Annotated in this window: 32 protein-coding genes and 1 pseudogene; 20 read left to right on the forward strand and 13 right to left on the reverse strand. The window is 60.4% G+C overall.

Translation table 11 applies throughout. The features are described from left to right. Nucleotides 1-76: 76 nt before the first annotated feature. Together AC07XF_RS24230 and AC07XF_RS24235 are read right to left on the reverse strand one after the other, a co-directional pair. Nucleotides 77-1,597 (reverse strand): sensor histidine kinase, encoded by a 1,521-nt coding sequence (locus tag AC07XF_RS24230; RefSeq protein ID WP_495028491.1) that lies wholly within the window; start codon nt 1,595-1,597, stop codon nt 77-79. Further along, a complete protein-coding gene (locus AC07XF_RS24235) occupies nt 1,594-2,313 on the reverse strand; it encodes a response regulator transcription factor (RefSeq protein ID WP_085714630.1) in 720 nt (239 codons plus the stop codon). Before AC07XF_RS24235 ends, AC07XF_RS24230 begins: the two co-directional genes overlap by 4 nt. A gap of 300 nt (nt 2,314-2,613) precedes the next feature. On the opposite strand from AC07XF_RS24235, the gene msrB reads away from it, so the two are divergent. The 3 genes and pseudogenes from msrB (at nt 2,614) to msrA (ending at nt 5,687) form a co-directional block, all read left to right on the forward strand. Continuing rightward, complete coding sequence (msrB, locus tag AC07XF_RS24240; protein ID WP_495028492.1) at nt 2,614-3,132, forward strand: peptide-methionine (R)-S-oxide reductase MsrB; 519 nt, start codon at nt 2,614-2,616, stop codon at nt 3,130-3,132. A 33-nt stretch (nt 3,133-3,165) separates the two neighbouring features. Beyond that, a pseudogene (locus AC07XF_RS24245) lies at nt 3,166-4,948 on the forward strand (cytochrome c biogenesis protein DipZ). Nucleotides 4,949-4,979: 31 nt separating this feature from the next. Further along, the gene (gene msrA, locus AC07XF_RS24250) at nt 4,980-5,687 is read left to right on the forward strand and encodes a peptide-methionine (S)-S-oxide reductase MsrA (RefSeq protein ID WP_495028493.1); all 708 of its coding nucleotides are present in this window, start codon (nt 4,980-4,982) and stop codon (nt 5,685-5,687) included. A gap of 34 nt (nt 5,688-5,721) precedes the next feature. On the opposite strand, the gene AC07XF_RS24255 is transcribed toward msrA, so the two are convergent. Beyond that, a complete protein-coding gene (locus AC07XF_RS24255) occupies nt 5,722-6,627 on the reverse strand; it encodes a LysR family transcriptional regulator (protein WP_495028494.1) in 906 nt (301 codons plus the stop codon). Between the two features lie 102 nt (nt 6,628-6,729). On the opposite strand from AC07XF_RS24255, the gene AC07XF_RS24260 reads away from it, so the two are divergent. Next, nucleotides 6,730-7,920, forward strand: a complete 1,191-nt coding sequence (locus AC07XF_RS24260; RefSeq protein ID WP_495028495.1) for an aspartate aminotransferase family protein — start codon at nt 6,730-6,732, stop codon at nt 7,918-7,920. Between the two features lie 223 nt (nt 7,921-8,143). Here the strand turns inward: AC07XF_RS24260 and AC07XF_RS24265 are convergent, their stop codons facing one another. Continuing rightward, nucleotides 8,144-8,638 carry a P-loop NTPase family protein gene (locus AC07XF_RS24265; RefSeq protein ID WP_495028496.1) on the reverse strand — a complete coding sequence of 165 codons (495 nt, stop codon included), beginning with the start codon at nt 8,636-8,638 and terminating at the stop codon, nt 8,144-8,146. Nucleotides 8,639-8,890: 252 nt separating this feature from the next. Then, complete coding sequence (locus AC07XF_RS24270) at nt 8,891-9,868, reverse strand: CgnE/CgnB domain-containing protein (RefSeq protein WP_495028497.1); 978 nt, start codon at nt 9,866-9,868, stop codon at nt 8,891-8,893. A gap of 417 nt (nt 9,869-10,285) precedes the next feature. On the opposite strand from AC07XF_RS24270, the gene srmL reads away from it, so the two are divergent. After that, nucleotides 10,286-11,434 carry a PheS-related mystery ligase SrmL gene (srmL, locus tag AC07XF_RS24275; protein WP_495028498.1) on the forward strand — a complete coding sequence of 383 codons (1,149 nt, stop codon included), beginning with the start codon at nt 10,286-10,288 and terminating at the stop codon, nt 11,432-11,434. 179 nt (nt 11,435-11,613) lie between these two features. On the opposite strand, the gene AC07XF_RS24280 is transcribed toward srmL, so the two are convergent. Beyond that, nucleotides 11,614-13,536: an alkaline phosphatase D family protein gene (locus AC07XF_RS24280; RefSeq protein WP_495028499.1), complete on the reverse strand. Its 1,923-nt coding sequence runs from the start codon at nt 13,534-13,536 to the stop codon at nt 11,614-11,616. A 281-nt stretch (nt 13,537-13,817) separates the two neighbouring features. On the opposite strand from AC07XF_RS24280, the gene AC07XF_RS24285 reads away from it, so the two are divergent. The 7 genes from AC07XF_RS24285 (at nt 13,818) to AC07XF_RS24315 (ending at nt 20,224) form a co-directional block, all read left to right on the forward strand. Beyond that, nucleotides 13,818-14,798 carry a quinone oxidoreductase family protein gene (locus AC07XF_RS24285; protein WP_495028500.1) on the forward strand — a complete coding sequence of 327 codons (981 nt, stop codon included), beginning with the start codon at nt 13,818-13,820 and terminating at the stop codon, nt 14,796-14,798. Nucleotides 14,799-14,811: 13 nt separating this feature from the next. Beyond that, nucleotides 14,812-15,660 carry a TauD/TfdA dioxygenase family protein gene (locus AC07XF_RS24290; RefSeq protein WP_495028501.1) on the forward strand — a complete coding sequence of 283 codons (849 nt, stop codon included), beginning with the start codon at nt 14,812-14,814 and terminating at the stop codon, nt 15,658-15,660. Nucleotides 15,661-15,760: 100 nt separating this feature from the next. Then, nucleotides 15,761-16,813 (forward strand): beta-keto acid cleavage family enzyme, encoded by a 1,053-nt coding sequence (locus AC07XF_RS24295; protein WP_495028502.1) that lies wholly within the window; start codon nt 15,761-15,763, stop codon nt 16,811-16,813. 90 nt (nt 16,814-16,903) lie between these two features. Continuing rightward, complete coding sequence (locus AC07XF_RS24300) at nt 16,904-18,235, forward strand: MFS transporter (protein ID WP_495028503.1); 1,332 nt, start codon at nt 16,904-16,906, stop codon at nt 18,233-18,235. After that, nucleotides 18,232-18,894 carry a DsbA family protein gene (locus AC07XF_RS24305; protein ID WP_495028504.1) on the forward strand — a complete coding sequence of 221 codons (663 nt, stop codon included), beginning with the start codon at nt 18,232-18,234 and terminating at the stop codon, nt 18,892-18,894. Before AC07XF_RS24300 ends, AC07XF_RS24305 begins: the two co-directional genes overlap by 4 nt. Beyond that, nucleotides 18,891-19,217 carry a Rieske (2Fe-2S) protein gene (locus AC07XF_RS24310; RefSeq protein WP_085714643.1) on the forward strand — a complete coding sequence of 109 codons (327 nt, stop codon included), beginning with the start codon at nt 18,891-18,893 and terminating at the stop codon, nt 19,215-19,217. Before AC07XF_RS24305 ends, AC07XF_RS24310 begins: the two co-directional genes overlap by 4 nt. Next, nucleotides 19,214-20,224, forward strand: coding sequence for a YeiH family protein (locus AC07XF_RS24315; RefSeq protein ID WP_007982570.1), 1,011 nt, complete (start codon nt 19,214-19,216; stop codon nt 20,222-20,224). Before AC07XF_RS24310 ends, AC07XF_RS24315 begins: the two co-directional genes overlap by 4 nt. A 316-nt stretch (nt 20,225-20,540) precedes the next feature. On the opposite strand, the gene AC07XF_RS24320 is transcribed toward AC07XF_RS24315, so the two are convergent. From AC07XF_RS24320 to AC07XF_RS24330, 3 genes are all read right to left on the reverse strand, one after another. After that, nucleotides 20,541-21,197 carry a DUF2931 family protein gene (locus tag AC07XF_RS24320; protein ID WP_495028505.1) on the reverse strand — a complete coding sequence of 219 codons (657 nt, stop codon included), beginning with the start codon at nt 21,195-21,197 and terminating at the stop codon, nt 20,541-20,543. After that, nucleotides 21,194-22,807 carry a phospholipase effector Tle1 domain-containing protein gene (locus AC07XF_RS24325; protein WP_495028506.1) on the reverse strand — a complete coding sequence of 538 codons (1,614 nt, stop codon included), beginning with the start codon at nt 22,805-22,807 and terminating at the stop codon, nt 21,194-21,196. The genes AC07XF_RS24320 and AC07XF_RS24325 overlap by 4 nt, the downstream gene beginning before the upstream one ends. A 264-nt stretch (nt 22,808-23,071) precedes the next feature. Then, nucleotides 23,072-24,109, reverse strand: a complete 1,038-nt coding sequence (locus tag AC07XF_RS24330) for an AraC family transcriptional regulator (protein WP_495028507.1) — start codon at nt 24,107-24,109, stop codon at nt 23,072-23,074. Between the two features lie 355 nt (nt 24,110-24,464). Here AC07XF_RS24330 and AC07XF_RS24335 point away from each other — a divergent pair, with 355 nt between their 5' ends. From AC07XF_RS24335 to AC07XF_RS24370, 8 genes are all read left to right on the forward strand, one after another. Next, on the forward strand, nt 24,465-25,031 hold the full coding sequence (locus AC07XF_RS24335; RefSeq protein WP_495028508.1) for an RBBP9/YdeN family alpha/beta hydrolase: 567 nt from the start codon (nt 24,465-24,467) through the stop codon (nt 25,029-25,031). A gap of 124 nt (nt 25,032-25,155) precedes the next feature. Beyond that, a complete protein-coding gene (locus AC07XF_RS24340) occupies nt 25,156-27,159 on the forward strand; it encodes a DUF1302 domain-containing protein (RefSeq protein WP_495028509.1) in 2,004 nt (667 codons plus the stop codon). A gap of 41 nt (nt 27,160-27,200) precedes the next feature. Further along, complete coding sequence (locus AC07XF_RS24345) at nt 27,201-28,559, forward strand: DUF1329 domain-containing protein (RefSeq protein ID WP_495028510.1); 1,359 nt, start codon at nt 27,201-27,203, stop codon at nt 28,557-28,559. Nucleotides 28,560-28,758: 199 nt separating this feature from the next. Next, nucleotides 28,759-29,847 carry a WD40/YVTN/BNR-like repeat-containing protein gene (locus AC07XF_RS24350; RefSeq protein ID WP_495028511.1) on the forward strand — a complete coding sequence of 363 codons (1,089 nt, stop codon included), beginning with the start codon at nt 28,759-28,761 and terminating at the stop codon, nt 29,845-29,847. Nucleotides 29,848-29,863: 16 nt separating this feature from the next. Next, entirely contained in the window at nt 29,864-32,401 is a 2,538-nt protein-coding gene (locus AC07XF_RS24355; RefSeq protein ID WP_495028512.1) for an efflux RND transporter permease subunit, read from the forward strand. Nucleotides 32,402-32,407: 6 nt separating this feature from the next. Beyond that, a complete protein-coding gene (locus AC07XF_RS24360) occupies nt 32,408-34,186 on the forward strand; it encodes an acyl-CoA dehydrogenase C-terminal domain-containing protein (protein ID WP_495028513.1) in 1,779 nt (592 codons plus the stop codon). Between the two features lie 24 nt (nt 34,187-34,210). Beyond that, nucleotides 34,211-35,854: a fatty acid--CoA ligase gene (locus AC07XF_RS24365; protein ID WP_495028514.1), complete on the forward strand. Its 1,644-nt coding sequence runs from the start codon at nt 34,211-34,213 to the stop codon at nt 35,852-35,854. A 285-nt stretch (nt 35,855-36,139) separates the two neighbouring features. After that, nucleotides 36,140-36,484, forward strand: coding sequence for a potassium channel family protein (locus AC07XF_RS24370; protein ID WP_495028515.1), 345 nt, complete (start codon nt 36,140-36,142; stop codon nt 36,482-36,484). A gap of 140 nt (nt 36,485-36,624) precedes the next feature. On the opposite strand, the gene AC07XF_RS24375 is transcribed toward AC07XF_RS24370, so the two are convergent. The 4 genes from AC07XF_RS24375 to AC07XF_RS24390 are packed head-to-tail and all read right to left on the reverse strand — an operon-like array spanning nt 36,625 to nt 41,742. Beyond that, nucleotides 36,625-36,846, reverse strand: coding sequence for a formate dehydrogenase subunit delta (locus AC07XF_RS24375; protein ID WP_007993881.1), 222 nt, complete (start codon nt 36,844-36,846; stop codon nt 36,625-36,627). Next, nucleotides 36,843-39,716 carry a formate dehydrogenase subunit alpha gene (fdhF, locus tag AC07XF_RS24380; RefSeq protein WP_495028516.1) on the reverse strand — a complete coding sequence of 958 codons (2,874 nt, stop codon included), beginning with the start codon at nt 39,714-39,716 and terminating at the stop codon, nt 36,843-36,845. Before fdhF ends, AC07XF_RS24375 begins: the two co-directional genes overlap by 4 nt. Next, entirely contained in the window at nt 39,713-41,269 is a 1,557-nt protein-coding gene (locus tag AC07XF_RS24385) for a formate dehydrogenase beta subunit (protein ID WP_495028517.1), read from the reverse strand. Before AC07XF_RS24385 ends, fdhF begins: the two co-directional genes overlap by 4 nt. Beyond that, nucleotides 41,266-41,742 carry a formate dehydrogenase subunit gamma gene (locus AC07XF_RS24390; RefSeq protein ID WP_495028518.1) on the reverse strand — a complete coding sequence of 159 codons (477 nt, stop codon included), beginning with the start codon at nt 41,740-41,742 and terminating at the stop codon, nt 41,266-41,268. Before AC07XF_RS24390 ends, AC07XF_RS24385 begins: the two co-directional genes overlap by 4 nt. Nucleotides 41,743-42,548: the final 806 nt, after the last annotated feature.

Below are 42,548 nucleotides of genomic sequence, written 5' to 3' on the forward strand. Positions count from 1 at the left end.
GGCAAGCCCGCTCCCACAGGGGAATGCATTCCAAATGTGGGAGCGGGCTTGCTCGCGAAGCAGGCACCGCGGTCTGTCACGCTTGTCGCGGGGTATTCAGGTTCATCGAGCGCACCGCCAACGCCGATGCTGTCTCCTCATCGATCGGCAACGAAAAACGAAAGGTCGCGCCACGTCCGGGCACATCGATCAACTGAATTTCGCGCCCATGCAATTGCAGGATGCGATGCACGATCCGCAGCCCCAGCCCGCCATCGCGCCGTGCGCCGCCGATATTGAACGGGCGCAGAAACAAACCTTCGCGCAGTTCCGGGGCAATGCCGGGGCCGGTATCACTGACCGTGACTTCGATGTATGACCCTTGCGGGCGCAGGCCCAGTTCGACCTCGCCACCCGGCGGGGTATGGCGCAGGGCATTGTCGAACAGGTTTGTCAGCACCCGCTCGATCAACCCGAGATCCGCACAGGCCGCCGAGGCGTTCGGCGCGAACGTGGCCTTCAGTTCGACTTGGCGCGCTTCGGCGGTGAGTTCGAATTTCTGGAAGATGTCCTGGGCCAGGTCGGTCAGGGAAAAGCGTTCCAGCACCGGTTGCACGAAGCCGTGCTCCAGCCGCACCAGTTCCAGCAGCGACTGCGCCAGACCGCCCACCTTGCGGCTCTGGTCCAGCGCGATGCCGAGGTAGCGACGACGGTCGGCAGGGGACAGTGTGGCGTCCTTGAGCGACAGGGTTTCCAGATAACCGTGCAACGAGGCCAGTGGCGTGCGCAAGTCGTGGGAGATGTTCGCCACCAGTTCGCGACGCTCCTGATCCTGGCGGGTCAACGAACGCCATTGTTCGCCCAGGCGTGCCTGCATCTGCCGGAACGCCGCATCGAGCACGGCGATTTCATCGTGGCTGGCGGCTTTTTCCACTGCGACGGGCAGGGCTGGCATGACTGGAACGCCATCGATGTCGAACTGGCTGACGGTTTCGGTCAAGCGGCGCAACGGCCGGGTGATCAGGGCAAACGCGGTGAGACCAGCGATCAGGCACAACAGGGCTACCAGCCCGATGGACAGCAGCGCGGTATTGAGCGCCGCGCTGGTCGCGCCGCGTTCGGCCAGGCGGTCGTGGTCCTCACCGAGCAACACCACGTAGAGGTAACCGGCCGGTTTGCCATCAACCTTCAACGGTGCAGCGCTGAACACCTTGCGGGCATCGACGCTGCGCGGGTCGTCGCCGAGAATCGGCAGGGCATCGCCCCGCAGCAGGCGCTGGATCGGCACCAGGTCGACCCGTTCGCGACGGATCCGGCCTTCGGGCGCGGCGCTGCCGACAATCTTGCCTGCGGAATCGAGCAGGTACACCTCGACACTGGGGTTGACCTGCATCAGTTTGCTGAACAGATCGCGCACGGCATCGGGCATCAGGCCCTGGGTGTCCATCAGCACTGTGTCACGGGCGATGTGCTGCGCCAGGTCACGGGACAACCCTTGCACCACTTCCTGCTCATGCATCTGGTTGGAGCGCACCTGCAACCACGCCGACGTGCCGCAGCACACCAGCAGCAGCACGGCGAACACCAGGGACAGGCGTTGCGTCAAGGTCAGCCTCATGGCTGCGGCTCCTCACCGGTGGCGAATTTGTAGCCGCGGCCCCACACCGTGAGGATGCGCACCGGTTGCGCCGGGTCGGCCTCGATCTTGGCGCGCAGGCGGTTGATGTGGGTGTTGACCGTGTGCTCGTAGCCTTCGTGGCTGTAGCCCCACACGGCGTTGAGCAGGTCCATGCGCGAAAACACCTTGCCGGGCTGGCGGGCGAAGAAATACAGCAAATCGAACTCCCGGGGCGTGAGATCGAGGCGACGCCCGTCGAGGGACACTTCGCGGGTAATCGGGTCGATGGCCAGGCCGTCGGTGAGCAGGCTGCCGGCGTCCATCTTCAGGTTGCGCGCCATGGCATCGACCCGGCGCAGCAGCGCTTTGACCCGGGCCACCAGTTCGAGCATGGAAAAGGGTTTGGCCAGATAGTCGTCTGCACCCAGTTCGAGGCCGAGAATCCGGTGCACTTCACTGGAGCGCGCGCTGGTGATGATGATCGGCGTGTAGCGCGCCATGGCCCGGGCGCGGCGGCAGATTTCCAGGCCGTCGACACCGGGCAGCATCAGGTCGAGGATCAGCGCATCCCAGTTGCCTTGCTGCAGCAGGCGCATGCCTTCATCGCCATCGGCGCTGTGCACCACCTCGAACTGCTCGTCGCGCAGATGCAGGCAGATAAGGTCGGCGATGTGCAGGTCGTCCTCGACCACGAGGACTCGTTTGGTCTGTTCCATCCAAGTCAATCCTTCGGTGCAATGGGCGCATGCCATTCGGCTTATGTTCAAAAAAACTGTGGGAGCGGGCTTGCTCGCGAAAGCGTCAGGTCAGCCAATATCACCATTGACTGACACTCCGCCTTCGCGAGCAAGCCCGCTCCCACAGGAATAGCAGTGTTCAAGGTTGGCGTTATGCATTGTGCGGGTTTTTCAGCGCCCGAGTTATCACGAATTGTTTAACTTCCCGTGAGGATTTGGCGATCACCCAAAGCCTAGGCTGTGTTCCATGAAACACCCCTGGATTTTTTGGAGACGAGCATGTTTTCACGACGGCAATTTCTTCTAGCGAGTGGCGGGCTGGGGGTGGCAGCCCTGGCAATCGGCCTGTTGCCAAAGTTTTCCACAGGCACTGCATTGATCAGCGAGGCCAGCGCAGCGGAGGTATTCGAAGTGACCCACAGCGACAGCGAATGGCACAGGATCCTGAGCGACGAGCAATACGACATCCTTCGCGAAGAGGGCACCGAACGGGCCTACAGCAGCCCGCTGAACAACGAGCACCGTGACGGCACATTCGCCTGTGCTGGTTGCGATCTGCCACTGTTTTCTTCGGCAACCAAGTTCGACAGCCGCACCGGCTGGCCGAGTTTCTGGGCGCCGCTGGACAAGGCCGTGGCGACCCGTCAGGACCGTGCATTCGGCATGGTGCGTGAAGAGGTTCACTGCCGGCGCTGTGGCGGGCATCTGGGTCATGTCTTCGACGACGGCCCGAAACCCACGGGGCTGCGCTACTGCATGAACGGCCTGGCGATGAAATTCGTGCCGAAGACGGTGTGATTCCTTTCCACTCACTTTTTGCAGGTAATCGCCATGTGGCTTCTGGTCCTCGCTTATCTCGGTGGTGTGCTGACGATTGTCAGCCCGTGCATTCTGCCGGTGTTGCCGTTTGTCTTCGCGCGCACCGGGCAACCGTTCGTCAAAAGCGGATTGCCGCTGCTGGCAGGAATGGCACTGACCTTCGCGCTGGTTGCCACGCTGGCGGCGGTGGGCGGTGGGCGGTGGCTGGGTGGTGCAGCTCAATCAGTACGGGCGCTGGCTGGCACTGGTGTTTGTGGCGCTGTTCGGTCTGACGCTGTTACTACCACAACTGGCCGAGCGCCTGACCCGACCTCTAGTGGCGGCGGGTAGTCGTTTGTCCGAGGCAGCGGGCGCCGATTCGCGGCCGCGTCCTGGCGCTTCGTTTCTGATCGGCGTTGCCACGGGACTCTTGTGGGCGCCCTGTGCCGGGCCGATCCTGGGCTTGCTGTTGACCGGTGCGGCGCTGCAAGGCGCAAGCATCCAGACCACGTTGCTGCTGTTGGCCTATGCGGCCGGGGCGGCTACCTCCCTTGCGCTGGCATTGCTGTTGGGTGGCAAGGTTTTCACGGCGATGAAGCGCTCGATTGGCGCCGGCGAATGGGTTCGTCGCGGCCTGGGCGGCGCAATGCTGGCCGGTGTAGTGGCGATTGCCCTGGGGTTGGATACGGGGGTTCTGGCCCGGTTTTCCACGGCTTCTACCGGTGGAATCGAGCAAGCGTTGGTGGAGAAACTGTCCGGCAAATTGCCGCGTAACAGCGGGGCGATGATCGCGCAGAACGCGGCCTCCGAGGGCGCAGTGCAAGTGGCTGACAAAACCCCTGGCACCTTGCCGGTCGAAGGCAACCTGCCGCCTCTGGATGGCGCCGTGCAATGGCTCAACTCGCCACCCCTCGATGCCCAGGCGTTGAAAGGAAAGGTCGTGCTGGTGGATTTCTGGACGTACTCCTGCATCAACTGCCTGCGTTCGTTGCCCTATGTCAAAGCCTGGGCCGAGAAGTATCGCGATCAGGGGTTGGTGGTGATCGGCGTGCATGCGCCCGAGTTTGCCTTCGAGCGCGACGTCAACAACGTCACCAAAGCCATGAAAGACCTGGGCATCAATTACCCGGTGGCCATCGACAACGAGTTCAAGATCTGGCGCGCCTTCAACAACGAGTACTGGCCGGCACATTACTTTGCCGATGCCCAGGGACGCATTCGTTATCACCACTTCGGCGAAGGCGAGTACGCCGAATCGGAGCGAGTCATCCAGCAATTGCTGCGTGAGGCCGGCGCCGCAAAAGTTGCGGACGGGCTGATCGATGCCAAGGCCGATGGCGTGCAAATGGCCCCGGACAACAACGTCGTGCAGTCGCCGGAAACTTATGTCGGCTACCAGCGCGCGGAGCATTTCGTGCCGGAAACCGCGTTGGTGCCGGACAAGGTCGCGGCCTACAACCCGCCGGCGCAACTGGCCCTCAACGACTGGAGCCTGGGCGGGCAGTGGCATGTCGGCCCGGAGCGGGCCACCGCCAGCGCACCGGCCAGCCGCATCGTCTATCGCTTCCACGCCCGTGATTTGCATTTGGTGCTCGGCCCTGGCGCCGATGGCAAGCCGGTGCGCTTCAAGGTGCTGATCGACGGCCAGGCTCCCGGCGATGCCCATGGCATGGACGTGGCCCCCGATGGCAGCGGCACCGTAACCGAGCAGCGCTTGTACCAACTGGTGCGGCAGAACGACGGTGTGAGCGACCGGACCTTCAGCATCGAGTTTCTTGATCCGGGTGCGTCGGCTTACGCCTTCACTTTCGGCTGATAACCTTTCAACGCTTCAGGAGTTCGCCCCCATGAAAACCCTCTTTACCTGGCGCCGTACCCTGCTGGGGCTGGCGGCTGCCGGCATCATCAGCCAATGCTCGGCCTTCTCGTTCGGTGGTGCCGAAGAGGCGGTGATCATTCCACCGCCGGCCCTCGACGAAACCACCCAGGCCAGCAGCGAAACCGCGGTGTTCGCCGGTGGTTGCTTCTGGGGCGTTCAAGGTGTGTTCCAGCATGTCAAAGGCGTGAAGAATGCAGTCTCCGGCTACGCGGGCGGGGCAGCCAATACCGCGCATTACGAGCGCGTCAGCGACGGCAATACCGGCCATGCGGAATCGGTCGAAGTCACCTTCGACCCCGCTCAGGTCAGTTATGGCACCTTGCTGCAAATCTACTTTTCGGTGGCGCACAACCCGACCGAACTCAACCGTCAGGGGCCGGACAGCGGCACCCAGTATCGCTCGGCGATCTTCACCAAAAGCACTGAGCAGCAGCGGGTTGCGCAGGCTTACATCGCCCAGCTCGACGCCGCGCATTCGTTCGATAAACCGATCGTGACCCGGCTTGAAACCTTCAACGGTTTCTATCCGGCGGAAGAGGAACATCAGGATTTCCTGACCGAACATCCGAACTATCCGTACATCGTGATCAATGACTTGCCGAAGGTGGCGCAGCTCAAGCAGTTGTACCCGAATCGTTATCAGGAGCAGCCGGTGCTGGTGAAGGCGGGGATGTAAATGGCGATCAGCGACTGCATGCCTGTTCGGCCGACTAGTGCTTGCCCCACATCTGTACGGCAAATTCGACGAAACGCCGCAGTTTCGGCAAACGGTGGCGATCCTGGGCATAGACCAGGTGCATCGGCCGGCTGGGCGGGCAGTAATCGGGCATCAAGGCCAACAGCTTTCCGTCCTTGAGGTCCTGCTCGACCAGGGCGTCGGGCATCATCACGATGCCCATGCCGGTTCGCGCCGCTTGATGCAAACCGGCCGAACTGTTGATCAGCATCGGCCCGCTGACCCCCACGCTGACTTCGCCCTCGGGACCGGCCAAGCGCCATTCCTTTTGCACCGATTGCCAGTCATCCCCGGCCGGATAGGCAAAGGACAGGCAGTCATGGTGTCGCAGGTCTTCAGGCGTTTGCGGTGTGCCGCGACGGGCCAGATAGTCCGGTGACGCGCACATGGTCAGGGTGTAGTCGATCAGCGGGCGGGCGATCAGGTTGGAGGGCTCCAGCGCGCCGAGGCGAAACGCCACATCCAGACCGTTTTCCAGCAGATCCGGGCGCCGGTTGGTCAGTACCACGTCGAGTTTCACCCGCGGGTTTTGCCGGCTGAACTCACTCAGTGCCGGTGCCAGGCGTTCGGTACCGAAGGTCAAGGGTGCGGTGATGCGCAGGTTGCCGCTCGGTTCGTCGAGCGCCTGTTCGGCCAGTCGCTCGGAATCGGCCACCAGCCCCAGCACTTCCAGGCAACGCTGGTAATACGCGACGCCGAACTCGGTCAGCCGCTGGCGCCGCGTCGTGCGGTTGAGCAGACGCACACCCAGCCGTTGCTCCAGGGCCTTGAGGTGGTTGCCGACCATGGTCGTGGACATTTCACACTGCAAAGCGGCGGCGGTCATGCTGCCGGCCTCCACCACTTTCACGTAAACGGTCATTGCCTGGAACAAATCCATTATCAAGCTCGACTTTAAAATGATTGAAGATTTTCAGCGTTTATCCAGCTCAGGTTGCTAACCATACTGCAAAAACACCGACCCTTGCTGGAGCTTGATGTCATGACCGCCGCCTGCCTGATGAGCACTTACCAACCCTTGGCCCTGAGTTTCAACAAAGGCCTGGGCACTCGCCTGTGGGATCAGGCCGGTCGCGAATACCTGGATGCGGTCGCTGGTGTGGCGGTGACCAACGTCGGCCACTCCCACCCGAAAATCGTTGCCGCCATTACTGAGCAGGCCGGGTTGCTGCTGCACACGTCGAATCTCTACAGCATCGACTGGCAGCAACGGCTGGCGCAGAAACTGACTCACCTGGCGGGTATGGATCGGGCGTTTTTCAACAACTCAGGGGCCGAAGCCAACGAAACCGCACTGAAAATCGCCCGGCTGCATGGCTGGCACAAAGGCATCGAGCAGCCGCTGGTGGTGGTCATGGAGAACGCGTTCCATGGCCGCACCCTCGGCACGTTGTCGGCCAGCGATGGCCCGGCGGTGCGCCTGGGGTTCAACAAGCTGCCGGGGGATTTCGTCAAAGTGCCGTTCGGCGACCTCGACGCACTGGACAAGGTGCAACAAGCCCATGGCTCGCGGATCGTGGCGGTGCTGATGGAGCCGATCCAGGGCGAAAGCGGCGTGCAACTGGCGCCACCGGGCTATCTCAAGGCCGTGCGCGAACTGTGTAACCGGCGCTCATGGCTGATGATGCTCGACGAAATCCAGACCGGTATCGGCCGCACCGGCCGATGGTTTGCGTTCCAGCACGAAGGCATCGTCCCGGACGTCATGACCCTGGCCAAAGGCCTGGGCAACGGCGTGCCCATCGGCGCTTGCCTGGCCCGTGGCAAGGCGGCCGAACTGTTCACGCCGGGCAGCCACGGCAGCACCTTCGGCGGTAATCCGTTGGCCTGCCGGGTCGGTTGCACCGTGCTGGATATCGTTGAAGAACAAGGGCTGCTGGAAAACGCCCGGCTTCAGGGGGAGCGCCTGCTCGGAAGATTGCGCACAGAGTTGGCGGGCAACCCGAACGTAATGGCGATCCGTGGTCAGGGGCTGATGATCGGCATCGAACTCAAACAACCGATCCGCGACCTGAGCCTGATCGCCGCCCGGGATCACGGTTTGCTGATCAACGTCACGCGGGGGAAAACCATTCGCCTGCTGCCGCCGCTGACGATTGATGAGCGGGAGGTTGAGATGATAGTCGAAGGGGTGAGTCTGGCGATTTCGCAAGTTCTCGATCGACCGGAGTAATCGTTCAGCGTTGGCTTTGGACCGTAGTAGGTAAGCAGTTTCATCAGACACGTCGAGGCCAACCGGCGTGTTCTTTTTTATTCTGCAACGACTCAGAAAGCATCGGATAAATCGCATTGTCTTCTCCGCATTTGGATAGGTGTTCAGTATCCGTCGGCGTTTCAAAAGACGTTTCCGCAAGTGGTGTAGTCCAGATCCGATTTGAAAGGATCAGACACTGTGGTTAACCGGTACTTTGCATTGCACTGAAAAAATCCGTGATTTCAGTTCGATCCATCAACTGAATCTTTGAACCGGTAAACCCTTCGAACAGGTGCCGATGGGCCGCAAAACCACTGGGGTCATCACGCTTTCGATAGCTTTCGGCCCAGTCCAGCAATGCGATCAATCGTTCATCATCATTGGCTTCCCGATGGCGTATGTTGGCGATGCAATCATCGTCATCAACACACAGCCAGATCAGTGCCGTAGCCCGGTGGAGGATTTCACTGACGATCCAGCCGTAACCCCCTTCGATCACCCAGCGCTCCTCATCGGCCGCGATCCGCGCCATTCCCAGCGCTTCATTTCGGGGGCGAGCGATGCTGTTTTCGTCGGACAACCAGTGAATCTGGTCGAGATCGGTCCAGGGCAGTTGCAAGCGTTCGGCCAGCCGCTGCGCCAGCCAGCTCTTGCCGGAGCCGGAGTTGCCGATGATCAGGGTTCGGGTGAGGTCCATGAGCGACTCCGATCAATTGTGGGAGCGAGCAAGCTCGCGAAAGCGGTGCTTCGGTGAGCATTGATGTTGGATGTGCAGGTCTTATCGCGGGCAAGCCTATAGGTACACCAGAATCCGCCGGCCTGTGCGCCTTGAGGTCCATCGGTAACTTGCCGTGCGTCACTGCTCATCATTTCTGTAAGCCCGTTTATAGTGTCAGTTTTTAGACATTGCTGTGATGTGGGAGGTTGTAGTGAGGGCGATTAGGTTGGCTCAGTTGTGAGTTGGGCTTACGTTCACTGCTGGGCTCAGGAAGTCTATGTGATAGCCAGAGGAACCGTCCCCAATTGCTATATGAACTCCATTAATCCCTTCATTTAATTGAGAGTTGATTTTGTAGTCAATGCTATTTGCGATTGTGTCGTTTACTCCAATAGCAAATTCGGTCAGCTTAAGGCCTCTCGGCCCTGCTGCAAGATCCAATAATTTTATGTGTTCATTGCCATTTATTTTTAGTGAGGTGATTGTATTGTCTTCAATGGCTAATAGTGCACCTTCTTCAGATATGCGATCGCTCAACCATTTTAAAGAGATTTTTAAGCCTTCTGGTAGTGTTGGGTTGGGTCGTCTAAGAACTGTAAGTATTCCGGATATTTTTAAAGTTCCACGAAATGAAAATGGGCATGGTTCTTGTGGGTTCATGTGAGCATAATGAACTTCAAAAAACTCCGCTACGGACTGAATGAAGTTGTTTTCTATGTCCTCTGTAATTAAAGCGTAAGGTTGGGCGTGAGGGGCTGTCGTTATTTGCGCGTCAGCATCATTTCCGCTCAAAAAAAATGAATTGTGTGAGTTTAGCATGTTCAGTATGCGTCTTTGTGTACTTAATGCTTGTTCAAAGTCGCTTATTAGTAATAGGTTTAAGCTATACAGTGCTGCTTCTAAAGTAGGTTCGAATACTTGTGTTGCACAAAAGATGCTTTTTTTGTGTTTGGTGTTTTTTGCAATATCAAATGTCTTTTTCGCTGCGTCATTAGTGAATGAAAAAATGATGCTACTTTTTGGGAGTCTGTCGATGTCAGAGATGTTGATGGTCTTGAATCCTAGTTTCGAGCACTCTTGGAGAAATTCTTCAGAGTCTGCAATTATAGAAGGCTCTTCTTGACAAAAAAGTGTTGATATTATTGTTTTGGATAACATTGGTGCCTCCTTGATTTTTCGATGGGCGGCAAGGGTGATCTTGACGCCCATTTTTACCATTTACTCTTCAGTATGAGCCCAAGCTAACGGCGCCCAGCCAAAGTTTTCCGGGCCGGAAGTTATGCGAGTAAGCTTTTCTTTAATGACGCTTTTCTTTTTCATTTGATCATCCTTTTTCATTTTGTTGGTTTTGTGCACCCTGGTGGTTTTGAGGGGGCGAAATAATTAATACAGATTTTTTTGATGTGTTAAATAGATGATTTGAGGTTTTTTAGAATTAATGATGCTCGTTAGTTGTCCTGTAAGATACTCTTGGTTATTTGTGTAAGTAGTGTCTGTAGTCCTCTTCCGAAAAAATAGTATTTCGCCGAATTTGGTTGTGATGGACGATCTGAAATCGTTAAGTTGGTCTATGAGGCTTCTTTTTAAGAGGAACTCTACATTCAACCGTTAATAGGGGGCTGTTTAGTGCAGGAATCAAAGAAATATCTGACGGATACGTCCGTACACCAAGCCTTGCTACTGGCTGATCTAACAGATCCCGCCGCACCCGATCACGCCATTCGATTATTACTGAAGGAGGTTCTTCAGGGATTAGCGGATAAAGGCTGGCCACAAGCGCAAGTGCAGACGGGCCCGAGAATTGTCTCTGCTGAAGAGAACTACGGATTGCTTGGTTATGACCCATCTGAGATTACGCTTGGTAGTGCACACACTCGATGGGTTGACGAGTGGTCTCTGTTACGGACGCAAACCACTAGCCAAATTCCATCTGCGCTTCAGCGAGCGGCCCAGCTACGACAACCGGGGCAGTCAATATTATTGGCTGCACCTGGCATCACTTTTCGTCGCGACAGCCGGGATCGTTGGCATTGTGCGGAACCGCATCAGATGGATATCTGGGTGCTCGGCGATCCTGATTTGTCGACGCATGAGCATTTGCTTTGCCTGGTCGGCGATATCCTCGAATCTGCCGTGCCTGATATGCCTTGGATCTACAGTGATAGTCCGCATCACTACACTGAGGGCGGGATCGAAGTAAATCTGTTGAATGACGGCGTCCCGGTAGAGGTTCTGGAGTGCGGTCGAATTGCCAAATCTTTGTTGGAGCGACTGAAGATCGATCCTTTGCGCCATGGAGGACTGGCGCTGGGAATGGGGTTGGATCGCTTGACAATGCTGCGAAAAGGCATCCCCGATATTCGTTTGCTGCGTGATCAGAACGAACGAGTACAGGCACAGATGCATGATCTGAATCCGTGGAGTGCCGTCTCTCGGTTGCCTTCGATTACTCGTGATATTTCGTTAGCGGTAACGCCGGGGCTAAGCGAGGAAGTGTTGACTGAAAGGATGTTGCAGGCAGCTGGTGATTGTTCAGATTGGATTGAGGAAATGCAAATCAAAGGGCGCTGGGAGTTCACAGAACTGCCTTCGCAGGCCATCGAACGCCTCGGATTGCTGCCGGGGCAGGAGAATGTGCTACTACGGGTTGTACTGCGTGATTGTTCGCGATCAATCACCACAGCTGAAGCGAATGCCTTGTATTCGAAAATTCAGGTGGCACTCCATGAAGGTGCGCCGGGGGCGGGTTACAGGATGGATTTCCCCAATATTTAACTGGCCTCTTCGCGAGCAGGCCCACAGTATCTGGAAATAGCACAAGAAGTGCGTACGCCAGAAATCCAGTGTGTTCGAGCCTGCTCGCGAAGGCGGTATGACAGTCACAATTGTAGAGACTGACAGACAGCATTCGCGAGCAGGCTCGCACACAGTTTTTTGGTGGTGTTTTCTCTATCTCAATCATCGCCTTCCGGCGCCACCATCCGAGTCTTCGGCGAGCCATTGGAGTTGTGTTGAAAAATGTCCTGCGGCTGACCTTTTTCATTAAAGAACACCTGCCCGATTCCCGCCGAGTTCCATAGCCGCTCACCGGCTTCGGCGTGTTCCGGGACATGCGGCACGATGCGCATGCGTCGACGTTTGGTCAGCCAGTTCAGCGGCGAGCGTGGCGAGTACAGCCAGCGGTTGAGGCGGTCGAACCATTCGAGCAGGGTGGCCGGGAATTCATTCTTGATGCCGCTGCTGGTGATCTGCCAGATGCGCGGCCCGGCCTTGCGGTGGCGGATCAGCACTTCGTAGACGAAGGAATAGTGCACATCGCCTGACAGCACCACGTAGTTACCCGGCGTGCGCGAGTGCCGGAAAATGTTCAGGATCACCTGTGCCGCGCCGCGATGGGCCATCCAGTTTTCCGCGTCCACCAGCAGTGGATAACCGCACCAGCTGAATACCCGCTGCACGGTTTCAATCAGTTTGACGCCGAAGATCGGCGCCGGTGAAACGATGATCGCGCTCGGGTGGTCCAGCAGTTCCTGTTGCAGTTCGCTGAGGGCTTCCCAGTCGAGCAAACCGGAAGGTTGCTTGAGGTTCATCTCGCTGCGCCAGCGCCGGGTGCGGGTGTCGATCACCACGATGGCCGGTGTGGTCGGCAGCACGTAATGCCAGTGCTGAAACTTCAGCAGCTCATCGATCAACTCATCCTGAACAGCGCCGTCGAGATAGCGGTCGTGGGCGCTGGTGCTCAATGCACCGGCCTTTTCCAGCAGGGCACCGAACGCCTCCGGATGATTGCCCCAGCCCTGGCACAACATGTACGCCAGCAGCGCGTTGCCGATGATGCGCCGGGAGAATGGATGGCCGTAGGCCGTTTCCTCCCACTGCGCGGAAAGGTTCCAGTCATCGGTGATGTCGTGATCGTCGAAAATCATCAATGTCGGTAGATGCGCCATTGCTCGCGCGACGTTGCCAAGGCCGGACTTGAAGGCATCGATACGTGTCTGCTCAAGGGCGTAGCGTTCAAGTCTTTGCGGCGTCAGCGTCGGTACTTGAGGCGCGATCAGGGTCCAGGACGTTGGCGACCAGACCAGCAAATACATGGCCATGACTTCGGCGAAGGTCACCAGGTGATTGTCGGCACTGCTGCTGGTGAAAATCGGTTTACGCGCGCCACCGAAAAAACGCTCGCGCAGGGTTTCATTGCTTTGCAGCGCCGGCAGCAGATCCGCACGGTGGTAGTAGCTGGCCGGATGCTCGTAGAGCCTGGCGCTGTCGCTGACCACGGCACCGTCGAGGTGCTCCCCGAACAGGCCCAGGCGCTCGATCAAGGCGTGGATCGCCCGCAACATCGGCCCCGCGACGTCGTCGGTGTAGACCTGATCGCCGGTCATCATCAGCAGCGCCGGGCGGTCCTTGGCGGCATGTTTTTGCGCCAGCAACCGATCGACGCAAAGCAAGCCGTCAGCTGCCGGGTGATGAGGTTTGCGGCAAGAGCCGTGCAGCAATTGATCGACCTGCGCGCGCAGGACGAAGTTCGGGCAACGGGCATCGCCGTACAGCAGGTGTGGCGCCCAGTCGGCAATGCCTTTTTCTGCGCCATCGATCAGCAGGTCATATTCGATCGACTCATCCCGGGGCAGGGCGCAGTCCAGTTGCACATCGATCAAGTGCACAAAGGCATGAGCCCCCACCGCAATCACCGTGCATTGCCCGGCATCGAGACGGATATCGCCGACGACCTGCAAGCGCAAGGTCAGCGCCAGCGCCCGGGAACCCACCAGCCACAGCGCCAGCCGCGTGGGCTCGAGGCGCCGCAACAGCGGGCCAGCCAGGACCGGCGGCAGGGCTTGGCGATCGTCGGGCAGAGGCAGCGTTTCGGACATCCGGATTCAAGACTCTTGGGGATCGAGGCGGGCGATGATAGCGCAGGTGGCGAAGGGACAGGCTAGAGTGAGTTTGCCGCGCCATGTGTCGGCGTTTCGAGTGAAAGGCCGAAAACCCCAAGGCCGGATTCAGCAACCCGCAAACACCGGTCGCCCCCGCCTGTCACCAAATGAAAAGCCATTGTCGTCTGATGAGAAGCGTCTCAACAGGCCGCGTCCTACAGTCCAATCAGCGCAATTCGATGCAACACGCCCATATTGCAGATTGGAGAATAAGAAAAATGGCCAAAGCCGTACGCTTTTATGAAACCGGTGGTCCCGAAGTTCTACGTTACGAGGACGTCGAAGTCGGCGAACCCGGTCCAGGCCAGGTTCGTCTCCGTCATGTGGCGGTTGGACTGAACTATGCCGACACCTATTTCCGTAACGGTACCTATCCGATTCCCCTGCCCAACGGCATGGGCGTCGAGGCCTCTGGCGTAGTCCAGGCCGTTGGTGAAGGGGTCACCAACGTCGAGGTCGGTGATCGCGTCACCTACACCGGTTTTCTCAACACCCTCGGCGCCTACAGCACCGAACGCCTGATCCCGGCCGCACCGCTGATCAAACTGCCGGAAACCATCAGCTTCGAGACGGCCGCCGCCATGACCATGCGCGGTTTGACGTCTTCGTACCTAATGCGCCGCATCTACGACTTCAAGGCTGGCGACAGCATCCTGCTGCATGCCGCTGCCGGTGGTGTCGGCCTGATTGTTTCGCAGTGGGCCAAGTTGTTGGGCCTGAACGTGATCGGCACGGTTTCGACCGAGCAAAAAGCGGAAATCGCCCGGGCTCACGGTTGCGACCATACGATCAATTACAGCCATGAAGACGTTGCTGCGCGGGTTCGCGAACTGACCGACGGTGTCGGCGTCAACGTGGTGTTCGACAGCGTTGGCAAGAACACCTTCATGGGGTCGCTGGACTCGTTGAAACCCCGTGGCCTGATGGTCTGCGTGGGTACCGCGTCCGGGCCGATCCCGGCGTTCGACCCGGTGATGCTGGCGATGAAAGGTTCGCTGTTCCTGACCCGTCCGGCCTTGGCCAACTACATCAGCGACCCGGCGGAAAAAGCCGCCCTGGCCGGCGAGTTGTTCGACCACGTCGGCAGCGGCCGGATCAAGATCGAGATCAACCAGCACTACGCCTTGCAGGATGCGGTGCAGGCCCATCGCGACCTTGAATCACGCAAGACCACGGGCTCGTCGATTTTCGTTATTTAAGGAGCGGCCAGCCATGAAAGTCGAACAATTGACCTGCAACATCGGCGCCGAACTGATCGGCGTCAATCTTGCCGACGCGGTGCATGACGACGGTCTGTTTGCCGAGATTCGTGCCCAGTTGCTCAAGCATCGGGTGGTGTTCCTGCGCGATCAGGACATCACCCGCGCCGAGCACGTGGCCTTCGCCCGGCGCTTCGGCGAGCTGGAAGATCATCCGGTGGCCGGCAGTGATCCGGATCATCCCGGGCTGGTGCGGATCTACAAGAATCCCGACCAGCCGATGGACCGCTATGAAAACGCCTGGCACACCGATGCCACCTGGCGCGAGGCGCCGCCAATGGGCTGCGTATTGCGCTGCGTCGAATGCCCGCCGGTCGGCGGCGACACCATGTGGGCCAACATGGTCGAGGCTTACGCGAATTTGCCGGAGGACGTGAAAGCGAAAATCGCCGACCTGCGCGCCCGCCACAGCATCGAAGCGAGCTTCGGCGCCGCCATGCCGATCGAAAAGCGTCTGGCGCTGAAGGCGATGTACCCGGATGCCGAACATCCGGTGGTGCGCACCCACCCGGAAACCGGCGAGAAGGTGCTGTTCGTCAATGCCTTCACCACCCATTTCAGCAACTACCACACCCCTGAACGGGTGCGCTTCGGCCAGGACGCCAACCCCGGCGCCAGCGAGTTGCTGCGCTACCTGATCAGCCAGGCATACATCCCCGAGTATCAGGTGCGCTGGCGCTGGAAGCCCAACAGCATCGCCATCTGGGACAACCGCAGTACCCAGCACTATGCCGTCATGGATTACCCGCCGTGCCATCGCAAGATGGAACGCGCCGGGATCATCGGCGACAAGACGTTCTGATCGAACGCCATCTGCATCCGCTCTCGTAAACACGTCTGCCCGGCACGACCCCGGGTGGACGGAACAATCATAAGAACTGGCATAAGAACTGGAGTAGACCATGCAATTCTTCGACGATTCGCTGCACCCGGAAAACATGGAAAAGGTAGTCATCACCGTGGCCCCGTACGGCCCGGAGTGGATGCCGGAAGACTTCCCGGAAGACATCCCGCTGACCATGGACGAGCAAGTCCAGAAAGCGGTCGATTGCTATGAGGCTGGCGCCACGGTTCTGCACTTGCACGTGCGTGAACTGGACGGCAAGGGCTCCAAGCGCCTGTCGAAGTTCAACGAGCTGATTGCCGGTGTGCGTGAAGCCGTGCCGGACATGATCATCCAGGTTGGGGGCTCTATTTCCTTCGCTCCGGAAAGCGATGGTGAAGCGGCCAAGTGGCTGTCCGACGATACCCGCCACATGCTGGCCGAGCTGACGCCGAAGCCGGATCAGGTCACCGTGGCAATCAACACCACCCAGATGAACATCATGGAGCTGTTGTATCCGGAATACCTGGAAGGCACTTCCCTGGCCAATCCGCTGACCCAGGCCGCCTACAGCGAAATGACCGTACCGGCCGGCCCGGCTTGGGTTGCCGAGCACCTCAAACGCCTGATGGAAAATGGCATTCAGCCGCACTTCCAGTTGACCGGCATGCACGCCATGGAAACCCTCGAGCGCCTGGTGCGCAGGGGTATCTACAAGGGCCCGCTGAACCTGACCTGGATCGGCATCGGCGGCGGCTTCGACGGCCCGAACCCGTTCAACTTCTTCAACTTCATCCACCGCGCGCCGGACGGTTGCACCCTGACCTCCGAATCGCTGCTCAAGAACGTCATGCCGTTCAACACCATGGCGATGGCCATGGGCATGCACCCGCGCGTGGGCAATGAAGACACTATCATTGATCACAAGGGCGATCGTTTCGGCTCGGTGGCACAGATTCAGCAAACCGTGCGCATCGCCCACGAACTGGGCCGCGAAATCGCCACCGGCAAAGAAGCCCGCGAGATCTACCGCATCGGCGTGCAGTACGAAACCATCGAAGAAACGCTGTTGGCCAACGGCATGGCCCCCAACCGCAAGGCTGGTCAAAAAGGCGTGCCGCAACGCGGCTGACCGACGGGCGAGCAAGCGGCCGTGACCGCTCGCTCGCCTTACTGCAACACGCTTGATAACAACAATAAATAAAAGCTTTGAGGAGGCTGCATGGCCTTTCACCCAATCGCCGCGGACGATGACGACGCAGGTTGCGTCGGCGTTGCGCGCCAATATGCCTGGATCGTCTTTGCACTGACGTTCGGCCTGTTGATTTCCGATTACATGTCGCGTCAGGTACTGAACGCGGTGTTCCCCCTGCTCAAGACTGAGTGGGCGTTGAGTGACGGACAGCTGGGTCTGCTCAGCGGCATCGTTGCCCTGATGGTCGGCCTGCTGACGTTTCCCCTGTCGTTGATGGCCGACCGCTTTGGCCGGGTCAAGAGCCTGGCGCTGATGGCGTTCCTGTGGAGCGTGGCGACCTTGGGTTGCGCGTTGGCGCAGGACTACCAGCAGATGTTCATCGCGCGGTTCATGGTCGGTGTCGGCGAAGCCGCCTACGGCAGCGTGGGCATCGCAGTGGTGATCTCAGTGTTCCCCAAACACATGCGCGCCACCCTGGCCAGTGCATTCATGGCCGGCGGGATGTTCGGTTCGGTGTTGGGCATGGCCCTGGGCGGCGCCATCGCTGCCAAGCTGGGCTGGCGCTGGTCGTTCGCAGGCATGTCGTTGTTTGGCCTGTTTCTGGCGGTGCTTTATCCGCTCATCGTCAAGGAAGCGCGCATTGCGCCACAGCGTGCCGCGCAGATTGCGAACAAAACGGCTGCTGCGGTCAAGCGTCCGCTGCGCACGCTGTGGTCCAGCCGTTCGGTGGTGTCGACTTATATCGCCAGCGGCTTGCAGTTGTTCGTCGGCGGCACGGTGATGGTGTGGATTCCCAGCTACCTCAATCGCTACTACGACATGCCCACCGACAAGGCCGGTGGCATGGCGGCGATCATCGTGTTGTGCAGCGGTGCGGGCATGATCCTGTGCGGCATGCTCAGCGATCGCCTGTGTCGCAACTCGCCGGAGCGCAAGGTCAGCCTGGCTATCGGCTTCTGCCTGGGCAGTTGCCTGCTGTTGTCGGCGGCGTTTGCCTTGCAGGCAGGGCCATTGCAACTGCTGCTTATCTGCCTGGGCATGCTGATCGCCACCGGTACCACGGGGCCTGCCGGCGCGATGGTTGCCAACCTGACCCATTACTCGGTGCACGGTACGGCGTTCGCCACGCTGACCTTGGCCAACAACATGCTGGGGCTGGCACCGGGACCGTTCATCACCGGCCGGGTGTCCGACCTCATCGGTCTGCATGCCGCGTTTCAACTGGTGCCACTGGTCAGCCTCGCGGCGGCTGCGGTGTTCTTTTATGCCAAGTGTCATTACCACAAAGATATTGCCCGGCTTCAGGGTCAGAGCGTGCCTGACCCTGTCGGTGAAGCGGGTTTAGAGGTGAAGTTGTGAGTCGTCGTTTACGTATTGATGTGTTTTTCGATTTTATCTGCCCTTGGTGCCTGATCGGCAAACGCCAACTGGAGCATGCGCAGGTACAGTTTCGCAGTCGCCACCCGGATGTGCAGATCACCACGGTGTGGCATGGCGTGCAGTTGTTGCCTCAGTTGCCGGTACAGGGTGAACCCTTCGCCGAGTTCTATCGCAAACGCCTGGGTAATGCGGACGCCATGACCATGCGCCAGGCACAGGTACAGCAGGCTGCCGGGGCGGTTGGACTGGCCATCGACCTCAGCCGCATCGAGACGATGCCCAACACCGCAGACGCTCATCGCTTGTTCGAGCGTGTCAGCGAAATGGGCAATGCCAGTCAGCGTGAAATGTTGCTCGAACGACTGTTCGCCGCTTATTTCCACAGACGCGAAAACCTCGGTTGCCGCGAGACTTTGCTGGCCATTGCCCGCTCCTGTGGCGTCGATGCGAACGGAGTGCTCGATTGCCTGAAGGGCGACGCCACGCCATTTGAAGGATCCCCCGGCGCAACCAGTGGCGTGCCGAGCTTTCAGTTCGACCGCCGCATGACGGTGATTGGTGCGCAACCTGCTCAGGCACTGCTCGGGGCGATGAATGAAGCCCTTAAGGAAAGTGATCGCGAGCGGCAGCCAGCATGACCCGGCGCATTCCCGTGCCTGCCGGCAAACACCCGCAGGCCGGTGGCCGGGCGCTGTTCGAATTCGAAGACAAAAGCCTGGCGTTGTTCAACGTCGACGGGCAGCTGTTTGCCATCGATGACAGCTGCCCGCATCAGGGCGCCTCGCTGTGTGGCGGGCGCCTTGAGGGGCGGGTGATTCAATGCTGCGCCCATGGCCTGCGCTTCGATTTGCGCAGCGGCTACATGCTCAATTCCACCCAGGTCAAAGTCACCAACTACCCGGTCGAGATCATCGACGACCAGGCGTTTATCGTCATCGCTTCCGAGGAGTCCGCGCCATGAGCGTCATTGCTCTCACCCGTATCCACAGTCGCACGCGCGAACTGGCTCCGGGTTTCATCGTCAGTCTGATCGTGGCCGCCGCCGCGTCGTTCTTGTCCGAGCACTACGGTGCGCCGGTCATGCTGTTCGCCTTGCTGTTGGGCATGGCCTTGAACTTCCTGGCCGATGACGGCCCGTGCAAGGCCGGTATCGAGTTCACCGCCCGCACGGTGTTGCGCATCGGCGTGGCGCTGCTGGGCATGCGCATCACCCTGGAACAAATGGCCGCGCTGGGCTGGAAGCCGATAGCGCTGGTGGTGATTCTGGTGGTGGTGACCATCAGTGTTTCGGTGGTCGCGGCCAAGGCTCTGGGCTTCCAGCGTCTGTTCGGCATGCTTACCGGCGGTGCGACGGCGATCTGCGGAGCCTCGGCGGCATTGGCGCTGGCAGCGGCATTGCCGAACCATCCGCAGAAAGAACGCGCGACCTTGTTCACTGTGATTGGTGTTTCGGCACTGTCCACGATGGCGATGATCGTCTACCCGATGATCGCCAACTGGCTGCAGCTGTCGCCGCAGGTGGCGGGCGTGTTCCTCGGCGCCACGATCCACGACGTGGCCCAGGTGGTCGGCGCCGGCTACAGCATGTCGACCGAGACGGGCGACACGGCCACGGTGGTCAAGCTGATGCGCGTTGCCATGCTGCTGCCGGTGATCGTCACCGCCGCAATGATCACCCGCATGCAGGGTGCCGACCCGACGGGCAAACGCCCACCATTGTTGCCGTGGTTCGCCGTCGGTTTTCTGATTCTGGCCTGCATCAACAGCACCGGATGGGTGGCGCCTGCCGTGCAAGGATCGGTCAACGAACTGTCGCGCTGGTGCCTGGTGATCTCCATCAGCGCCTTGGGCATGAAGACCCGGCTCAGGGAGCTGGCAGCAGTCGGGATCAAGCCGATTCTGCTGATGGTGGGGGAGACGGTGTTCCTGGTCGTGCTGGTGTTGTTGTTGCTGCACTGGGGCCTCTAGGCCCTGTCAAGAAAGACTGTTTGCGAAGCCTCTTTTGTAGCAGCTGGCGAAGCCTGCGTTCGAGGGCGAAGTCCTCGCAAATCCGGTATACGCGGGTTGATTGACACACCGCGTTGCATGGTTTTACGACTGCTTCGCAGCCGAACGCAGCCGAACGCAGCCTCGCAGGCTCGGCAGCTGCTACAGAGTGCCGAACTGCGTCTACTCCTGGCGCAGTGCGGCGCCCGGCCGGTGTCACAAACACCGGTCTTTCGCGGCGACTGTACCAGCAGTCGCCGTTTTTTATTGGGTTGATTCGGGGGTAGAAAGTCCCTTATTACCAGCTGCCATAGGGAATGCCGAAGCGTTCGATGTAGCGTTGGGAGGAGTCTTTGATCTTCCACGCGTACCGGCCCTCGTTTTTTCCAAGATACGGACCCAGTGGCTCGATATCGACTTGCCCGCGGTCGACTTTGTGGGCGTGGAAACAATCGTCGCGCGTCCACACCTGGATTATTCCTCCAGGTGCCAACCCCAAGTTGAGTGATGCTGCGGGGTTGGCGGAATATTCTGGTGTTTTATGACAACGTCGCGCGGTCGAGTTGCGCATGATGTCGCGGGTCGACTCGGAGATATCGATCCAGCCGGCGTAGGTCTTGCGTTCGACAATCGATTGCCAGCGTACAAAGAGGCGTTTTGGCAGATCGGCGCCCAACACCGGCATGCCCTCACCACCAGTGCCCACCCAACCCCGAGCATTTTCGGTGCCATTTTCGAGATCGCTGCTGCCCGCAGAACCCGCAGCGACATCGTGAATGATTCGCCCCTTTATGTCCTCGACAGCTGAGGTTTCGACCCAAACCGACATGTGAGCAGGCTCGGTAAAGCCGATGTACCACCATCGTGTTTTGAAGTCATTTTTGGCCGACAGCGGATCGACGGCTTGGCAGGCGCTAATCAAGAGCATTGCCAGTAACGCAAACAGGACTTTCATGGTGACAGCCTCCATTCTGGTGCATGGGGGTGGTGCACCCGTACGGCATCCGCCGTGGGGACATGGGCATAGGCCAGCTCGAATCGGGTAGTACGAGGTCCGGAGAGAAAGGTCGGGTTCCAGTGCGCCGACTGGTGGATGTAACGGAGCTTCAGCAGTTGCTCTTCGGCGGCGGTCAGGTGGTAGTCGCCTGCGACGAATCGGGCACAAAGACTTTGCAGGTTATCGGGCACCTGGGTGTCGGGTTCGTTTGGGTAAGGCAAAAACTCACAACCGTGTTTTTTGGCCGCCTCACACATCACCCGCAAATACACCCGCGACAACCCGGCACTGACCTTGCGCCGTAGCTGCAAGCCGACAAACACCCGCTTCTGTTTCGGCGCTGCCTGCTCTCTGGGGGCAGGCAGTAGCTTGACGGGATCTGGAGTCACCAGTTCCAGCATTTCCAGTGGCCAACCCTTGGCGTGCCATTTTTCCCGTTCCTGCTCGGCCTCGCGGTAGATCGAGGTGGTTTTGACCTCGGTGAATTCGCCCACGTCCAGGGCTTGCAGGGGACTGAGTAGCACGCACTCTTCGACGTCGTCGCGGTAGCCCCCGCCGATGTCCGAGTGAGCCCCTGGCAGGCTGATTTCCGGATGGTCCGGGCCGACGCGATTGAGGGCGAAGTTGGCGCGGTGTTCGTCCCGGGCCACCAGTTGCAGAACGTTGGGGAAGAAACGCGGCGCCAAATGCAACTTGACCCCGGGAGCTGCAGGGCTGCGCACATACCCCAGGTTACTCAGGCCACCCACGGAAGCGACGGTGTCGAACAGACCGATGAACCCGGTCTTGACCCCTTCACCGAACACCTTGCTGAAGCCGCGGGCGAACAGGCGGTCCGGCAGGTACAACGTATCTTCGAGCGGGCTGTTGATGCCGGTCATGCACAAGTAGGCGAAGTGGCGGGCGGCGGCTGCCCCACGGCTGAAGCCGAAAACGTCGAAGATCAGGGACTGGATCTGTATGTCCGGAAAGTCATCGTGAAAGCTGCGTAGCTGACGCTTGATCAGACTGAACGCGAGGTACACTCGGGCCTCGATACCGGTCTCACCACGACCAAACGCGGCGCCCAGCAGACTGTCTGGTTCGCCTGCGGTCGTGCCAATCCCTTCGACGTAGACTTTATCGAACGCCCGTTTTTGCTGGATGACTTTCCCCGTGTCAGTTGTTTTCGAGTACAACTCATGCAACCGCTTAACATTCGTCACTTCCCCCCCATAACTGCTCTCAGGGTCCCGCATATACGGCTTGCAACTGCCATCCAGATCGTCCTCCGACACCGGATGATGAGCTCCGCATTTGCGCCCCATCTCGACATTGAACGGGTTGTTGCCGGTGCCGTCGAAAAACACGCCGATGCGCAGGGTGACCTTTACGCGCGCCGCTTCTTCCCGGGCCTTTTTTTCTTCCCACGCCTGGTTGGCCTGCTCTTCGCGCGCCCGTTGTCGGGCCAGCATTTCGGCGTATTTGCGTTGCTCCTCTGCCGCATCCCAGTGCTTGGGCTGTCGGGCGCGTGCCTTGGCCTGGTCGCGGCAGACGGCGCAGTGGTACCCCTCAAGATCTTGTTCCATGAGTGCATTCCTTTCAGCGAAATGCCCCTCCCTGGGCGCCAAATCAGGTGATCGATTTTTAGGGGTAAGCGTGCGTGTCGAGGACGGGAGGACGCTGCCAGTTGCAGCCTATTTGCTTGTGGGATCGGTCTGGGAAGATTGAGGTCTGGGGCTGTCAGAAAAGCCTTCAAGCAACGAGAGCGGGGCGATGGGGCGTGTAGAGCACGGCCCCGTGGTGACCTGGACTGCCTGCGTAGTTACCCTTTAATCCAGGGTTCGAGGCGTTCAGGATTCTTTGGCGTCAGAGTGGGGTTTTGCTCCACCTTGTTTCTGCGTGCTGCGCCATGAAGCCGGTGGCATGCCGAACTGGTTGATGAACCAGCGGGTAAACGAACTGGCCATCGAGTAGCCGAGCATGTCGGCAATGCGGCTGAGCGAGTAGTTCGGGTTGTCCAGATAACGCAGCACCAGGTCGCGGCGCACGTCGTTGATCACGTCGTTGAAGGCGCAGCCATCGTCCTTGAGGCGGCGTTGCAGGGTGCGCACGTTCATGCCCTGGCTCTGGGCGACCTGTTCGATGGTGGCGCGCCCCATGGGCAACAGCAGGTAGATGGCTTTGCGCACCTCGAACAGCATCGAGTTCCCTTCGTGGCTCTGCAGCGAGTCGAGGTAGCTCTGGGCGTAGCGGGCCATGGCCGGGTCGGCGTTGGGGTTGGTCATGTCGAGGCTTACGTCCGGGCAGACGATGCCGTTGAATTCGCTGCCGAACTCCAGGTTGCAGCCGAACAGCCGGCGATGCAGGTGCAGGTTGTCCGGTGGCTGGTGCATGAAGTTGACGCTGTAGGGGTGCCAGTGTGAGCCGAGCAGGGCCGAGCACAGCCGGAACATCACACCGATAGCCAGCTCGGTGGCCTGGCGACTGGGCATTGGCGTTTCGGTGACCACCTCTTCGCGAATGATCACCATCTTGCCGGCCTCTTCAATGAAGATGGCCAGCGAATCATTCATCAGGTGCCGGTAATCCACCACGACCTGCAAGGCATCGCGCAGGGTGCGCTGGTGGCTGAGCAGCAGGCTGACCACGCCGAAGTCCGAGAGCTGGCGCGACTCGGCCATGCTCAGGCCGAAGGTCTGGCAACCGCTGGCGGCGGCGGAGTCTTCCAGCAACCGTACGGCGGCATCGATGTGGATGCGGTGTTCAGGGGCTTGCAGTTGGGCCCTGCTCAGGCCGACAGCGGCCAGCACGTCGCGCGGGTTAAAACCCAGGTACTGGGTGACCTCCAGGTAGTTGGTCAAGACGGCGGCGCGAACAAGCTTGGGCATGCGAGGTTCTTCCCTGGGCCGATGGCGGTTGGCGTGAGCGTGGCGACTATATCCAGCGTATCAACAGTTGAACAGTTGTCATGTCGTTGATGATTTCCCTGCGCTCAGGTCAACAATCCTCTGCGCTGCGCACAGACATCAGCGCTCATCCGTTGATTACAGTGACCCTGCGCCAACCTGCGGGGTTTTACGACCAGCGGTCGCAGTGTCCTGCTGTCCGACAATTTGTCATCAAAAGAAAAGTGCCTGACGTCCAATGTAAAGCGCTTCGGGTGGGCGCTCTTTAATGTCGACACTACAAAAAGCCCCTGGCGCAAACAGCCAGTCGAGTTATCGAGAAAGCAAAGGTGTTGACGTGGACAAATTGCAAACTGCCGCCACCGTTCTGATCGTCCCGGGTCTGCGCGAGCACGTGGCTGAACATTGGCAAACGTTGCTGCAAGCCAGGCTGAGCAAAGTGCGCAGCGTCCCGCCACTGGAAACCGACAAACTCGACTGCATGGCCCGTGTCCGGGCAATCCAGCACGAACTCGAGCAAATTGACGGGCCAGTGATTCTGGTGGCCCACAGTGCCGGCGTGCTGATGGTCGCGCATTGGGCGGCGCATTACAGTCGTCCGATCAAGGGCGCTTTGCTGGCCGCGCCACCGGACCTCGATGCGGTCTGGCCGTCCAACTATCCTTCTTCTGAAACCCTGCGTAGCCAGGGCTGGAATCCTCTGCCACAAGGCCCGCTGCCGTTCCGCAGCATCGTGGCCGGCAGCACCAACGATCACCTTGCCAGTCTTCCTGCGGTCACCCGCATGGCAGAAGGCTGGGGCGCCGAATTGCTCAATCTGGGCGATGTCGGCCACCTCAATCCGGCCGCAGGATTTGGCCACTGGCAGCAAGCCGAAGCACTCATCCTGGAGCTGGACCGCTAGTACAAGGAGCTGGACTGGCAGTACGCCAACCGGCATTTGCCCTCATTCCTTAAACGCAAACCCATCTATGTTTGCGTGAGGGCGGCTGCGCTTAAAACAAATACAAAAAGGCGGAGACAACGCAATGCACAACAATAAGAGTCACGGCTTCACCGCAGCACGCTACACCTTGTTGGCCTCGGCCATTCTGGCCGTCATCGCGCCGGCGGCCCATGGGGTCGAGCTCGATTTGGGCAACCCGGACTGGACCGCGCGCCTGGATAACACCGTCAAGTACAACTACGGCGTGCGCACCGAAAGCGCCGACAAACGCATGTTGGGAACGCCGAATAACAACGACGGCGACTACAACTTCCGCAAGGCCGGCACCAACATCACCAACCGTATCGACCTGTTGACCGAAATGGATGTGGTCTACAAGAATTCCATGGGCTTTCGCGTCAGCGCCGCCAGCTGGTACGACAAGGCCTATGACAACACCGGTTCCAACTCCAACCCATTCGTCAACGGCAATGGATCGACGTCGGGCCTGATCGCCAACGACCCGCGCCTGGCTGCGGTCACCAATGACAACGTCGGCAATGGCAGCCCGCACCTGAGCAACTATGCCCAGCGCTACTACAGCGGTCCTTCGGGCGAAATCCTCGATGCCTTCGTGTTCTACAGCACCGAAGTGGGCGAGGAGTCGATGTTCAGCGCCAAGGCCGGTCAGCACAACGTGTTCTGGGGCGAGACCATTCTCAACCCGGTGCACTCGGTCAGCTACGGCCAGTCCGGCCTCGACCTGGCCAAGCTTGCCGCGTCGCCGGGCACCGAAGCCAAGGAACTGTTCGTCCCGCGCAATCAACTGTCGATGACGTTCACTGTCAATCCGGAATTGACCCTGGGTGCCCAGTACTTCCTCGATTGGGACGCCGCGCGTCTGCCCGAAGCCGGTACTTACTACGGTGGTTCGGATCTGATCGGCTATGGTGCGCAGTCGTTCCTGCTCGGCAACACCAACGCCAAGGTGCCTGGCAGCCCGCTGGGTTGTGGCCTGGCGCCGTGCAACGCGTTGACCAACGTGCGTCGCGGCCATGACCTGACACCGGGCAGCAGCGGCGACTGGGGCGTCATGGCCAAGTGGTCGCCGGCCTGGCTGGATGGCACTCTCGGCGTCTACTACCGCGAGACTTCGGAAATCCTGCCGCAAGCCTGGCTGGATGCCAGGGGCATTACCTCGGCCAACCCCAACGGCACCCGGCCGGCAGGGCAAGTGCCTGCGGTGGTCAACACCCTCAATTCGCTGGACACCGCCACCTATCAACTGGCGTATGCCGACAACATCAAGATCTTTGGCCTGAGCCTGTCCAAGGACGTGGGCGGGGTCAGCGTCGGCTCGGACCTGAACATCCGTCACAACATGCCGCTGGCCAGTATTCCGGCGATTGTCAGTACCCGCAGCCCGCTGGGCCTGGGTCAAGGTCTGGGTCTGCTGCCTGCACGTACGGACGCCACCGGTGTGGTCTACGACACCCCGAGCCGCGGCGACAGCATGAGCGCCACCGGTGACACCTTGCACTGGACGCTCAACGGTCTGATGACCCTGCCGAAAACGCCAGTGTTCGATCAGGCAACAGTGCTTGCCGAGCTGTACTACAGCAACCTGCTCAAGCTCGATAGCAAGAACGAAGCGCTCTACAAGGGCAAGGACAGCTATCGCGGCATCGACGCACCGACCCGGGACAACTGGGGCATCGCGGTCAACTTCACACCGACCTGGTACCAGGTGTTCCCCGGTGTCGACCTCAACGCGCCGATGGCGGTCAACGTGGGTCTCGCCGGTGTGTCGCCGGTCTCCGGTGGCGGTGCCAAGGACACCGGCAACTATGCCGTTGGCGTCGGTGCCGTTGTGTACAACAAATACTTTGTCGACCTGAAGTACGTGGACTCCTTCGGCAAAACCGAAAAATGCAATGTCAGCGGTGTGAGCACCGGCCCGAACGGCGGTGACGGCTCCACTCCGAACGCCTTCAGCGGCAACGAAAACTACGCCTGTTTCGCCGGTGGCTATTCGTCCTTCTCCGGAGGTGGTGCCACGACTGAGGACCGTGGCGCCGTGTACCTGACGATGAAAACAACCTTTTGATTCACCACTGATTTGCTCAATGCAAGCAGGAGAATAACAAGATGAAATTTGTACAAACCGTGTTGGCCGCTTCGCTGGCCATGGTCCTTGCCGCCCAGGCACAGGCCGCTGTTTCAACCCAGGAAGCTGCCAAACTGGGCACCAGCCTGACCATGGTGGGCGCTGAAAAAGCCGGGAACGCTGATGGTTCCATCCCTGCCTACAACGGTGGCCTGACCACCGCGCCGGCCAGCTTCAAAGCCGGCGACAGCATGCGTCCGGATCCGTTTGCCAGCGAAAAACCGCTGTTGGTGATCGACGGCAAGAATGTCGATCAATACAAGGGCCTGCTCACGGCAACCACGGCAGAACTGGCCAAGCGATTCCCGACTTTCCATGTCGACGTGTTCCCGACGCACCGCACAGTTTCGCTGCCCCAGGCCATTCTGGATAACGGCGTGAAGAACGCCAGCGGCGCCAAGTCCCTCGAAGGTGGCCTGGCCATCGACAACGTGCTGCCGGGCATTCCGTTCCCGATTCCACAATCGGGCAACGAAGCGATGTGGAACTTCCTGCTGCGCTACCAAGGCGTCAGCATCAGCTCCAAGTACGACTCCTGGAACGTCGACTCAGCCGGCGTGGCGAGCCTGGCGACCACCGGGCAAGCGAACATCTCCTACCCGATCTATGAAAATCTCTCGCAGCCGATCAGCAGCGCCGACGTGTACTACCAGATGAAGCTGGCGTACACCGGCCCTGCGCGCCGGGCCGGTGAGGCGATCATGCTCAAGGACGCCGCCAACCCGTTGCAGCAGCCGCGTCGTGCCTGGCAGTACTTGCCGGGGCAGCGACGGGTCAAGCTGGCGCCGAGCCTGGCGTACGACACGCCTAACCCGGGGACCGCCGGCGCGGGCACCTACGATGACGTGTTCGTGTTCAACGGTGCGCTGGATCGCTACGACTGGAAGCTGGTGGGCAAGCAGGAAATGATCGTGCCCTACAACACCTACAAGCTGACCTACGTCCAGGATCCGAAGTCGCTGACCACCGCCAACCACCTGGCACCAGACTTCGTGCGCTGGGAAAAACACCGCGTCTGGGTCGTCGAAGGCAACCTCAAGGCCGGTGCGCGTCACATCTACGCCAAGCGTCGCTTCTACCTCGACGAAGACAGCTGGACCGCTCTGGCCTCGGATCAATATGACGCCCGTGGTCAGCTCTATCGCGGCTCCTTCGCCTTCCTGAGCCAGAGCTATGACAAGCAGGTGCCGGACTCCACGCCGTTCATGATCTACGACCTGGTCGGTGGTTCCTACAACATCAACGGCGTAGTCGGCCCTTACGGCGGCATCAAGTACATCGACCCGCTCTCCAAGGCGCAGTGGTCGTCGGAATCCCTGGCAGGCGCCGGTATTCGCTAAGCCAACCGCAAGCAAACGCTCGCACGATCCACTGTAGGAGCGAGCTTGCTCGCGATGGACCAGAGGGCGACGCGGGCATCCAGACAGCACGCGTAATCGTTCACGTCCATCGCGAGCAAGCACGCTCCTACAGCGGCATGACCTGCACGTCAGGCACACGCAAGTGTGCCTCGACGCGGTTTTCCGAAGAGGACGCGGTATGTGTTCGTATAAAAACTGTTTGCAGCTGGCGTTGGGCGTCGTGCTCGGCCTGTTGCAAGGCGTCACCCACGCGGCCGATTACGTCGATGTGCTGGACCTGCCCGCCAGGGTCAGTGCCTTGGCCATCAACAGCCCGTTGTCCGGCATGACCCGCGCCGGTGGGCGTGTGATTACCGTCGGCCAGCGTGGCCATATTCTGTTTTCCGATGATTCGGGAAACCACTGGCAACAGGCCGTCGTACCGGCCAGTGCCGACCTCACTGCGGTGAATTTTCCGACCACCACCCAAGGCTGGGCGGTGGGTAATGACGGCGTGGTGCTGCACAGCAGCGACGCCGGCGCGACCTGGCAAAAGCAACTCGACGGTCGTCAGATCGGCGCTTTGCTGGTCAAGCATTACACGGCGCTGGCCAGCGCCGAACCGGGCAATGAGCAATGGCCCCAGTTGGCTATGGAAGGCCAACGACTAGCCGATCAAGGCGCGGACAAACCGCTGCTAGACGTCTGGTTCGCCAACGACAAAGTCGGCTATGTAGTCGGCGTGTTCAACCTGATCCTGCGCACCGACGACGGCGGCCAGACCTGGACGCCGTTCCAGGATCGCACCGACAACCCGCAGAGCTTGCACCTCAACGCAATTGCCTCCACCGGTGACAGTTTGTATATCGCCGGCGAGCAGGGTCTGTTGCTCAAATGGGATGACAATGCCCAGCGCTTCGCCGCCGTGTCGACGCCGTATCAGGGCAGCTTCTTCGGCGTGCTCGGCAAGCCCGGCGAAGTGCTGGTCTACGGACTGCGCGGCAACGTGCTGCGCAGCACCGACGGCGGCCAGAGCTGGACCGCACTGGACACCGGCCTGCACGTCAGCATCACCGCAGGCCTGATCGATTCCCGTGGCAACTACCGCTTGTTCACCCAGGGCGGGCAGATGCTGGTCAGCCAAGGGACGGGCGTGCAGTTGCATCTGGTGCAGCAACCGGCACCGACACCGGTCGCCGGCGCCACCCAGTCCGCCGACGGCGCGCTGGTGCTGGCGGGCAGCCGTGGTGCCCGGACGCTGTCCACCGACCCAGCCCTCGAACCCTAAGAGCGAGAACCCAGACATGGGCAATATCAAACAAGACGCCATGCCGGTGATCCGCGATGTGCGTGATTTCGACCAGCGCTCCGGCAACCTCCTCGAACGGCTGGTGTTCAACTTCCGCCCGATGTTCATGCTGTTGATGGCGCTGGCCACCGTGGTGTTGGGCTACATGGCGGCGACGCGTCTGGAGCTGCGCCCCAGCTTCGAAAAAATGATTCCGCAGAGCCAGCCGTACATCCAGAACTTCCTGGAAAATCGCCAGTCGCTGCGCGGGTTGGGCAACTCGGTGCGGGTGGTGGTAGAGAACACCCAAGGCGATATTTTCGATCCCGAATACCTCGACGTACTCAAGCAGGTCAACGACCAATTATTCCTCACCGAAGGCGTCGACCGCGCCTGGATGAAGTCCCTGTGGAGCCCGGCGGTGCGCTGGACCGAAGTCACCGAGGACGGTTTCCAGGGTGGCCCGGTGATGCCCGACACCTATTCAGGGCAGCCTGAACAGATCGAACAACTGCGCCAGAACATTTCCCGCGCCGGCATTGTCGGCAGCCTGGTGGCCAGCGACTTCAAGTCGACCATGCTGATCGTGCCGCTGCTGGACAAAGCCGCCGCCGGTGGTCAGCGCATCAACTACCACGCGTTCTCGCAGATGCTCGAAGAGCAGTTGCGCGACAAAATCGAATACGCTGGCGACAGCGCTGCGCGTAAATCCGGGGTAGAAGGCTCCGGCCATTACAAGGTGCGGGTGATCGGCTTCGCCAAACTCATGGGCGACCTGATCGACGGCTTGATTCAGGTGATGATGTTCTTCGGTCTGGCCGTCGTCACTTCGCTGGCCATCATCTACGCCTACACCCGTTGCGTGCGCAGCACCCTGCTGGTGGTCGGCTGCTCGCTGATCGCGGTGGTCTGGCAACTGGGCATCGTCGCCTGGCTCGGTTACGCCATCGATCCGTATTCGGTGTTGGTGCCGTTTTTGATCTTCGCCATCGGCGTGTCCCACGCCGCGCAGAAGATGAACGGCATCATGCAGGACATCGCCCGTGGCACCCACAAACTGATCGCCGCGCGCTACACCTTCCGCCGTCTGTTCATTGCTGGCGTCACCGCACTGCTGGCCGATGCCGTGGGTTTTGCCGTGTTGATGCTGATCGACATTCCGGTGATCCAGGACCTGGCGATCACCGCCAGTATCGGTGTCGCGGTGCTGATCTTCACCTCGCTGTTGCTGATGCCGGTGGCGCTGTCCTATATCGGTGTTGGCGCCAAGGCCGCCGAGCGCGCGCTGAAAATCGACACCCGTGCCGAAAAGCATAAAGGCTTCGGCCGGTTGTGGGACGCGCTCGATCGCTTCACCACCGCCAAGTGGGCCACGGGCGCCGTGCTGGTCGCGGTGTTGATGGGCATTGGCGGTTACATGGTCAGCCTCAACCTGAAGATCGGCGATCTGGAAAGCGGCGCGCCAGAGTTGCGCGCCGACTCGCGCTACAACCGCGACAACGCCTACATCACCCAGCATTACGCGCTGTCCAGCGACCTGTTCGCGGTGATGATCAAGACCGCGCCGGAAGGTTGCCTGAACTACAAGACTCTGGTGCTCGCCGACCGCCTGGCCTGGGAGCTGCAACAGTATCCGGGCGTGCAGGCCACGGCTTCGCTGGTCAACGCGGTACGGCAGATCACCGCCGGCACCTATGAGGGCAACCCCAAGCTCAACAGCATCCAGCGCAACCAGGACGTGCTCAACTACGCCGCGCAGCAAGCCTCGGTCAACTCGCCGGAGCTGTTCAACACCGAATGCTCGCTGATGCCAGTGATTACCTTCCTCAAGGATCACAAGGCCGAAACCCTGGACGCCGTGGTGGCGATTGCCGACAGGTTCTCCAAGGAAAACAGTACCGCCAGGGAAAACAGCAGCGACGATCGCCAGTTCCTGCTCGCCGCTGGCAGCGCCGGTATCGAGGCGGCGACCAACATCGTGGTGCGCGAAGCCAATCACACCATGCTGCTGTATGTGTACGCGGCGGTGACGCTGTTCTGCCTGATCACCTTCCGCAGCTGGCGAGCCACGCTGGTGGCGCTGTTACCGCTGGTGCTGACCTCGATCCTCTGCGAAGCCTTGATGGTGGCCATGGGCATCGGCGTGAAAGTCGCGACCCTGCCGGTGATCGCCCTCGGCGTCGGCATCGGCGTCGACTACGCCCTGTACCTGCTCAGCGTGCAACTGCACTTCCAGCGTCAGGGCTTGCCGCTGTCCCAGGCCTACCGCAACGCCGTGTCGTTTACCGGCCGGGTGGTCGGGCTGGTGGGCATCACCCTCGCAGCCGGCGTGGTGTGCTGGGTCTGGTCGCCGATCAAGTTCCAGGCCGACATGGGCATCCTGCTGACCTTCATGTTCCTGTGGAACATGCTCGGCGCACTGATCCTGATTCCGGCCCTGTCGTACTTCCTGCTGCGCGAACGGGCACCTGAGCCCGATTCTGTTGCGGCAGCCGAAAACACTGAATCCACTGAACGTCCCGGCATACCGCATGCCCTGACCACTTCCGAGTAAGCCAAGATGTCTGATTACAAAGCTCCCCTGCGCGACATGCGCTTCGTACTCAACGAGGTTTTCCAGGTGTCCCGCCTATGGGCCAAATTGCCTGGCCTGGCCGAAGTGATCGATGAAGAAACCGCCGCCGCCATTCTCGAAGAGGCCGGCAAGATCAGCGGCGAAGTGATCGCGCCATTGAATCGCGCCAGCGACGAACAGGGCTGCACCTGGAGCAATGGCTCGGTCACCGCGCCGGACGGTTTTGCCGAGGCGTATCAAGCCTTCGCCGAGGGTGGCTGGGTCGGTGTCGGCGGTGATCCGCAATACGGTGGCATGGGCATGCCCAAGGCGATTTCGGCGCAGGTCGAAGAGATGGTCAACTCGGCCAGCCTGTCGTTCGGCCTGTACCCGATGCTGACCGCCGGCGCGTGTCTGTCGATCAAGGCTCACGCCAGCGAAGAACTCAAGCAACGCTATCTGCCCAACATGTACGCCGGCACCTGGACCGGTTCGATGTGCCTGACCGAAGCCCACTCCGGCACCGACCTGGGCCTGATTCGCACCCGTGCCGAGCCCCAGGCCGACGGTAGCTACAAGGTCAGCGGCAGCAAGATCTTCATCACCGGCGGCGACCACGACCTGACCGAGAACATCATCCATCTGGTGCTGGCGCGACTGCCGGATGCACCGGCGGGGCCCAAAGGCATCTCGCTGTTTCTGGTGCCCAAGGTGCTGGTCAATGGCGACGGTTCGCTGGGTGAAAACAACGCACTGTCCTGCGGCTCCATCGAACACAAGATGGGCATCAAGGCCTCCGCCACGTGCGTGATGAACTTCGATGGCGCCACCGGCTGGATCGTCGACGCACCGAACAAAGGCCTGGCGGCCATGTTCACCATGATGAACTACGAGCGTCTGGGCGTGGGCATCCAGGGTCTGGCACAGGGCGAACGCTCGTACCAGAACGCCGTCGCATACGCCCGTGACCGTCTGCAAAGCCGCGCACCGACCGGCGCGCAGAACAAGGACAAAGCCGCCGACCCGATCATCGTGCACCCGGACGTGCGCCGCATGCTGTTGACCATGAAAGCCTTGAACGAAGGCGGCCGTGCGTTCTCCAGCTACGTGGCCCTGCAACTGGACATCGCCAAGTACAGCGAAGACGCCACAACCCGCACCCGGGCCCAGGAATTGGTATCGCTGCTGACCCCGGTGGCCAAGGCGTTTCTCACCGACATGGGCCTGGAAACCACTATCCACGGCCAGCAGGTCTTCGGCGGCCACGGCTACATTCGCGAATGGGGTCAGGAGCAACTGGTGCGCGATGTGCGCATCACCCAGATCTACGAAGGCACCAACGGCATCCAGTCCCTGGACCTGGCCGGGCGCAAGATCGTCGGCAGCGGCGGGGCGCTTTACCGTTTGTTCGCTTCGGAAATCCGCAACTTCACCGCCAATGCCTGCGCTGACCTCGGCGAGTTCACCAAACCGCTGAACGCCGCCGTGGACACCCTCGACGAGTTGACCGTGTGGTTGCTGGATCGGGCCCAGAGCAACCCGAATGAAATCGGCGCGGCCTCGGTCGAGTACTTGCACGTGTTTGGCTACACCGCGTACGCCTACATGTGGGCGCGCATGGCCAAGGCCGTCATGAGCGGGGATGCCGAGGATGACTTCTACACCAGCAAACTGGCGACCGCGCGTTTCTACTTTGCCCGGTTGCTGCCGCGCATCCACTCGTTGAGCGCATCGGCCAAGGCCGGCAGCGACTGCCTCTATGAGTTGCAAGCCGATCAGTTCTGATCAAAAGGACAAGGAACCTTAATCATGATGGCGACAAAAATAATCCCGCCCGCCGACGGCGCTTATGCCTATCCCTTGCTGATCAAGCAATTGCTGCTGTCCGGCGTGCGCTACGAGCCGGGCCGGGAAATCGTCTACGCCGACAAACTGCGCTACAGCTACCAGACGCTGAACCAGCGCATCCGCCGACTGGCCAATGCGCTGACGGCGGCGGGGGTCAAGGCCGGTGACACGGTGGCGCTGCTTGACTGGGACAGCCACCGCTACCTGGAATGCTTCTTCGCCGTGCCGATGATCGGCGCGGTGCTGCACACGGTGAACATTCGCCTGTCCCCGGAGCAGGTGCTCTACACCATGAACCACGCCGAGGATGACTTGGTGCTGGTGCATGACGATTTCCTGCCCCTGGTCGAGCAGATCCACGGACGGTTGGAAACCGTAAAAGGCTACCTGCAGCTCACCGATGACGAGGCGACAACGACGTCGCTGCCGGTGCTCGGTGAGTACGAGCACCTGCTGTCCCTGGCCCCGGACCAATACGACTTCCCCGATTTCGACGAGAATTCGGTAGCGACGCTGTTCTACACCACTGGCACCACCGGCGACCCGAAAGGTGTGTACTTCACCCACCGGCAATTGGTCCTGCACACCCTCAACGCCGTCGGCACCCTGGGCGTCTATCAAGGCCAGCCGCTGCTGCGCTCCGACGATGTGTACATGCCAATCACGCCGATGTTCCACGTACATGCGTGGGGCGTGCCGTATGTCGCGACCCTGATGGGCATCAAGCAGGTGTATCCGGGCCGCTACGAACCCAACAGTCTGGTCAAGTTGTACCGCGAAGAGAAGGTGACGTTCTCCCACTGCGTGCCGACCATTCTGCAGATGATCCTCAACTGTGCGGAAGGCAAGGCAACCCGTTTCGATGGCTGGAAAATGCTCCTCGGCGGCAGTGCGCTGACCCTCGGCATCGCCAGCGAAGCCAGCGCCAAGGGCATGGTGGTACACGCCGGCTACGGCATGTCGGAAACCTGCCCGTTGCTGTGCCTGACGTACCTGCGCGACGAGGATCTTCAGCTATCCGCCGAAGCCCAACTGCCGATCCGTATCAAGACCGGCACCCCGGTGCCGATGGTCGACCTGAAAATCATCGACGCTGACGGCAATGACGTGGCCCATGACGGCGAGTCCCTTGGCGAGATCGTGGTGCGCGCGCCCTGGCTGACCCAGGGTTATCTCAAAGCCCCGGACAAAGGCGCGGAGTTGTGGCTCAACGGCTGGCTGCACACCGGCGACATGGCCTCGATCGACCCACTGGGCGGCGTGGAAATCAAGGACCGCATCAAGGACGTGATCAAGACCGGCGGCGAGTGGATCAGCTCACTGGAGCTGGAAAGCCTGATCAGCGAACACCCGGCCGTCATGTCCGTCGCCGTCGTGGGCATTGTCGACGAACAATGGGGTGAACGCCCTATGGCGATGGTCGTCAGCGAGCCGGGCCAATACCTGGATCGCAAGATTCTGGAGACGCACCTGCAAGGCTTTGTCGACGGTGGTCGCATCAATAAATGGGCGATCCCCAAGCAGTTCAAATTCGTCGCCGAAATCCCCAAGACCAGCGTCGGCAAGATCAACAAGAAGCTGATTCGCGAAAGCGAAACGAACTGAGGGATAAACCTGGCACTGTTGTTGTAGGAGCGAGCTTGCTCGCGATGGTCGTTAACGATAACGCGTGTTTCCTGGTTAAACGCAGCGCGCTCTAGTCCATCGCGAGCAAGCTCGCTCCTACAGGAATCCAACAGCGGGCGGTTTCTGGATAGTTTGCGGGGCGTCATCTTTGTCATAGTCCTTGCCAGAGATAACACCCCGCTGGTCGCAGTTTTCAGCGCTTGTGCCAAGCTGAACGGGGTGTTGAACCGCCGTGCATCAGTCAAACCCCAGGAAGCCCACGACATGAACCTCACCCGTGCATCAAGCGTCCGTCACGAGTTCTACAAGGCCGTCTGGTTCTACTTCAAAGTGGTGTGGCCGATCTTCTCGATATTGCTGCTAGTGATCATTGCGTTCGGCCTCATCATCGCCTACCTGGAAGGGTGGAACCCGTATGACGGCGTCTACTTCGCCTTCGTGACCGGCCTGACTATCGGCTACGGAGAACTGGTGCCCAAACTGGGCGTGTCACGAGTGCTGGCGATCTTGCTGGGTTTCAATGGGGTGCTGATGACGGCGACGTTTGCGGCGGTCAGTGTCCGGGCGATTGAAGTGACTGTGACGGCGGCAGCGAAGGGCAAGGAGTAGGGGCAACCAACCAACACTCACTCTCCTGTGGGAGCGGGCTTGCTCGCGAAGGGGCCAGTACATTCAACATCAATGTCGCCTGGACTGACGCCTTCGCGAGCAAGCCCGCTCCCACAGTTATTCATCCGGGATCCTTCAGACTAAGCCTCCCAACCCGCCCCACTGACCGCCGCCTGCGCCAGCGGGTGCAAATCCGCCCCCTGATGCTCCGTCTGCCAGGCCAGCAACTCCTTGCGCATGCCGGGCGTCCAGTACATCTGCAGATGATTGCGCACGCCGAGCACGGCCAGTTGCTGGTCCGGTTCGCTGGTGAAGTACTGGGCGATCTGGTTGGCCATCTTGATCAGGTTTTCAGTACTCATCGGCGTACCTCCGCTTTCGCCTGACGGCGTTCATTCAACAGACGGTGCTGTTCGTCACTGAATTCCTGATAGCGTTTTTGCCACTCGGAAGGGTGATAGACGCGGCTGACTTCCACGGCGGTGACCTTGTACTCCGGACAGTTGGTGGCCCAGTCGGAGTTGTCGGTGGTGATGACGTTGGCCCCCGATTCCGGGAAGTGGAAAGTGGTATACACCACGCCCGGGGCGACCCGTTCGGTGACCCGCGCACGCAGTACGGTCTGGCCGGCGCGGCTGCCGATGCCGACCCAGTCACCTTCGTTGATTCCGCGGCTTTCGGCGTCGGTCGGATGGATTTCCAGGCGATCTTCGTCGTGCCAGGCAACGTTGTCGGTACGCCGGGTCTGGGCGCCGACGTTGTACTGGCTGAGGATGCGCCCGGTGGTCAGCAGCAGCGGGTAGCGACTGTTGACCTTTTCTTCAGTGGGCACGTAGCCAGTGAGCATGAAACGCCCCTTGCCGCGCACGAACTCTTCGATGTGCATGGTCGGCGTGCCGTCCGGTGCCGCCGCGTTGCACGGCCATTGCAGGCTGCCGTGGCGGTCCAGTTCGGTGTAGCTGACATTGGTGAAGGTTGGCGTCAGGCTGGCGATTTCATCCATGATTTCTGACGGGTGCCGGTAGTTCATCGGGTAACCCAAGGCGTTGGCCAGGGCCACGGTGCCTTCCCAGTCGGCCTTGCCGCCCAGCGGCTCCATGACCTTGCGCACCCGGGAAATGCGCCGCTCGGCATTGGTGAAGGTGCCGTCTTTTTCCAGAAACGAGCTGCCCGGCAGGAATACGTGGGCGAACTTGGCGGTTTCGTTGAGGAAAATGTCCTGCACCACCACGCACTCCATGGCCGACAGGGCCGCGGTGACGTGCTGGGTATTCGGATCGCTCTGGGCGATGTCTTCGCCCTGGCAATAAAGGCCCTTGAAACTGCCGCCCAGAGCGGCCTCGAACATGTTGGGAATGCGCAAGCCCGGGTCGGGTTGCAGGGTGACGTTCCAGGCCTGTTCAAACTGCGCCCGCACCACCTCGTTGGAGATGTGCCGATAGCCGGGCAGCTCATGAGGGAAGGAGCCCATGTCGCAGGAGCCCTGAACGTTGTTCTGCCCACGCAACGGATTCACGCCCACGCCTTCGCGGCCGATGTTACCCGTGGCCATGGCCAGGTTGGCGATGCCCATGACCGCGGTGCTGCCCTGGCTGTGCTCGGTGACGCCCAGGCCGTAGTAGATCGCCGCGTTGCCGCCGGTGGCATACAGGCGGGCGGCGGCACGGATGTCGGCAGCGGCGACACCGCAGATGGCGCCAAGGACTTCCGGCGAGTTTTCTGCGCGGCTGACGAACTCGCTCCAGCGGGCGAAATCGCTGCCCTCGCAGCGGGCGTCGATAAAGGCCTGGTTGAGCAAGCCTTCGGTGACGATAACGTGGGCCAATGCGTTGAGCATGGCGACGTTGGTGCCCGGACGCAGAGCCAGGTGCAATTCGGCACGGGCATGCACCGTGTCCACCAGATCAATGCGGCGTGGATCGATGACGATCAGCCGCGCGCCTTCACGCAGGCGGCGTTTGAGCTGGGAGGCGAACACCGGGTGGGCGTCGCTGGGGTTGGCGCCCATTACCAGGATCACGTCGGCCTGCATCACCGAGTCGAAACTCTGGGTGCCGGCGGACTCGCCAAGGGTTTGTTTCAGGCCGTAGCCGGTCGGCGAGTGGCAGACCCGCGCACAGGTGTCGACGTTGTTGTTGCCGAACGCGGCGCGCACCAGTTTTTGCACCAGGTAGGTTTCTTCGTTGGTGCAGCGGCTGGAGGTGATGCCACCAATGGAGTCGCGGCCGTATGTTTGCTGCAACCGGCGGAATTCGCTGGCGGCGTAGGTCACCGCTTCATCCCAGCTGACTTCTTGCCACGGGTCGTTGATGTGTTTGCGGATCATCGGTTTGGTGATGCGATCCGGGTGAGTGGCGTAGCCCCAGGCAAAGCGCCCCTTGACGCAGGAGTGGCCGTGGTTGGCCTGGCCGTTCTTGTCCGGAACCATGCGCACCAGCTGGTCGCCTTTCATCTCGGCGCGGAACGAGCAGCCCACACCGCAATAGGCACAGGTGGTGATTACACTGCGTTCGGGCTGACCCAGTTCGACCACGCTTTTTTCCATCAGCGTCGCGGTGGGGCAGGCCTGCACACAGGCGCCGCAGGACACGCATTCGGAGTCGAGGAAATTCTCGCCACCGGCGGCCGCGACCCGGGATTCAAACCCGCGTCCGGTAATGGTCAGGGCAAAGGTGCCCTGGGTTTCTTCGCAGGCGCGCACGCAGCGGTTGCAGACGATGCACTTGCTCGGGTCGTAGTCGAAGTAGGGGTTGGAAGTGTCCTTAACGTCGGCCAGATGGTTGTCGCCTTCATAGCCGTAGCGAACTTCCCGCAGGCCGACTTGGCCGGCGACGGTTTGCAGCTCGCAGTTGCCGTTGGCCGAGCAGGTCAGACAGTCCAGCGGGTGATCGGAGATGTACAGCTCCATGACATTGCGCCGCAGCGTCGCGAGCTTCGGCGTCTGGGTGTGCACGCTCATGCCTTCGCTGACCGGCGTGGTGCAGGACGCCGGATAACCGCGCATGCCGTCGATCTCCACCAGGCACATGCGGCAGGAGCCGAAGGCTTCCAGGCTGTCGGTGGCACAGAGTTTGGGAATGGTTGTGCCCAGCAGCGCGGCGGCGCGCATCACCGACGTCCCTTCGGGCACGCTGATGCTGCGGCCGTCGATGTTCAGGGTGACTTGCACCTGGCTGTCGCGGGCCGGCGTTCCAAGGTCGATATCGGTGTTCGGGTCGAAGAGAGTGATCATTGCTCGGCCTCCGAGGCTTGCAGACCGAAGTCGGCGGGGAAGTGCTTGAGGGCGCTGGCGACCGGAAAGGAAACCATGCCGCCCAACGCACACAGCGAACCGTATTGCAGGGTGTCGCACAGGTCCTTGAGGATGATCACCTGCTCATCGCGACCGCTCTGGTCAGGCGCCGCCAGCAGGCGGTCGATTACCTCCACGCCTCGGGTCGAGCCGATGCGGCACGGGGTGCATTTGCCGCAGGATTCCTCGGCGCAGAACTGCATCGCGAAGCGCGCCATGTGGGCCATGTCCAGGCTGTCGTCCGCCACCACCACACCACCGTGACCGAGCATCGCGCCGATGGCGGCGAAGGCTTCGTAATCCAGCGGCGTGTCGAATTGCGCCGGTGGCACCCAGGCGCCGAGCGGGCCGCCGACCTGCGCCGCCTTCAGCGGTCGGCCACTGGCGGTACCACCGCCGTAGTCTTCCACCAGTTCCCGCAGGGTCAGGCCAAAGGCCCGTTCTACCAGGCCACCGTGACGAATATTGCCCGCCAATTGGAAGGGCATCGTGCCCAAGGAACGGCCCATGCCGTAATCGCGATAGAACTGCGCGCCCTTGGCCAGAATCAGCGGCACCGAGGCCAGGGTCAAAACGTTGTGCACCAGCGTCGGCTGGCCGAACAGGCCTTTCAGGGCGGGAATCGGCGGCTTGGCGCGAACGATCCCGCGCTTGCCTTCGAGCGAGTCCAGCAGCGCGGTTTCTTCACCGCAGATGTAAGCGCCGGCACCGACGCGCACTTCCATATCGAAGGCCTGACCGCTGCCGCCGACATTGGCGCCGAGGTAACCGGCGGTCCGGGCAATGTTCAGCGCTGCGCGCAGTGTGGCCACGGCATCCGGATATTCCGAGCGCACATAGATGTAGCCGTAGGTGGCGCCGACGCAGAGGCCGGCGATGGCCATGCCTTCGATCAGCAGGAAAGGATCGCCTTCCATCAGCATGCGGTCGGCAAAGGTGCCGGAGTCGCCTTCGTCGGCATTGCACACAATGTACTTCTGCGCCGCTTCAGTCGCGCGCACCGTGCGCCATTTGATCCCGGCCGGGAACGCCGCGCCGCCACGCCCACGCAGGCCCGAATCGAACACCTCAGTCGCGGTCTGTTCGCCACCGATGGTGACGGCTCTTTTTAAACCCTCGAAACCGCCGTGGGTTCGATAATCGTCCAGCGACAACGGCCGGGTAATACCGGCGCGGGCGAACAGCAGGCGTTGTTGAGACTTGAGATAAGGCAATTCTTCCACCGGGCCCAAGGCCAGTGGATGGGCGGACGGCTCGCCTTGCAGCGCATCGAGCACTGATGGCACATCGGCAGCGGTCAGCGGGCCGAAGCCGATCCTGCCTTGCGGGGTGTCCATTTCCAGCAGCGGTTCCAGCCAGTACAGGCCACGCGAACTGGTGCGTTGCAGATCCAGCGGCAAATTGTGTTCTTGGGCTTTCGCGGCAAGGGCGACCGCCACTTCATCGGCACCCACGGCACGGGCGACAGAATCACTAGGCAAATAGAGGCTCATACGTCCTCCCGGCAAGCATCGAGCAAGGCATCCAGACGCTCGGCACTGAGCCGCGCATGCACCTGACCATCCAGCTCCAGAGCGGGCGAACACGCACAAGCGCCGAGGCAATACACCGGGCGCAGACTGATATTGCCGTCGGCGCTGCTGCCGTGATCGTCCAGTTGCAGACGTTCGCGCAACTGTGCAGCAAGCTGCTCGGCACCGCGACTCTTGCACGACTCGGCCCGGCACAGACGCAGGATATGCCGGGCCGGCGGCGCGGTACGGAAGTCATGGTAAAAACTGATCACCCCGCGAATCTCCGCCTGACTCTGATTGAGGGCGTGGGCTATCTCGGGAATGGCGGCATCGGGGATATAACCGATGCCCTCCTGAATTTCATGAAGGATCGGCAACAGTGCACCCGGGGAGCCCTTGTGGCGCTCCAGCAGGCTGTTGACCATAGGCAGGTGCAACATCTCATCAGGCATACAGCATTCCTCACGGTCACGGACAAACCAGGTGGTTGTCGGTCGTCCGAAAGTGTCGGCTGCGGCACTCACACCACGTCACGGTATCGTGGCAATTTCAGGCCGTTGGCCAGGGCACCCTGAGCGGGCATCTTGTAGTGCCCGGCGCGGTCTTTGCCGCACCTCTTAAAGGGCATAAAAGGCAGCTTGCCACGCGGCCTTTAATTCATCCGCACCAAAGCGACGTGCTTGGTTCTGTCTACGACCTTCTATTGAGTCTAGAAGAGTGCGACATGAGGTGCCGTGGCTGAGTGGAGGTTTCCGGATTTATGCACAGCGGATTGCCGTTGGAGAGGTTGACGGTCAAGTCCACCGGAAGGACTTGGAGGCCGGAGATTTCAAAACCGATTCCCGAGCATTTACTTTGAACCGAGCAATAAAAAGCCCCGAAACCCTTGGGGCTAATCCCAAATGCCAGTCAACACGCACAACCCCTATGGGCGCGAGCCTGGGTTCTCTGCTGCCCTGATGTTTCGTACAGACCTTGGAAGCTTTCATAGTGGCAACCTGGCCTCCTTGGAAAGGAAAAAGAATTTCTGGGTGGGGGTTGACCGCGTATTTTAATGCTGTATTATTCGCCTCCCGCTAACGAGCAGTTTGAAGCTGCTTTCGGTGTAAGTAGTTGATTTTGTTAAAAAATTAATTGTTTATAAGCGTGCAATTTTAGGATGTGTGCTGTAAGGTGTGCATCTCGGTTGAGACGAAAAGCTCTTAACCAACCGCTCTTTAACAACTGAATCAAGCAATTCGTGTGGGTGCTTGTGGCG

The organism is Pseudomonas sp. GW821-FHT01C01 (assembly GCF_059422645.1).

Bases quoted from the DNA above. Each gene is read 5' to 3' on its own strand.
- AC07XF_RS24230 (WP_495028491.1), bottom strand. From the start codon at position 1,597: ATGAGGCTGACCTTGACGCAACGCCTGTCCCTGGTGTTCGCCGTGCTG.
- AC07XF_RS24235 (WP_085714630.1), bottom strand. From the start codon at position 2,313: ATGGAACAGACCAAACGAGTCCTCGTGGTCGAGGACGACCTGCACATC.
- msrB (WP_495028492.1), top strand. From the start codon at position 2,614: ATGTTTTCACGACGGCAATTTCTTCTAGCGAGTGGCGGGCTGGGGGTG.
- msrA (WP_495028493.1), top strand. From the start codon at position 4,980: ATGAAAACCCTCTTTACCTGGCGCCGTACCCTGCTGGGGCTGGCGGCT.
- AC07XF_RS24255 (WP_495028494.1), bottom strand. From the start codon at position 6,627: ATGGATTTGTTCCAGGCAATGACCGTTTACGTGAAAGTGGTGGAGGCC.
- AC07XF_RS24260 (WP_495028495.1), top strand. From the start codon at position 6,730: ATGACCGCCGCCTGCCTGATGAGCACTTACCAACCCTTGGCCCTGAGT.
- AC07XF_RS24265 (WP_495028496.1), bottom strand. From the start codon at position 8,638: ATGGACCTCACCCGAACCCTGATCATCGGCAACTCCGGCTCCGGCAAG.
- AC07XF_RS24270 (WP_495028497.1), bottom strand. From the start codon at position 9,868: ATGGGCGTCAAGATCACCCTTGCCGCCCATCGAAAAATCAAGGAGGCA.
- AC07XF_RS24280 (WP_495028499.1), bottom strand. From the start codon at position 13,536: ATGTCCGAAACGCTGCCTCTGCCCGACGATCGCCAAGCCCTGCCGCCG.
- AC07XF_RS24285 (WP_495028500.1), top strand. From the start codon at position 13,818: ATGGCCAAAGCCGTACGCTTTTATGAAACCGGTGGTCCCGAAGTTCTA.
- AC07XF_RS24290 (WP_495028501.1), top strand. From the start codon at position 14,812: ATGAAAGTCGAACAATTGACCTGCAACATCGGCGCCGAACTGATCGGC.
- AC07XF_RS24295 (WP_495028502.1), top strand. From the start codon at position 15,761: ATGCAATTCTTCGACGATTCGCTGCACCCGGAAAACATGGAAAAGGTA.
- AC07XF_RS24300 (WP_495028503.1), top strand. From the start codon at position 16,904: ATGGCCTTTCACCCAATCGCCGCGGACGATGACGACGCAGGTTGCGTC.
- AC07XF_RS24310 (WP_085714643.1), top strand. From the start codon at position 18,891: ATGACCCGGCGCATTCCCGTGCCTGCCGGCAAACACCCGCAGGCCGGT.
- AC07XF_RS24315 (WP_007982570.1), top strand. From the start codon at position 19,214: ATGAGCGTCATTGCTCTCACCCGTATCCACAGTCGCACGCGCGAACTG.
- AC07XF_RS24320 (WP_495028505.1), bottom strand. From the start codon at position 21,197: ATGAAAGTCCTGTTTGCGTTACTGGCAATGCTCTTGATTAGCGCCTGC.
- AC07XF_RS24325 (WP_495028506.1), bottom strand. From the start codon at position 22,807: ATGGAACAAGATCTTGAGGGGTACCACTGCGCCGTCTGCCGCGACCAG.
- AC07XF_RS24330 (WP_495028507.1), bottom strand. From the start codon at position 24,109: ATGCCCAAGCTTGTTCGCGCCGCCGTCTTGACCAACTACCTGGAGGTC.
- AC07XF_RS24340 (WP_495028509.1), top strand. From the start codon at position 25,156: ATGCACAACAATAAGAGTCACGGCTTCACCGCAGCACGCTACACCTTG.
- AC07XF_RS24345 (WP_495028510.1), top strand. From the start codon at position 27,201: ATGAAATTTGTACAAACCGTGTTGGCCGCTTCGCTGGCCATGGTCCTT.
- AC07XF_RS24350 (WP_495028511.1), top strand. From the start codon at position 28,759: ATGTGTTCGTATAAAAACTGTTTGCAGCTGGCGTTGGGCGTCGTGCTC.
- AC07XF_RS24355 (WP_495028512.1), top strand. From the start codon at position 29,864: ATGGGCAATATCAAACAAGACGCCATGCCGGTGATCCGCGATGTGCGT.
- AC07XF_RS24360 (WP_495028513.1), top strand. From the start codon at position 32,408: ATGTCTGATTACAAAGCTCCCCTGCGCGACATGCGCTTCGTACTCAAC.
- AC07XF_RS24365 (WP_495028514.1), top strand. From the start codon at position 34,211: ATGATGGCGACAAAAATAATCCCGCCCGCCGACGGCGCTTATGCCTAT.
- AC07XF_RS24370 (WP_495028515.1), top strand. From the start codon at position 36,140: ATGAACCTCACCCGTGCATCAAGCGTCCGTCACGAGTTCTACAAGGCC.
- AC07XF_RS24375 (WP_007993881.1), bottom strand. From the start codon at position 36,846: ATGAGTACTGAAAACCTGATCAAGATGGCCAACCAGATCGCCCAGTAC.
- fdhF (WP_495028516.1), bottom strand. From the start codon at position 39,716: ATGATCACTCTCTTCGACCCGAACACCGATATCGACCTTGGAACGCCG.
- AC07XF_RS24385 (WP_495028517.1), bottom strand. From the start codon at position 41,269: ATGAGCCTCTATTTGCCTAGTGATTCTGTCGCCCGTGCCGTGGGTGCC.
- AC07XF_RS24390 (WP_495028518.1), bottom strand. From the start codon at position 41,742: ATGCCTGATGAGATGTTGCACCTGCCTATGGTCAACAGCCTGCTGGAG.